Source organism: Mycobacterium sp. NPDC003449 (assembly GCF_053588415.1).
The window spans coordinates 1-48848 of sequence record NZ_JBSFPX010000029.1 but is presented as its reverse complement, the minus strand read 5'-3'; the positions used below and the strand labels follow the sequence as shown (position 1 = coordinate 48848).

Genomic DNA, 48848 nt, shown 5'->3' with positions numbered 1-48848 from the left:
GCCGCCAACTGCCGCGGCGATGTCGCTTGCGGTGCAGCAGAGTTGCGTATCGTCGTGTTCATAGCCGTCACTCGTCCATCGTCATTTCGGTGTTGATGTCCATCTCGGGTAAGGCAGCTTCTTCGAGGTTCCAATGCTCGAGGATGCGGTTGTAGATCCCATCTTCGACCAGCTTGAGCAGTGCGGCCCGTAAGGCATCTCGGAACTGCGGATTGTTCTTGCTAATACCGATTCCGAGGATGCTCGTGTTGGATCGGTACACCATCTTGTAGCGATCGGGATACTTCTCCACGTTGTAGATCACCTGGGGGGCGTCTCCCCAGAACCCGTCGGCCTCACCGCTCTGGACGGACAGCAGTCCGGCGTTCGGTTCGCCGTATCCGTTGATGGTCAGCGTTGGTCGCCCTTGTGCCGCGCACTTGGCTGCTGCGGCTTCCAGGCTTCCCTGTTGCGAGGATCCACGGGTGTAGCCGATGCTGTATCCGCAGAGGTCGTCCGCTTTCAGTTCATCTCGTTCGAAGTCCGGGCCCGTGATGATGGCGGTGCCGTTCCTCAGATAGTCGATGAAGTCGACGTAGGTTTGACGTTCGACGAAGTCTGCGATCGAGGCGATGGCATCAAATCGGCCCGCCTGCAGGCCCGGTATGAAGCCGTCGAAGGGCCCTTCTTGAAAAATGGCTTCCGTACCCAGTATTCGACCGGCGGCGCGCAGGAGGTCGGGATTGAGACCGGAGATGACGCCATCACTGTTGACGTACTTGATCGGTTCGAGATTGGCGTTGATCGAGACCACGAAACTGCCCTTGTTCTTGATCGCGTCCGGCAGCATGGCCGCGGTGGTGTCGTCCTTGGAAACGCTCTCGACGATCTCCTGGCTTATTGCGTCTCGATCGTCGTCGCTGGTGAGAGATGGGTTGGCGCATGCGCCCAACAGAACGAGGCTGGTTGCGCCGGCCATACAGGCATGTAGTGCTCGGGTGATTTTCATGTCAGTGGCCTTTCGGGTGGGCCTGATGGGGACGGTTCAAATCGGGGAGCTGGGGCTGTCGGTTTCCGTCTCCGAGTACTCGATGTAGAAGTCGACGGTCCCGGGCCGTAGGTAATACGCAGCGGATTCCGCGATCTGACCGTTGGGTCGCCACATGTACCTGCGGCGACGCAAGATGGCCACACCCGGCTCGATATCCAACAGTTCGGCGTACCGTTTCTGGAGCAGAACGGGATCGAAATACATACGCGACCGCGAGATTGCGATCGCGTGGTCGGTGAAGTATCCACGAATCTTCAGATCGTCGAGATCACCATCGAGCAGATGCGGAGCCAACGAAAAGGGCACGGCCGAAACCTCGATGACAAACGGAGCGTCGTTGTCGTCGACTCGTTTGCGGACAAGTTGGATTACAGGAGCTTCATCGTTGATGCCCGGTACATCGACTTCGGCCTTGCCCGCCGTGATCACCGCAGCGGATACCACTACCAGGCGGCCGGGTACGCCCGCCGCGTCCTGTCGTGGATCAACCGAACGTAGCAGGTTCATCTGGGGCGCACCCTGGGCTACGTGCGTTCCCCGACCCCGGTGGCGGACGACATGTCCAGAACTCGCGAGTTCGTTCACGGCTTTCTGAACGGTCGCCCGGCTCACGCCGTACTCCTTCTGGAGCTCCACTTCAGCAGGGAGTCGTGTACCCGGCTTGAGCTCACCGGAACGAATTCGCGCTTCGATTTCTGAGCGGATCGTCTGATACTGGGGCACGGACACATGATAGACCTTACATTTCATCAAATGACCGGTCAATATCTCACACCAGTGTTTTTGGGCTGATCTCCATGGCGGTGGCGGGGCCTGGCCGGACAGTTGGGCGTCGGGCGGTCGAGTGAGAGTGAACGCCGACATTGATCTGGGCCGAATTCGGCTACGCCTCAACAGAAATTCAGGTGGTGTCAACGGTGACGATGCCTAAAACACCATCTGCGGGTAGAGGCTAATGGGTTGACGAATCCTACGAAGGGACACTGAAATACTATGCACCCCAGCACAACACGGCATTCCGATCACGCCCGAGCCGCAATCGCCCTGGCGGTCGCGGTCTCGGTGTCCGCCATCTTGATGTCGTGCGGGGACGCGCCAACAGACGCGGCCGAGGGCGGTGGGGTCGGGACGGACACGAGTAAGGGCCCGCTGGTCTTCGCGCACCGCGGTTCGTCGAAATATGCGCCAGAGGAGACGATCGCGGCTTTCCAGCGCGCCATCGACGATGGCGCCGACACCCTCGAAGGCGACGTTGCACAAACCAAAGACGGCGAGTTGGTCATCATCCACGATGACACCCTGAGCCGGACCACCAACGTCGAGGAGCGCTTTCCCGACCGAGCCCCGTGGAACGTCCGCGACTTCACCCTCGCAGAGATCAAGCAGCTCGACGCGGGTTCCTGGTTCGACCCTGCCTACGCCGCGGAGAAGATCCCGACGCTGCGCGAGTGGATCGGCTTTACCGACCGGCGCGTCGGGCTCTATCCCGAGATCAAGAATCCGGAGCTGTATCCGGGTATCGTCGCCAACGTTGCCGACGAACTGCGCGCGCTGGGCTATACCGATGAGGGCAGGGCCGGCAACGGTGCGCCGGCGATCTGGATGCAGTCGGCCAAACCGGCACCCATGCAGGAGTTCCACAAGCTGCTGCCCGACGTCCCGGTAGCGGCGTTCGGTGCCAACGGCGTCACCTACACCTGGGTTACTGCCAACGACCGCGAACTCGACGAGGTGGCGCACTGGGCCGGCGGAACATTGTGTCACCCCGGTCTTTCCACACCCGCCCAGGTCAGCCGAATCCAGAACGCCGGGATCAAATGCGTTTCAGAGGTGTCCGACGGCCCCAACCTGATCGACATGGCGGTCAAGCAGGGGATGGCTGTGGTCCTCACCAACACCCCCGACGTGGCCAAGGCCGTCATCGCGGGCAATGACCCGCTGCCCAACCGAAACGGCGTCGTCGTCGACAGTGTCGTGTACAACCCCGAGGGCGCCGACATCGCGCTCGACGCCGGCGAATATGTCGTGTTGCGCAACACCAGCACCCGCCCGATCGACATCAGCGCGTACACCCTGCGCGAGTACGGTAACGCCGTACTGCATACGGGTGACGGTGCCGTCATCGAGCCAGGGAGTTACTACAAGATCTATGTGGGACCCGGCACGGACACCGCCACCAGCCACTTCAACGGCCGCACCGCTGAGGTGCTCAACAACACCCTCGCCGACCACATCTACCTCTATAACGACGACAAGCGCGTCGAGGACATCTACTCATACTTCGCCTCCTGACCATCACCAACCCGCATCAGTCTTCCGATCCTCGGCTACGGAGACATCAGCCCTCTCGCACAGATCCAGGCGAGGTGTCGGTCACCAAGGCGAAAATACGCCCGCCACAACCGGTCACAATGCGCGCCGACGGATTGAAGAATCACATCTTCAGCGGGAGTGCCATTGCTGTACGGCTCCTGCCGGTCGATGCTGCAACCGAGCGTGCGCTCGCCAACTTCCGGCGACAGATGCAGGACTGCCTGCATATGTCGCTCGAAGAGTTCGACGGGTACGTCTTTCATTCGACTCTGGGGTATCGGCTTGTCGAGGCCACTGCCGACGAACACGACGACCTCCATCAGCTGCGGGCAGACATCCTCGCACCGTTCACCGGCGCGGCCGCAACAGTGAGGCTTGATCCCGTAGCCATGGCCATTTTCGATGACATGCTGGCGTTCCCACAGCTCAAGGTCTTATGACGTCGGGGCTCCGTGTAGTTGCCACCGACCTTGCCGAGGTCTCGTCAAACGATCGTCAGGAGCTCAAGGGCCAACGCCGGATGGGTGACCAGCGCGTCAATGTAGCCGGCCTCGATGGCGATTCGTACTGCCTGCGTTTTCGCCGTGCCGTACGCGATGCCGACCACCTCCGGCACGTCGTGCAGTTGTTTCGGACGGATGGTGATCATGCGTTCGGTGAGGTCGGTCGTAACGGGCTGGCCGTCTCGATCCAGAAGAACGCCGGCGATGTCGACAAGGACCCCGTCGGCACGCAGCTGCTCGCGTTCGTCCCGTCCGAAGGCGTCGTGCACGGTGGACAGTCCTGGTTGCCAGGATCCGATCCCGGCAACGGCGACCGTGACCTGGGGGATCAGTGCCAACGCGCGCGCCACGTCTGGTTGTTGGCGCAGCGTTCGCGCGGTGGTCGCGTTCGGGAGGATCATCGGGGCGTAGAAGTATGCTGCGGGCCCGCATGCGATCGATGCGACGTTGCGGACGAGCTCGATGGAGCTGTCCTGGACGGGTCCCCGGATCGAGCCTGACAGTGCGCCGGAGAGTTGCACGACTGAGCAGGGCGGAAGGCCGGTGAGCGCGCCACTCATCGCGCTGACGGATCGTGCCCATGCCAGGCCAAGTGTGTCATCCTGCGTGAGAACGTCTCTGAGTAGGTCGGCGCATCCTCCCCCGAGTGATTCCCGGAGCGCGGTTACGTTCGTCTCGTCGGCGACGTCCAAGACCACAGCGTGCCGTAGACCGTAGGCCTCTTGTAGACGGTCGGAGAGGTTGATGTTGAGCTGTCCGGTTTGCCGGATCTCGATGCGGACGAGCCCGGTCGCGCGCGCCTCATCGAGTAGCCGGGCGACTTTGAACCGGCTGAGATGCATCTCCTTGCCGATCTCGCTCTTCGACTTTCCGTCCAGGAAGTACCGCCGCGCCACGGCCGCCATCTGGACCAGTCTCACGGGTCCGGCAGCCTGAGCTTCGCCCATTGTTCACCTTCTCTGCACATCTGAGCATCAGCAGCTCGATTTGGAAGCAATTGTTGACGACTGTGCTGGCCGATGCAACGCTCCATGCGTAATACGAGTGCGACACTGCTCATTTGAGCAGAAGGGATGGCGGATGCATGATCGCTCCTCACCGTTCGATTCCTGCCGCCGCAACGCACACAGTCGTTCCGCCACGGCCACGGGGATCGACGCGGGGACGGCGTGAATGGGGCGTATTCCTCGCCTTCGCGCTGCCGAACATCGCAGTTATCGTCGTGTTTGGGCTCTACCCGGCCGCGTACAACGCAGTCCTGTCCTTTATGGACTGGGACTTGATCGGACCCACGCCGAAGTTCGCCGGTCTCGACAATTACGTGTGGATCTTCACCTCGTCTGAATTCGCCAACATCCTGCGCGTCACGGCGATCTTCACCGTTTGTGTTGTGGGAACCACGATGACGCTGGGGTTATTGCTCGCGCAACTGCTCAATCAGCGGCTGGTCGGCCGAAATATGGTCCGGACAGCAGCATTTGCGCCACACGTCCTCTCCGGCGCGGCGGTCGCGATGATCTGGGCGTTCATCTTTGACCCCGGATTCGGGCTTGCCCGAGCGGCATTCGAAGTCCTTGGTGCGAAAGCTCCGCCGTGGCTGACGAGTTCGAGCCACGCCCTGATCGCGCTGATCATCGTCTATGTCTGGAAAGGCATTGGGTTCTGTGCGATCGTCTACCTTGCGGCGCTGCAAAACTTGCCGCGAGACCTCTACGAGGCGGCCACTATTGACGGCGCCGGCCCGCTCCGCCAGTTCTGGGACTTGACGCTTCCGATGTTGTCGCCGACGACGTTTTTTCTCCTTGTCGTTTCGATCATCGATACCACCCAGGCATTCGACGTCATCGCCGTGTTGACCGGCGGTGGCCCCGGGACAGCGACGACAACCCTGAGCTGGTTCATCTACGAGGAGGGGTTGCAGAACTTCAACGTCGGGCGCGCGGCTGCTGGAGCGATGGTTCTCTTCGTCGCATTGCTCGTCCTCACCGGCCTCCAACGGCGCTTCATCGAGGCGAAGGTGCACTACCAGTGACCAAAGTCAAGTCGCGTGGAAGCCGGACAGATCCGTTGCGGCGCCGACTCCCGCTCTACGCGATGCTCGCCGTTGCAGCCGCGCTGTTCCTCATCCCGATGTATTGGCTGTTCTCCTCAGCCCTCAAGGATGAATCGGAGATCTACCAGTACCCACTGCAACTCGTTCCGAGTTCGCTGCGCTGGCAGAACTTCGGCGACGCTTGGAACGCCGCGCCGTTCGACCACTTTCTCATCAACTCCGCGATCACGACAGTGATCGGCGCCGCCGCGAAGCTCGCCATGGCCTGCACGACCGCATACGCGTTCGCCTTTGTGCGGTTTCCGCTCAAGAACGTGTTGTTTCTGCTTCTGCTGGCGGCGATGATGATCCCGGGCAACGTCACCCTCATCGTCAACTACCTCACCGTCAGCGAACTGGGTTGGCTCAACACCTATGCAGGGCTTATCGTGCCCGGCATCGGCTCGGTCTTCGGAACGTTCCTGCTGAGGCAGCACATGCTCACTATTCCGCGTGAGATCCTGGAAGCAGCCGAGGTCGACGGCGCCGGTCACTGGCGACGGCTCGTCGAAATCGTGTTGCCGATGTCACGTTCCGGCGTCATCACGGTCGGCCTGCTCTCGATCATCGACGAGTGGAACTCATTCATCTGGCCGCTCATCGTCACCAACACCGCCTCGATGCGAACGCTGCCGATCGGCTTGTTCTTTCTGCGCAACGAAGAAGGCGTCAACAACTGGGGGCCGATCATGGCCGGAACGGTTTTCGTGTTGCTTCCGATGCTCATCCTGTTCCTGTTCGCACAGCGGTTCATCGTCAGCGGGCTCACCCACGGGGCGATCAAGGGTTGATCGCCCATCCCTCCATAACGTCGAATCCTCCAAGGAGACCGGCCATGTCCATCGCTTCATTCCCGAAGTTGTCGCGCCGATCGTTTCTCGCCGCCACGGGCCTGGCCGGGGCAGGCCTCGCACTCGGCGCATGCGGCGGCGGCTCGGCCGGAGACTTCACCCAACCCCCCGGCGACATCCCGAAGGAGTTTGCGAACCGCCAACGGATCGTGGTGTGGTCACCATTCAACGAGCCGCAAATCAGTCGCACACTCGACACGCTCACCGCAAGCTTCAACTCCTCACAGGACCAGATCTATGCCGACGTTCAGTTCCAGGGCAGGTACCCGGACACGATGACCAAGGTGGTCGCCGGGATCCGAGCTCGCCAGACCCCGGATATCGCGATTCTCGCCAAAGAGGCATGGGGATCGCTCTACCTCAGTGACGCGATCACACCGCTGGACGACTTCTACGATGACGACTTCCCACTCAGCGGCTACAGCGAGGCCTTCCTGGCCGAGGGGCAAGTCCGGGGGAGGACCTACTGGGTGCCGTTTGCCCGAAGCGCGCCCCTGTTTTACTACAACCGAAACTTGTTCGCCAAGGCAGGCTTGCCCGACCGTGGACCGCAAACGTGGTCCGAGCTACGGGAGTGGGGCCGCAGGTTCCGGTCGAAGTTCCCCGCCTCCGGGCACGTACGGATGTATGGCTACTCGGCGCAGGACCTGGACTGGCAATTTCAGGGGATACTCTGGAATTTCGGCGCGGCAGAAGCGAACGGACTCGATGTCGTGATCGACTCGGACAGGGCGATCGCAGCTGGAGAATTCACCCGTGCGACGGTATTCGACGATGGCTCCGCGCGCCTGGCCAAGGACATCGTCGCCGAATTCCAGAATGGCACCATCGCCTCGGCCGCCATGTCGACGGCGTCGCTGCGCGGGCTGCTCGACCTCGTCGACTTCGATCTGTCGGCCGCCTTCATGCCATCTGAGGTGACGCCTGCGATTGCAACGGGCGGAGGCGGTTTCGTAATGCTCAGTGGCGTACCGCAGGAGCGTAAACAATCCGCGATGGAGTACGTCAAGTTCCTCGCGCGGCCCGCCCAGGCGGCGGCATGGAGCACCGGAACCGGCTACATCCCCGCGACCATCGCCGCGGAGAACGATCCCGCGTACCGCGCTGCCGTCGACAAGAACCCGCTTTTCGCGCTGGCCGCCAAGCAGCTGGTCTACGCGCGAGAGACCGACACGTTACGGGCCTGGGTACCCGATGTGGGACGCGATGTCTGGAACACCCTCGAGATCGTATGGGGTGACAACCAAAAGCCGGCGGATCTCTTCCCGCCACTCGCGGATCAACTTCGACGGCACGCCGACAACTTCCGTGACGACTATGAGGAAAAGGTCGCTGTCTGATGTCGTTGCGGCCCGCTGTTATTCACGATCCTGGTATGCCTTTCGCCGTCATCGGCCACCGCGGCACGCCTGCTGTCGTCCCCGAAAACACACTGACCAGCTTTCGGAGAGCCGAAGCCGACGGCGCCGACGCCATCGAGCTGGACGTGCGCAGCACCAGAGACGGAACCACCATCGTCATGCACGATCCGGACATCTCGCGAACGACAACCGGGCACGGCGCGGTGGCCGACCTGGAGGCAGCGTCTTTGCGTGGCATTGCCGGGGCTGACGGGCTACCGCCACCCACGCTCGCCGCCGCCCTCGATTCCGTGACGGTCCCGGTGCAGGTCGAGATCAAAGATCCGCGTTCTGCCCCGACTGTTGTCGACGAGATCCGCCGCCGACCTGACCGAGAAAGGTTCACGCTGAGCAGTTTTGATTCGGCCGTACTGCGAAAGATCAAGGAATCCTTCCCGCAGGGCCGACTCGGACTGATCTCAGATCGGTTGGACGACGCGGTGATCGCGACTGCCGTTGGTCTCGGTGCCGGCGCCGTCTACGCCGGTATTCAAGCGACTTCGCGGACAGCGGTTACCGCGGCCCAGGACGCGGGTATACAGGTCTACGTGTGGCTCGTCAACGACGCCGTCAGCCTCGAACGAGCGATCGCACTCGGCGTTGCGGGTGTCACTTCTGACAATCCCGGCGCGATTGTGAGGATGTTGGGCAGGGGATGATCGCAGGACCCTCGCTGTACGACGGACTAGAACGGGCCAACTTTGATGAGTTCGGCGATCGTCGCGAGGATGAATACGGTGATCAACAACATGATCACGAGCGGGTAAGAGAATTTGAACCACTTCCCGAACGGCACGCGAGCCAGGCCCAATGCCGCCATCAGGATGGGGTAGCTGGGCAAGATCAAGTTGGTTATGCCGTCGCCGAACTGGTATGCGAATACCGCTGTCTGACGCTGGATGTCGAGCAGGTCGGCCAGCGGAGCCATGATGGGCATCGTCACCACAGCCATGGCGGAAGCTGCGGGAATGACGAGGTTGATCAGGCTTTGGACAAAGACCATGGTTCCGGGAACCAGGAAGACCGGGAGAGCCGACAGTGGCTGGACAAGGCCGTTGATGATGCTGTCGAGGACGTTTCCCGACTCGAGGATGACCTGGATGCTGCGCGCGAAGCCAACCAGCAGAGCTGGGTACACCAATGCTCGTGCGCCTTCTACGAAGCTGTCGGCGACATCTCCTGGCCGCATCCAGGCGACGATGCCGATCGCCACTGTGACGAAGAGAAAGTAGCCCGTCAGCTCTTTGAGAGCGAAGTCGAACTTCAGCATGGCGAAGATCATGAAGCTGATCGAAACGAGGAAAGTAATCAGGACGCGCTTGTGCATCGCTGTCATCACCACGTCATGTGGATCGTCATGCATTTCGACGTCGGTGAAGTCGATGTGCGCGACGAGGCTCTGCGTCGGATCCTTCTTGATCTTCGAGGCGTACCGCAGTAGGTAGGCGGCGGCGATCGCGAAGATGATCGCGGCCGAGATGAGGCGGAACCAGTACCCGGAGTAGATCGGTAGGCCGGAGATCTCCTGGGCGATTGCGACATTGAAGGGCCCTGTGATGGATCCGGCATAGCCGAGGGCGGTGGCCAGAACGACCACGGCGACAGCGACCACGGCGTCGTAGCCGAGTGCGATCGCCATCATGACGATGAACGGCACAAAGATAATCGCCTGCTCGCCAAACCCGAACGTTGCTGAGCAGATGAAGAAGATGCCGAAAACAATAATGAACGACCATTTTTCGAACCTTGTACCTTGGAAGAACGTGACCACACGGGCGATGAGTGCGGTGATCGCACCGGTGTGGCTGATCAGGCCGAAACAGCCGCCGACTATCAGGATGAAAAAGATGATCGTTCCGGCGTCGGCCAATCCTTCTTGGATCAGGCCCCATACCTGCCAAGGGCCGACGGGCGTCCCGTCGACACTGTGGAATGTCCCGGGAACTACCGTCTCGACGTCCGTATCCGGATTCATGACTCGGTCGTAGGCGCCGGCGGGGATCAAGTAGGTAGCCAGCGCAGCGAAGAAGATAAGTCCCGCGACGACCACGTAGGCATTGATGTCGCCTTTGACTTTGGTTGGTAGGGCGCTGCGGACCGTAGGTTGCAGTTCCTCTGTGCTCATTGGGCTGTGCTCCGATTCGGATGGCAGGTTCAGGGTTTGCGGTGTTGGTCCTGATGACGTCGGTTCGTGCTAGGTGGCACGAGTGACAAGTTCTTCGCGTCTCGCGAGGCGCCAGACGTGCGCCTCATCGACGACAACGCCCAACCCGCAGCGATCGGGGAGATGTACGACTCCATCGCGGACGAAGGAGGAGAAGTCGGTTGGGTCGTCGGCCAGCCGCAAGGTGGACATGAAGGCGTGTCCCACCTCGACGAGTCCGTCGATAGTTGCCGCGTGCTGCAATGACGCTGCTTGTGTGATGCCGAATTCGAGCATCGAGTTCATGTAGCAACGGATGCCGAACGCCTTGGCCACCGAGGCGATTCGTTGGGCTCTGAGGGGGCCGCCGTTCTTGCTGCTCTTGATGCTGAACACCGACGCCGCACCGGACTTCGCAGTGCTCCCGGCCTGTTCGATGTCGATGACCGATTCGTCTGCCGAGAGTGGGAGGTCGGTGCTTCTCGCGAGCAGTGCCATGCCCTGCAGATCGGACTTCTCGAGCGGTTGCTCGAGGAATGCGAGGGGTAAATGCTCGACACCACGAATGAACTCCAATGCCTGATCCCGTGACCAGCCTTGGTTCGCGTCCGGGATGAAAGTGAGTTCCTCGCCGTATCGTTCGTAGAGCCGCTGGACCCGGTGGATCTCGTTGTCGGGCGGGGCGGATCCCATTTTGAGCATGTAGGTGCTGTATCCCTGCGCGACGCGGTCATCGATCGTCTCGATGTCGTCGTCTGCGGTTCCGTTACCCAGCGGCCACAGAACTGGGAGCGCAGTGCGGATTGCCCCGCCGAGCAGAGAGGCTGCCGGCACCCCCAGTCGCTTTCCGAGGATGTCGACGAGCGCCATGCTCACGGCCCCCTTGGCGCTCAGCTGTCTAGGAACAAGGCGATCGAGCTCGGCGTCGATCAATCCGGGATGTGGATGGGGAGCGGCCAACACGTGCGGCAGCAAAGATTCTTTCAGGATCTGGACGGCCTCGGCGGTGGATTCACCCGACCAAGCTCGGCTCGGGTCTGCCTCGCCCCATCCTTCGACTCCATCCGCGTCGGTGAGTTTGATCAGCACTGCGCGCGTGGAGGTGAAGGTCCCGTGCGCCATCTTGTACGGCGTCAAGAACCGGGCCTCGATCTCAAAGATCTCGGCCGTACCGATCGTCGCCATCGGATGCTCCTATCCTGCGCTCCGCACAGACGTGCGAACTCGTTGTCGAAGTACGTCGGGTAGGGATCGCCAGGATTCGCAAGACCAGCGTGGATCCATGGCGTCACACCTCGCTGTTGGTGGCGTAATACTGTCAGACAGCTTGACTGTATGTCAACGGTCACAATGGGCCGCGAATGAGAGCCCGGCATTCTCGGCGACCGACGGCCTTGTATGCCGTCAGTCTGTCTGACAGACTGACGGGGTGGTGCTGTCAGACAGTGTGACGAGCGCAGCGGCTATCAACTTCCGCAGCCAGATGTCGCATGACGTGCCTGCTCGTGACTGCTCGTGCTTCGCCCAAGGAGAAGAAGATGACTGATCAACAGACGTTCGCGATACTCGGGATGGGCAACGGCGGCCATGCCTTCGCGGCCTATCTGGGCCTGCGGGGGCAGAGAGTCCAGGTATGGGACGTCGACTCGGCACGAATCGATGAACTCCGTCAGATCGGGTCGGTAACGGCGCGAGGATCCGCGTTGACGGGGTCGGCGACTCTCGACGTCGTCTCTTCCGATCTCGAGGAGGCGGTCGCGGGCGCTGGCGTCATCTTGGTCGTGATTCCGACGATGTTCCACGCCTCGGTCGCTGAGCAGATGGCCGCACATGTGAAGGATGACCAGCTGGTCATCCTGAATCCGGGAGCGACCGGCGGCGCGCTGGAAGTTCGTGGCATCCTTCGTCGCGCCGGCGCGGGGTCGATCACGGTCGGTGAAACCAACAACATGCTGTTCACTTGCCGCAGCGCGCGACCCGGCACTGTACTGGTCCACGCGATCAAGGACCGCGTGGACTTCGCATGCCTGCCTGCGTCTGCCACCACAGCTGCCATCGCCACGCTCTCGCCGGTCCTGCCGCAGTTTCACGCCGTGCGGAACGTACTGCTCACCAGCCTGGCCAACATCAACGCGATGGTCCACCCGCTCCCCACCTTGCTGAACGCGGCGAGGTGCGACACGGCCGCGCCGTTCGACTACTACCACGAGGGGATCACCCCAGCTGTCGCGTCGTTGATCGAACGCCTCGACAAAGAGCGTCTGGAGATCGCCGACGCATACGGGGTCGAGGTCCAGACATTGCCCGAGTGGTACACCGACAGCTACGGCCGCCAGGTCGAAACTCTCTACGACGCAGTCCATAACAATGTCGCGTACACAGATATCGCCGGTCCTACCACGTTGCAGACGCGCTATCTCCTTGAAGACGTGGCCACCGGCCTGGTGCCACTATCGGAACTGGGCCGGGCGGCAGGCGTCACCACCCCGCTCATCGACGCCGCGATCGATCTCGCGTCATCGCTGATCGACGTGAATTTCCGCGAGCGGGGTCGTACGTTGGCTCGACTCGACCTCGAGCGGCTCAGCGTGCCTGAGATCGCCGCGGCAGTGGCCTGATGCGCCCAGGATGCAGGCCGAATCGACGAACTCGCAATGCCCAGCCCACCAGTCCTGGAGTCATCGATCGACCGCGCAGTCCGGGGCCGGTCCAGAACGGCAGGTCAGCCCGTGAGCGCGGAAATCACCATCCGCTCCGATTCGAACAGCCGCTCCTCGAGTTGGTATCGCGCATCGTTGACGCGACGCGCCGTGATCAGCGCACACAAGTCGCGGTTGGCTCGAATCATCTTCTGCCACTCGCTATCGCTGGCGATTCCGATCGAGGCCAGCCGCAGTCGAGTCAGCAGTTGGGTTTCGAGCGTCGACAGGTCGGGAGAATCCAGCAGGTCAACTATCGACTCGTGCATCCTGAAGTCTGTTCTCACCTGGTCGGTCAGGTCGTCGGAGTCCACAGCCTTTTCGATGCTGTCGATCACTTCCCAGAATGCGTCGAGCCGCTCCTGCGGGGCATGCGCGACAGCCTCGATCCCGGCGAGCTCCAGCACGCGCCTGGCCCGGTACGCACTCGCCACATCCTCCGCGGACAAGCTCGTCACGCGAAGTACACGGTTGGTGTTGCTTCGGCTCAGCAGGCCTTCCGCCTCCAGTCCGGCCAGCGCCTGGCGAATCGTCGGTCGCGAGACACCCATGGCGTTGGCCATCGCGTCCTCGGTCACCGGCTGCCCAGGCACCAACTCGTGGCGAATGATCTGTGATCGCAGCTCGGCGATGACTTGCTCCGAAACGGTCACGCGCCTGACGCTCATGAGTTGCACACCTGCCTCGCTCGATATCTGGAACCTTGACTGTATGTTACTCAGTCTGTCTGACAGTCAACTCGGATATGGTGCTGCTCACATCACCTCCGGACGCCGTCATCGGACGAGGCGATCAGAGCGAACCCGGTTTCTGTGGGTCCTGAGGAGATAACTCAATTGAGTACCAGTGTGTTCGACTTGTTCTCGGTCGGCATCGGTCCGTCCAGCTCTCATACGGTTGGACCGATGCGCGCCGCCGCGATGTTCGTGAAAGAGGTGGCAGAACTCATCGATCTGCAGTTGGTGACCCGAGTCGAGGTTGATCTCTACGGTTCCCTTGCTGCGACGGGACGTGGTCACGGCACCCTGGGGGCTGTTCTGCTCGGGCTCGAAGGCAATCGCCCGGAGACGATCGACCCCGGTTATGCGCGCGACCGGGTCGAAGCGATCGACTGTCACCGGATTCTGCGGCTAGGGGGGATCAAGTCGCTCCCTTTCAGCACGTCCGAGATCGGAATGCATCCGCTTACGATTAAGGGTCGCCACACCAACACAATGCGTTTCGTTGTTCACGCCCAGCCGGCGGTCCAGCCAGCGCGATTCGAGGCGACCTACTACTCCGTCGGTGGTGGATTCGTCGAACGTGATGGTGGACCCGCCCAGGTCGGCCCTGACCGACAAGCACCACTGCACTACGAAACTGCGGACGAACTGCTGTCGATCTGCGTTGAACACGACATCGCGATCAGTGAGGTGATGTGGCGCAACGAACTGGTCAGCAGTAGCCGGACCGACGTGCGCGACCGACTCTTAGGGATCTGGCGCGTCATGGAAGGGTCAATACACAACGGGTTTGCCGCAACTGGATACTTGCCGGGACCGTTGAAGGTGAGTCGTCGAGCACCGGGCCTTCGCACCCGACTGAACACGGGCGACCGCGACTCCCACGCCCATTCCATGGACTGGCTCAACGCCGCGGCCATGGCCGTCAACGAAGAAAACGCAGCAGGCGGCAGAATTGTTACCGCCCCCACCAACGGAGCGGCAGGAATCGTTCCGGCAGTCCTGTACTGGGCGCTGCGTTACCTACCGGAACTCGGTGATCGCTCGTCGAGGGGGGACGCGATCGTCCGGTACTTGCTGACCGCCGGCGCCATCGCCGTCCTGTACAAGCAACGTGCATCCATCTCCGGCGCGGAGGTCGGTTGTCAAGGGGAAGTCGGATCTGCGTGTTCCATGGCGGCCGCCGGCCTGGCTGAACTCATGGGAGCGACGCCGACGCAAGTCGAAAACGCGGCCGAGATCGGGATTGAACACAACCTCGGTCTCACTTGCGACCCGATAGGCGGACTAGTGCAGATCCCGTGCATCGAACGCAACGCCATCGCAGCCGTCAAGGCCGTCAACGCAGCCAAAATCGCACTCCACGGAGATGGTACTCATCGCGTGACTCTCGACCAAGCCATCGAGACGATGCGTCAGACGGGTCAGGACATGCTGTCGAAGTACAAGGAAACCTCAACCGGCGGACTAGCTGTCAACGTCCCCGAATGCTAATTGACAGAACTGGCTTCCGTTCCTGAGGCAGGAGCGCTGAGTCGCCACGCTTCCCAAACGGTCTGTGCAACAGCGGTTCCGGCGACGAGCAACCCGTTCTGAGGTAGGCCGAGCGTCGGACCGCAAGCGTCGAATAGCTGACAGCCGCCCTCGGTCGCAATGACAACGCCCGCAGCCACGTCCCAACTGTTGTACCGCCCGGGCAGGATCGTGGCCGCGGCCCTGCCCAGCCCCGCATGCGCCAACGATAATGCGCACGAGCCGATGATCCGTACCGTTGCCTGTTCGCCGCTCACCCATTGCAAGAACGGTTCCATTCCGGCCCAGGCGCGGTACCCCTCGGACCACTCGGTGAGAATTACCTGGCCCGTGACGGATTCGATGGCGTCGGGCACCGGTATGGGGACCCGGTTGAGCCTCACGCCGCTGCCCCGTGCCGCGCCGATCGTCTGTTCGCGATATACGTCGTGGACGACCCCGACGGCTGGCCCGTCGGTATCGAACGCCGCAATGCTCACCGATACATTGCCCAGGCCGTAGAGGAAATTAGTCGTTCCATCGATAGGGTCGATGTGCCACACCACGTCAGTCCCCTCGACGGCACCTCGCTCTTCACCGACGATGCCATGAGTCGGATAGCGGTCCGAAATAGCTGACCGGACTAGGTCTTCGACGTTCTCATCGACCGGGGTCAGCCAGTCCGCAGCACCGGATTTGGTCACAGCCTCGGATCGGTCGAGCGCGGCATCCAGCACCTGCCGGCCCGCGCGACGAGCGAGTTCCTCAGCGAACGAGAGTAACTCCGCCAGATTACCGGTCACACCGTCCTTTTCGTCGCAACTCGCGCGACCTTGTGGTTCATTGGGCATCGGTACTCTCTTCCAGCGACGACGGGCCCGTGCCGAACAAGTCAGCTACATGCAGTCTTTCGCAGCGCACCGGCGGTCGGTCAAGGGCTCTCGCGAAACCTTCCCGACCGGCGCTCGTATGAGCTCTCTCATCGCAGATTCGACGCGATTCACGCCTCCCGGGCTGTCAACCGTCACCAGCGCCACCCGTTCGTTATCCACCTTCGGCGCACGCAGGACATGTGCATTCGTGCCGTCAAAGACGACGTCGACGGCATCGTCGCCGGGAAGCTCGACGTCGTCTTTCGCCATGACGCATTCGGGCCGACGCCGTCGGTAGCTTCGGATCCTGCGATGACGTAAGCGTCAACTACGTAGATGAGCGTACGAGGTTGAGAACGCCGTCCACGGTTCCACCCGAATCGGACATCGACCGTTGCCGATCAAACGCCGGTAGGCCCCACTCAGGCCACCGGTCTCCGTATAGTCGGTGAGGTCGGCTAATAAACGGCCGATGACGAGTTTGGAGGCGGTATGGCAGGACGACCCGTGCACACGTTCCAAGTGGTGCGCCGCGCACAGGTGACGCCACACACAGTGCGAGTGGTGCTCGGTGGCACCGGTTTCGACACGTTCTCACCCAGCGAGTTCAGCGATTCCTACGTCAAGTTCGTGATCGTTCCGGCCGGAGTCGACGTCGCCGCGCTGCCACAGCCGCTGACCCTGGACAGTTTTCAGGAACTCCCCGCCGAGCGCCGCCCGACCGTGCGCACCTACACCGTGCGCCACGTCGACGAGGACCGCCGCGAGATCGCCATCGACTTCGTCGTCCACGGCGATCACGGGGTTGCCGCCCCGTGGGCGGCCGCGGTGACCCCCGGCCAGCCCGCCTACCTGATGGGTCCGAGCGGTGCGTACTCGCCGGACCCGGCCGCCGACTGGCATCTGCTCGCCGGTGACGAGGCCGCAGTGCCCGCGATCAGCACGGCCCTGGAAGCCATGCCCGACGATGCGATCGGGAAGGTCTTCATCGAGGTCGCCGGGCCCGACGACGAGATCGCGCTCAAGGCGCCGTCGGGGGTCGAGATCACCTGGATCCACCGCGGCGGCCGGGCCGACCTGGTCGGCGAGGATCGGGCCGGGGACCACGCGCCACTGGTCGCCGCGGTCAAGGAGGCGCTGTGGCTGCCGGGTCAGGTGCAGGTCTTCATCCATGGCGAAGCCCAGGCGGTGATGCACAGCCTGCGGCCCTACATCCGCAAGGAGCGCGGCGTCGAGGCCAAATGGGCCGCGTCGATCTCCGGGTACTGGCGCCGCGGCCGCACCGAGGAAACGTTCCGGCAGTGGAAGTCCGAGCTGGCGAAAGCCGAAGCCGGCGCCGCGACCTGATCCCGGCCGGCCGACGCGGATGGCAAGGTAGCCGTCATGGCATACGGCGACTTCCAACTCGAGATCTATCTTCAGGGCCTGTCCGGCGTGCTGCCGACCATGCCGATGGACTATGCCGGCCTTGAGGCCAGGGCCGAGGCCGCGATGCCCGCGTCGATCTGGTCCTACGTCGCCGGCGGTGCGGGCGACGAGCGCACCCAACGGGCCAACCGCACCGCGTTCGACCGGTGGGGTCTGATTCCGCGGATGTTCAACGCTCATCGGGAACGCGATCTGAGCGTCGACCTGTTCGGGCTCAAGCTGCCCTCGCCACTGTTCATGGCGCCGATCGGGGTGCTGGGCATCTGCGGGCAGGACGGTCACGGCGATCTGTCCGGTGCGCGGGCGGCCGCGGCCACCGGCGTCCCGATGGTGGTCTCGACCCTGACCGAGGACCCGTTGGAGGACGTCGCCGCCCAATTCGGCGACACCCCAGGGTTTTTCCAGCTGTACACGCCCACCGACAAGGACCTGGCCGCCAGCCTGGTGCAGCGCGCCGAAGCCGCCGGATTCAAGGGCATCATCGTGACCCTGGACACCTGGGTACCGGGCTGGCGCCCGCGCGACCTGGCCACCTCGAACTTTCCGCAGCTGCGCGGGAAAAGCCTGGCCAATTACACCAGCGACCCGGTGTTCCGCGCCGGGCTGCCACAGCCGCCAGAGGAAAACCCGCAGGCCACCGTGCTGCGCTGGGTCAGCCTGTTCGGCAATCCGCTGACCTGGGACGACCTGCCCTGGCTGCGGTCGCTGACCACACTGCCCCTGATCGTCAAGGGCATCTGCCATCCCGACGACGCCCGGCGCGCCAAAGATGGTGGCGTGGACGGCATTTACTGCTCCAATCACGGTGGCCGCCAGGCCAACGGTGGGCTGCCCGCCATCGACTGCCTGCCCGGTGTCGTCGAGGCCGCCGACGGCCTGCCGGTGCTGTTCGACTCGGGGATCCGCAGCGGCGCCGACATCGTCAAGGCGCTGGCCCTTGGTGCGAGCGCGGTCGGCGTGGGCCGGCCGTACGCGTTCGGGCTGGCGCTGGGCGGCGTCGACGGCATCGTGCACGTGCTGCGCTCACTGCTCGCCGAAGCCGACCTGATCATGGCCGTCGACGGCTATCCGACATTGGCCGACCTCGCCCCGGACACGCTGCGCCGCGTCGAATAGAACCTTGTGACCGGCACAGCCGGCCGCTACTGGCGGAGAAATTATTCATTGGTGTAGTATTTTCCTTCATGACTGTAGGAACAGTCCGTGAACGGGCCGCCCACCTGGGGCCCGAGCGGCGCCGCCCCCAGGTGCTCGACGCCGCGCTGACGGTCGCCATGGAACGGGGGGTGGCCGCCGTCACCATCGGCGCGGTCGCCAAGCAGCTCGGGGTGACCCGCCCGGTGGTGTACTCGTGCTATCCGGACCGGGTCGAGCTCATCAGGGCGCTGCTCGAACGTGAGTTGGGGCTGCTGCTTCGGGATGCGATCGACGCGTTGCCGCACGGCAAACCGGACGCCGACGAGACCGTGTTCGTGGACGGTTTCCGGGCCTTGCTGCACACCGTGGCGCGCCGCCCGTATTCCTGGCGAATGGTGATGAGTGCCGACCCCGATCCCGCTGTGGCCGAACACTTCCGCAACGGTCGTGCGGTGCTGGTCGGCAAGGTCTCCCGGCGGTTGGCGCCGACATTGGAGCGTTGGGGCACCACCGACGCCGACAAGAAGCTGCCGGTTCTGGTCGAGCAGTTCGTATCCGGCTGTGAAGCCGCGGTGCGGACCTTGCTGCGCGACGACGGAAAAGACTGGACCCCGGACACCTTGGGCACTTTCCTCGGATCGGCCACCTACCGGGCGTTTCGCACCGCCTGATCCCAGCACAGAGGAGTACACACATGTCCGATCTCCAGCCGATGGCCGACTACGGGTTCTTCGGGCCGGACTCGGTGACCTGGAAGGTGTGGGGCCATGCCACCACCCCGATCATCGGGCTGCAGCGCGCCGTGGTGGTCGAGGAACTCGACCCGTCCCTGATCGCCGCGGTGGACACCACCGGCGCGAACTACGACCGGCCCCGCACCCGCTACGACCGGACCGTGCGCTACTTCGCCATGGTCGCGTTCGCCGACACCGAATCGGTGCTCAAGGCCGCCGACGTCCTGGTCAAGGTGCACTCCAAGGCGATCGGCACCGAACCGCTCAGCGGCAACTCCTACGACGCGAACGATCCCAAATCCCAGCTGTGGATCCTGCTCACCGGCTGGCACTCGGTGCTCAAGGCCTACGAGCTCTACGGGGGCGGCAAGCTCTCGGCCGAGGACGAAGCCCGCTATTGGCAGGACTGCGCGACTGCCGCCGAATTCCAGACCTGCGCTCCGGCCGACGTCCCGCGCACCCGGGAGGGGATCAACGAGTACTTCGAACAGATGCGCCCGCACCTCGCGGTCAGCGAAGCCGCGCGTGCCATGATGGATCATCTGCTCAACGCGAAAGTGGTGCTACCGCAAGCCCCGTGGTTCGCCCGGCCGGCGGTGGAGATCCTCAACTGGTTCCTGCGGGCGGGAACCATCGCCACCATGCCGCGGTGGATGCGCCGGCTCAGCGGATTCGACCAGCCACGCCTGGTCGACCTGGCCGTGCGCCCGGTGCTCAAGCTCGGCTTCGGCGTGGTCGACCGGGTTCGCCGGCTGAAGCTGTTGGTGGCCAAGATCATCGCGCCCTCGGTGGTGCCGATCGCCGGCCCCTACATCATGGGCGTGCCGCCGCGCTCGGCCGACGTTCTCAGCCCCGAGGAGGGGCGTCGGCGCTATGGCTACGCCAAACCCGCCGACGCACACCAGGAGCTGCGGGCCCGCCAGCGCGAGCGGGTGTTCGGGCACGGGCAACCGCCCAGCGACGAAGGCCTCATCGAATCCCAGTCCTACCTCGGGAGTTTGGCATGACCGTACGGTCCGACGTGCTGTTCGACCCGAACCGGGCCGACTTCGACCAGTTCGACACCAGAACGCGCGAGATCTTTCGCGCCACCGTCGACTTCTTCGAATCCCACGGTAAGCGGTGGCTCAAGCAGCAGGACCGCGACCGGGTCTGGTACGGCGAGTTCCTCGATCTGGTCAAGCGCGAGAGGATCTTCGCGACCTTCCTGACCCCCGAGTCGGAGGCCGACGGCGATCCCGACAAACGCTGGGACACCGCACGCAACGCCATGTACAGTCAGATCCTGGGCTTCTACGGCATGCAGTACTGGTACGTCTGGCAGGTCACGATCCTCGGCCTCGGCCCGATCTGGCAGTCACAGAACTCGGCGGCTCGGAGAAAGGCTGCCGCACAGCTTGATTCGGGGGAGATCTTCGCGTTCGGCCTGTCGGAACAGGAGCACGGTGCCGACGTCTACTCGACCGACATGGTGCTCACGCCCGACGGCGAAAACGGATACCTCGCCAACGGCGGCAAGTACTACATCGGCAACGGCAACCTGGCCGGGATGGTGTCGGTCTTCGGCCGTCGCGCCGACAAGCCGATCATCGACAGCGCCGATCTTGACCGTCGCCGGCCGGAGGAAGATTTCGAAGGGTACCTGTTCTTCGCCGCCGACAGCCAACATCCGGACTATCACCTCCGTAAGAACGTGGTCGACGGTCAGATGTACGTCGCCGCATTCGATCTGGAGAACTATCCGGTCGCGGCCGAGGACATCCTGCACGAGGGTAAGGCCGCGTTCAACGCCGCAATCAACACGGTCAACATCGGTAAGTTCAACCTCGGCTTCGGCGCGATCGGTGCGTGCGAGCACGCCATGTACGAGGCCGTCACGCACGCCGAGAACCGGGTGCTGTTCGGGCAGCGGGTCACCGAGTTCCCGCAGATCCGCCGGATGCTCGCCGACGGCTACGCCCGGCTGGTCGGGATGAAGCTCTACAGCGAGCGGGCCGTCGACTACATGCGCGGCGCGAGTTCGCAAGACCGGCGCTATCTGCTGTTCAACGCGATCGAGAAGATGAACGTCACCCGTGAGGGCGAGAAGATCGTCACGCTGCTGGCCGACACCATCGCCGCGCGTGCCTTCGAATCCGATATGTACTTCACCATGGCGCTGCTCGGTGTCACCGGGCTGCCGCGCCTGGAGGGCACGGTGCACGTCAACATGGCGCTGTCGCTGAAGTTCATGCAGAACTACATGTTCGGCGCCTCCGACGCCGGGTTGGCGGCACTCGGTGTTCTTCCGGTCGGCCGGGCCCCGGCCCCGGTGGTGAACGCACTCGCGGGCGGGCTGCGGGCCACCGGAGGCGCACTCGCGGGAGCGCCCTTGGCGCGGCGTATTCCGCAGCTCAAACCGCTGCTGGCCGACCTGCCCACGATCGGCACCCGCCGCGACGCCGCCAACGACGACTTCCTGTTCGATCAGGGCCCGAGCAGCGGCCTGGCGAAGATCCGGTTCGGTGACTGGCAGGCGGTGCTGCGGCGGGCGGCCTCGACGCCGAACGTCGGAGTCTTCCTCGAGCAGGCCAAGGCGCTGCAGACGCTGCTGGCGGTGGCCACCCCGACCGCCGACCAGCAACGCAACGTCGACTTCCTGTTCGCGATCGGGGAGATGTTCACCCTCGTCCCGTATGCGCAGCTGATCCTGGAGCAGGCCGAGATCGAGGCGATCGACTCCGATCTGATCGACCAGCTGTTCGCGGTTCTCGTCACCGACATGTCCACGCACGCGACCAGACTGCACTGCCATCCGGATGCCACCGCGGCGCAGAAACAACGTGCACTCGACATCATCGGGCAGCCGGTCGCCGACGGGGCGCGTCACGATCGCGTCGTCGCCAAGGCCAGAACGCTGGCCGGGCGGTATGAGATGAAGCCGTGACGGTCACCGCGCGGCGCGTCGGGTGGACACCGCACCGGCATCTGCCACGGTAGGGGAGTGGACACCCTGCTCGGCGAGTTCGACCAGTATCTCGAGCTGGAACGCGGATACTCGGCGCACACCCGGCGGGCCTATCTGGGCGATCTGCGGTCGCTGTTCGGGTACACCGCCGGTGGACTCGAATCCCTGACCCTGCCGCGGTTGCGGGCCTGGTTGGCCGCACAGGCATCGGCGGGTGCGGCCCGTACCACGCTGGCGCGACGGACCTCGTCGGTCAAGACCTTCACCGCGTGGGCCTGCCGGCGCGGGCTGCTGCAGGCCGACCCGGCGGGCCGGCTGCAGGTGCCCAAAGCCCGGCGGACGCTGCCGGCGGTGCTGCGCCAGGACCAGGCGCTCGAGGCGATGGCGGCGATCAATTCCGGTGCCCAGGAAGGTGATCCGCTGTCCTTGCGGGACCGGCTGATCGTCGAACTGCTCTACGCCACCGGAATCCGGGTGAGCGAGCTGTGCGGGCTGGACGTCGACGATGTGGACGCCGGACGCCGGGTGCTGCGGGTGCTGGGCAAGGGCGACAAACAGCGCACCGTGCCGTTCGGCGAACCCGCCCACCAAGCCCTCACCTCCTGGTTGCGCGACGGGCGTCCGGCGCTGGCCACCTCCGGCTCCGGACCTGCCCTGCTGCTCGGGGCGCGAGGTGGCCGGCTGGACCCGCGGCAGGCCCGCACCGTCGTGCACCAGACCATGTCCGCGGTCGCCGGCGCACCCGATATCGGCCCGCATGGATTGCGGCACAGCGCGGCCACCCACCTGCTGGAGGGTGGCGCAGACCTGCGCATCGTGCAGGAACTGCTCGGCCACACCACATTGGCCACCACCCAGCTCTACACCCATGTCACCGTCGCGCGCCTGCGGGCCGTGCACGATCAGGCGCACCCGAGGGCCTGACACCCACCACCGCCGAACGTCGACATCACGGCGTTCAACGCAGCAGCTTGATCACCTCGGCGAGGTGCGGCCTTGCGGGCTCGCGGCCCGGCCATTCGTCGAACACCGTCCAGTAGCTGACCCCGAACCGGCGCCGGCGTTCCGAAAGCTCCTCGGCCATCTGCTCATAGGTCCCCAACAACACGAACGGGGAGGCCAGCAGCAACTCGGGGTCGGCGCCCAGCGGCGCGGCCAGCTCCACGGCGGCCGCGGCCCGGTCATCGGTATGCACGACGAACTGGAGGAGCGCGTTGAGTTCGATGGCGTCGAACCGGTCACCGGCCGCCTCGCGCACCACCGCGATCCGATCCAACAGCCCGGCGGTATCGAAGTGGGTCAGCCGTACCTCGGTGGCGTCGCGATTGTGGCTGAAACCCGCCAGCCCGGCGATATCGGCGACCCGGCCCGCCAGCTGCAGAACCCGGGTGCCGTTGCCGCCGATCAGCAGCGGCACCGCGACATCGGGTGCGGCGACCAGTTCGCCTGCGGGCGCGCGCACGCAGTAGTGCGCACCGTCGACGTCGACGGCCTCACCGGCCAGCAGCGGCCGGATCACCGATACCGATTCGACGAGCCGGTCCACCCGGACCCCGCCCGTGTCGAATTTGAGTCCGGCGGCGTCGTATTCGGACTTCATGTGCCCGGCTCCGAGCCCGAGCTCGAACCGCCCGCCCGACAGGGCGGCGAGGGTGGCGGTCTCGCGGGCGGTATCGACCGGATGCCGCAGATCGTTGTTGAGCACCAGCGTGCCGGTGTGCAGCCGGGTGGTCGCCGCGGCGGCGGTCGCGGCGCCGGAGAACGGTGACAGCGACGCCATCAGGTGGTCGGGGATGGTCAGCACGTCGAAACCGGAGTTTTCGACGCCCGCGGCGAACTCGGCGAAATCGGTGCCCCGCGGCAGGGCCGTGTGCAGGCCGAAGCGGCCGGTCGCGGTGGGATCCGGCGGCGGCATGACGGGCCATGCGCCCGAGGGTAGGCAGGTGTGTTCAGCCGGTCAGCGGTTTGAGCCGGATCGGCGTCTCGGCCAGCAGGCCCAGCGGGTCGACATAGTCGGCCCGCGATGCGGGGCCCCACATCGCCCCCCAGTGCAGGCAGGCCGGCACGGGGCAGCCGGCATGTCCTTCGACGAGCAGGCCGAGCGGCTGGCCCGCCCCGACCACCTGGCCCACCCGCACGGCCGGCGCTACCGGTTCGTAGCTGGTGCGCAAGCCACCCGGATGCGCGACGGACACCACCGGGCGCCCGGCGAGTGTGCCGGCGAACACCACCGTGCCAGGACCGGCGGCGTGGACGGCCTGCCCCGATGTGCCGGCAAGGTCGACGCCGCGATGCCCGCGCTTCCAGTTCGGTGCGGGCGCGTCGAACGTCCTGGTCACCGCCGGCCGCGGTGACACCGGCCAGCGCAGCCGCTCGCCGGTCGCGTGCGCCGGGGCCGCCGCCCAGACCAGTGCGACACTGACCAGGACCACCACCGATCTCATCCGCCCAGTTCACCGCGTCGGGGCTGGCGGATGCGAGCCCCAACCGGGCCGGTTGTGGATAACCGCACCGACCGGCCGTCGCGTGGCAAAAGCACCCCCGAGCAGCGTGTAAACTGCTATCCGCAGCTCGTGTATTCGGGCTGACTTCGCGTGTCTGCGCCACGGCCGCCTCATCGGGGTCGTACACGGATGCCGGCGGTCCCGACCTGGGGTTTCCCGGGGCGGGTCCGGTGACCGGCAGGCACCAGGGCCCGGCATCACCCGACGCCGGGCGACAACCGACAACAAGAGGACACAGGCTTCACCATGGCTGTTGTAACCATGAAGCAGCTGCTCGACAGCGGCACCCACTTCGGGCATCAGACCCGTCGCTGGAACCCCAAGATGAAGCGGTTCATCTTCACCGACCGCAATGGCATCTACATCATCGACCTGCAGCAGACGCTGACCTACATCGACAAGGCGTACGAGTTCGTCAAGGAGACCGTCGCCCACGGTGGCAGCGTTCTGTTCGTCGGCACCAAGAAGCAGGCGCAGGAATCGATCGCCGATGAGGCCACCCGCGTCGGCATGCCCTATGTGAACCAGCGCTGGCTGGGCGGCATGCTCACCAACTTCTCCACCGTGCACAAGCGGCTGCAGCGCCTCAAGGAGCTCGAGGCCATGGAGCAGACCGGTGGCTTCGAGGGCCGCACCAAGAAGGAAATCCTCATGCTGACGCGTGAGAAGAACAAGCTCGAGCGGTCGCTGGGTGGAATCAGAGACATGCAGAAGGTGCCCTCGGCCATCTGGGTCGTCGACACCAACAAGGAGCACATCGCCGTCGGCGAGGCCCGCAAGCTGGGCATCCCGGTCATCGCGATCCTCGACACCAACTGCGATCCCGACGTCGTGGACTACCCGATCCCGGGCAACGACGACGCGATCCGTTCGGCGGCCCTGCTGACCAAGGTCGTCGCCTCCGCGGTGGCCGAGGGCCTGCAGGCCCGGGCCGGCCAGGGCGGCGGCGAGAAGCCGGACGCCGCAGGCGCCGAGCCGCTCGCCGAGTGGGAGCAGGAGCTGCTCGCCGGCGCGACCGCGGGCACCGCCGAAGGCGCTGCCAACGGTGCCGCCACCACCGAATCATCCACTGACGCTTCGTAATCACTCAGGGGAAGGCTTACATGGCTAACTACACCGCTGCCGACGTCAAGCGGCTTCGGGAGCTGACCGGCGCCGGCATGCTCGACTCGAAGAACGCGTTGGTCGAGGCCGGCGGCGACTTCGACAAGGCCGTCGAGTTGCTGCGTATCAAGGGCGCCAAGGACGTCGGCAAGCGTGCTGAACGCGCCACCGCCGAAGGTCTGGTCGCCGCCAAGGATGGCGCGCTGATCGAGCTCAACTCCGAGACCGACTTCGTCGCCAAGAACGCCGAGTTCCAGGCACTGGCCGAGCAGATCGTCGCCGCAGCGGCGGCGGCGAAGGCCGGCGATATCGACGCGCTCAAGGCTGCCAAAACCGGCGACACCACCGTCGAGCAGGCCATCGCCGACCTGTCGGCCAAGATCGGCGAGAAGCTCGAGCTGCGCCGCGTCGCCTACTTCGACGGCACGGTCGAGACCTACCTGCACAAGCGCGCCGCGGACCTGCCGCCGGCCGTGGGTGTGCTGGTGGAGTACACCGGTGACAACGGTGCCGAGGCCGCGCATGCGGTCGCACTGCAGATCGCCGCGCTGAAGGCCCGTTACCTCACCCGTGAGGACGTGCCCGAGGACATCGTCGCCAACGAACGTCGCATCGCCGAGCAGACGGCCAAGGAGGAGGGCAAGCCCGAGCAGGCGCTGCCCAAGATCGTCGAAGGCCGCGTGACCGGCTTCTACAAGGACGTCGTGCTGCTCGATCAGCCGTCGGTGTCCGACAACAAGAAGACCGTCAAGGCCCTGCTCGACGAGGCAGGCGTGACCGTCACCCGGTTCGTCCGGTTCGAGGTCGGTCAGGCCTAGCCGCAGACCTGAGCGGCGCACCAACCGCTCACCCGTGAAACCCCGCGTCATATTCGGCGATCCCGATGACGCGGGGTTTCGCCTTTCGGGGAACCGGCCGGACCGCGTCGGTGCGGTGGTACTACTTGGTACCGTCGGCGTATGAGCCGTATCAGTGCCTTCAGCGACGACGCTCTGGGCGATCACGACGCCGTCGGGTTGGTCGAGGAGTTGCGGGCCGGGCGGGTCTCGGCCGCCGACCTCATCGAAGCCGCCGTGGCGCGCACCGAGGCCGTCAACCCCACGCTGAACGGCCTGGCGTTCGAAGCCTTCGACCGGGCCCACGCCCGTGGCGCCGCGCCGAGCCCCTACGGCGGCTTCTTCGACGGCGTACCGACGTTCGTCAAGGACAATGTGGCGTTCGAGGCGATGCCGACCATGCAGGGCACCGACGCCTGGGACCCCCGGCCCGAGCGGGCCAACGGCGACTTCGCCAGGGCCTACCTCTCGACCGGCCTGGTCCCGCTCGGCAAGACCCGCCTTTCCGAGTTCGGTTTCAGCGCGGCGTGTGAACACCCGCGGCTGGGGCCGGTGCGCAATCCGTGGAACACCGACTACACCGCAGGCGCATCGTCCTCGGGTTCGGGGGCCTTCGTCGCCGCCGGGGTGGTGCCGATCGCCCACGCCAACGACGGCGGCGGGTCGATCCGGATTCCGGCCGCATGCAACGGGCTGGTCGGGCTCAAGCCGTCACGCGGGCGGCTGCCACAGGACGAGAACCTGCGCAGGATGCCGCTGCGGATCGTGACCGACGGGGTGGTGACCCGGTCGGTACGCGACACCGCCGCCTTCTACCGCGAGATGGAACGGGTGTACCGCAACCCCAAGCTGCCACCGATCGGCGACGTCAACCGGCCCGGCCGGCAGCGGCTGCGCATCGCGGTGTGCACGCAATCGCTCAGCCGCGAGGCCGGGCCCGAGATGCGTGAGCTCACCCTCAAGACCGCGGCGCTGTTGGAGGAACTCGGTCACCGGGTCACCCCGATCGGCAACCCGGTGCAGCCGAGCTTCAAGGACGACTTCCTGTTGTACTGGGGGTTTCTCGCGTTCGCGCTGGTTCGCGGTGGACGGCGGTCGTTCGGCCCGAGTTTCGACCGGGGCCGGCTCGACGACCTCACCTTGGGACTCGACCGGCATGCCAGCCGCCATCTGTACCGGCTGCCGACGGCCATCGCCCGGCTGGCCCGGTCGCACCGGATCACCGAGCGGTTGGCCAACAGCTATGACGCGGTGCTCATGCCCACCCTCGCCGACCCCACCCTGCCGGTCGGCCGGCTCGACCCGACCGTCGGTTACGAACAGATCATCGATCGGCTGATCGACTGGGTCGCCTTCACCCCGTTGCAGAACGCCACCGGCGATCCGGCGATCTCGCTGCCGCTGGCGCAGACCTCGGCCGGGTTGCCGGTCGGCATGATGCTGTCGTCGACGGTCGGCCGCGAAGCGCGCCTGCTGGAGCTGGCCTACGAGCTCGAAGAGGCGCAGCCGTGGCGCCGGATCCAGGACCAGAAGTAGCCGGATTCCGCGCCTTTCGCGGCCCACCTCATCCGGCGAGCAGACACGCGGGTACCCGAAAACCGGCGTGTCGGGGTACGCCCGCGTCTGCTCGCCGGGTGAAGGTCAGGGTGCGGAAACTCCGGGTGCTCGTCTCCTATGATGGCGGGCGAGTACGCCGACAACGGGGGATATGCATGGCAGGTGAGGACTCCCACACCAGCGAGCCGATCGAGCCGGGCCCCCGGCCCGGCTCGATCCGCTGGCAGGAGCCGGGTAAGACCACCCCGCGCCCCCCGACCGTGGCCGAGGCGCGTCAGCGGGACAAGGCGCAGAAGGCACGGGAGGCCGCCGAGGAATGGGCCAGGCTGCAGGAGGAGAAGCGCGAACAACGCTCCGCCACCGGTAAGAAGATCCTGATGGGCTCGGTGGCCGTGGTCGGCGTGGTCGGCGCCGTCGCACTCGGCTACCAGCTGCTGCACAAGGAGGAAGTCGAGGCCACCTGCGTCAAGGACGGGACCAACGAGGTGGTGCCCGATCAGTACTGCAGCAGTGGCCACAGCGGTGCCGGCGGAATGTTCATCTACGCGGGTTCGCCGTATCGCTACTACTACGGCGGGCAGAACAACGGCGTGGGCACCGTGGCGCGCGGCGGGACGCTCGAGGTGCCCAAGGGCACCACCGCGAAGACCAAATCCGGGACGTCGATCTCGCGGGGCGGCTTCGGGTCGTCATCGAGCTACGGCGGAAGCTCGGGCAGCTGATGCGGCGTCAGCGCAGTTCCCCGCGAACCGGCTGGGAACGGATCGTCGCCGACCAGGGGATGTGTTACGGCACCCCGGCGCGGGACGCCACCGGTGCCGAACGCCCCTACTGGGACGAGTCCGTGCACTACGTCTTCGACATGGACGAGGTGCTCTCGATCGAGGCCTCGGTCGAGGTGCTGCATTCGATGTGCCTTGAGGCCGTCGAACACGTCGTATTGACCGGGCGCTACCGCGACTTCGGGCTCCCGGAGTGGAGCTGGGAGCACATCGAGAAGTCGTGGCGGCGCGGCGACCCCTACCTGTACGGGCGGTTCGATCTGCGCTACGACGGGCGGCGGCCGCCGGTCCTGCTGGAGTACAACGCCGACACCCCGACCACCCTGCTGGAGGCGGCGATCCTGCAGTGGCACTGGAAGACCGACGTGTTTCCCGACGACGACCAGTGGAACTCGCTGCACGAGAAGCTGGTCGCCCGGTGGGGCGAGATCGCCGACCGGTTGCCTGGGGCCGAGACCTACTTCACCTGGTCGGGGGCCGAACACACCGGCGAGGACAACGTGACGGTGGCCTACCTGCAGGAGTGCGCGGCCGAGGCCGGCCTGCACACCGTGGGGTTGGCGATCGAGGACGTCGGGTTCGACGAGGATCTCGACCGGTTCGTCGACCTCGAGGAGGCACCGATGTCCTCGGTGTTCAAGCTCTATCCGTGGGAGTGGATGCTCGACGACGACTTCGGCCGCCGCGCGGTCGAAGGGCTGCCCGCGACCATGTGGGTGGAGCCCCTGTGGAAGACCCTGCTCAGCAACAAGGCGATCCTGGCGGTGCTGTGGGAGATGTACCCGGGCCACCCGAACCTGCTGCCCGCCTATGTCGACGACCCGCATGAGCTGACCGAGTATGTGCGCAAACCCAAACTCGGACGCGAGGGCGCCAACATCACCATCGTGGGTGCCGGCTTCGAAACCGAGACCGGCGGCGTGTACGGCGAGGAGGGCTACGTCTACCAGTTGCTCGATCCGTTGCCGCAGTTCGACGATATGCGCCCCGCGCTCGGGGCCTGGATCGTCGGCGACGAGTCCGCAGGGCTGGGCATCCGCGAGACCTCGGGTCTGGTCACCGACAACGGCGCCGCCTTTGTGCCACACCGCATTCCACTGTGATCCGGAAGGAACGACAACCCATGACCGATACAACGAGCATCGCGCTCAGCTCCGACTACTGGTCGGTGCTCGGCCACGGGGTCGCGGCAATCGCGCTGTACACCATCCTGGGGGTCGCCCTGATGGTCGTCGGTTTCTATGTGATCGACTGGACCACGCCGGGGCCGCTGCGCACGCTGGTGCAGGCCGGGCGCCCCAATGCGTGCGCGGTCGCCGCATCGGGTGTGGTGTCGATGGCGGCGATCATCGTGTTCGCGGTGTTCTCATCCTCCGGTGACCTGCTCCAGGGGCTGCTCATGACGCTGGTGTTCGGGCTGCTGGGCATTGCCGCACAGGCGTTCTCGGTCCGGCTGATCGGGGCGATCAAGGGTATCGACATGGGTCGGGTACTGGCCGAGGAGAAGTTCACCCCCGAGGTACTGGTGGTGACGGCGTCCTATTTCGCGTTCGGTTTGATCGTCGCGGCCGTCATCCTCTGACCCTGCCTCGCGAGCAGACGCGAAACTGCCCGAAATCCGGTGAAACCAGGCAGGTTTGTGTCTGCTCGTCAGGAAATCTCGCGGCACACGGCGGCGGCGGCCCGGGTCAGTCCGGCCGGGCCCTCGCGCAGCGCCTGCTCGATCGGGGTCCCCGGCTCCGTGATCGCCACGATCCGGTCCACCCCGTTGGCCAGCAGCACGTCGGCGTCCGGTGCCACCCGGCCGGCGAAGATGACCACACCGGCGCCCGCGCGTCCGGCCGCCCGGGTCACCCCGAACGGTGTCTTGCCCAGCATGGTCTGGGCATCCACGCTGCCCTCACCGGTGAAGACCCAGTCGGCGCCGGTCAGGGATTGCTCAAGGCCCACGGTCTCGGCGATCAGCTCGACACCGGGATCACATTCGGCGCCAAGGAATTCCAGCAGTGCGAAACCGAGGCCACCGGCCGCCCCGGCGCCGGGAAGTTCGGGCCGGGCGCGGCCGAGGGTCGACCCCGTGACCGCGACGAAGCGGGTCAACGCCGCTTCCAGGGTCTCGACATCGGCGGGGGTGGCACCCTTCTGCGGGCCGAAGACCGCGCTCGCACCGCCCGGCCCGAGCAGCGGGGCGGTGACGTCGGAGGCGATCCTGACCCTGATGTCGGCCAGTCGCGGATCCAGACCGCGCAGGTCGATGCGGTCGAGCCGGGCCAGTGCGGCACCACCGGGCGGCAGGGGAGTGCCGTCGGAATCGGCCAGGACGGCACCGAGCGCGACGAGCATGCCCGCGCCGCCGTCGTTGGTGGCCGAGCCGCCCAGCCCGATCAGCAGCTCGGCCGCGCCGCGATCCAGTGCCGAGCGGATCAGCTGGCCGACACCGAAAGTGCTGGCGGCGAGCACATCACGGTCGGCGGGTGCCACCTGTTCCAGACCGGATGCGGTGGCCATCTCGACCACGGCGAGTTTGCGGCTCGCGATGTAGCCGTAGTCGGCGGCCACCGGCCGGCCCAGCGCATCGCGGGCCTCGACGGTGACGTGCTCGCCACCGAGGGCGTCGACCACGGCGTCGACCGTGCCTTCACCGCCGTCGGCCATCGGCACGCCGATGCACTCGGCGTCGGGCAGGACCGCGTGAACGCCGTCGCGCAGGGCGGCGACGGCTTGCGACGCGGTCATCGACTCCTTGAAGGAGTCGGGGGCGAGAACAATTCTCATCAGGTGCTATCCAACAGGGGTCAGCGCCGGTTTCCCGGCGAGAACCGCGGCGGCGTTGTCGATGGCGAGAATACCCATCGCGTCCCGGGTGGCTTCGCCCGCACTGGCGGTGTGGGGCGTCAGCACCAGGTTGGGGGTCTCCAGCAGTGCGGGGTTGACGTCGGGTTCGTTCTCGAAGACATCGAGCGCCGCACCGCGGAGCCGCTCGCCGTGCAGCGCGGCCATCAGCGCGGATTCGTCGACCACCCCGCCGCGCGCGGTGTTGATCAGGTAGGCGGTCGGCTTCATCTTCGCCAGGGCGGCCGCGTCGATCAGGTGATGGGTCTGCGGTGTCAGCGGGGTGAGGACGCTCAGTACGTCGCTCTCGGCGAGCAGCGTGTCGGCGTCGACGAACCGGACCCCGTCCTCCTCGGTGCCGGGCTGGCGGCTGCGTGCCGTCGCCAGCACGGTCATGTCGAAGGCCAGTGCCCGCTTCGCGACGGCCCTGCCGATCCGGCCGTAGCCCAGGACGCCCAGGGTCGCACCGGCGCTGATGTCCAGCCCGACCAGCATCCGGGGGCCCCACACCCACGGCAGGCCCGACCGCAGGAATCGGTCCCCGTCGAGCACCCGGCGGGTAGCCGCCAGGATCAGGGCGAAGGTGTGGTCGGCGGTGGCCCGGTCGAGGACCCCCGGGGTGTTGGTGACGGTGACGCCCGCCGCGGTCGCGGCGGGGAGATCGATGTTGTCGTAGCCGACGGCGACGTTGGCGACCACCCGCAGCTGATCGCCCGCCGCGGCCAGCAGCGCGGCGTCGACGCGTTCGGTCAGCGTGACGACGGCGGCGCTGGCGCCGGCGATACCGGCCTGCAGCTCGGCCGGGCTGGGCGGATCCTCGGCGCCGACCCGGACCGGAACCCCCAGCGAATTCAGATGGTCCATCGCACGGTCGGTGAGCAGTCTCGACACGTAGATCGTCAACAGTCGTCCTTGTCATCGCGTGATCGGTGGTGCCGAACGATGCGGCACCCGTGACCGTTGACGATACTTCGCGGCGGTGACGCGGGCGCCTGGCGACCGGGCTTTCGTCCCGCCGGAGTGAGATCGCGCTTCTGTAAACGGAATTCGGAGGTCAGGTGTCCGGTCGGACGGCTCAGCCGTCCGATCCGTGTACGGCCACAGTCGGTTCGACGCCGGTGGCACCGACAACGTCGGCCCATACCTCGAAACCGTGCTGGAATGCCACCACACCGGCTTCGGGTAGCGCGATTTCGATCGCCTCGAGAATCTCCTGCGCCGAGACCCCCAGGTCCAGGGCCACTCGGATATGGCCGGCGATGTGGCCGTGCGAGGCCTTCAGCACCGTCAGGCTGGTGATGAAGATCAGCTCTTTGGTCGCCTTGTCGAGTTTGCGCTGATTCGTGTACGCGGCCGATACCAGGCCGTTGGCGGCTTTGAGGACATCGAGGTCGGCCTTGGCCATCAACTTGTGATACGGCAGCACATAGCCGCGGGCGCGGGCCATGTCATTGACGTACTCGAGGGCTTCGCTGGAATCAGACACAGAGTTCCTTTCGACGGATGGCTCGTGGGATGTTCGGGTAACCGCGACGGCTCACCTGTTGCCGCGGTGCAGGTCGGCGAAGATCCGGGGCAGTGCGGCGCGGCTGGCCTGCGCGACGTGGTATTCCCCGGCGCGGCGGGCACCTTCGATATCGCCGGCGATGACCGCGTCGCATATCGCGGTGATCTCGGCGAGGGTTGCGGGGTGGCGGTTCTCGGCGGACAGCGAGTAGCGGCGGAGCAGCCGGATGCGCGCGTGCAGCAGGCGAAGGGCCGAGGTGAGTTCCGAGTTTCCGGCACCCGTCAGCAGGGCGTCGTAGAACGCGTCCTTGGCCGCGAGGATGACGGTCAGGTCGCCGCCCTGGATGGCCCGCTCGATGTCGGCGGCACATGCGGCGAGGGTTTGCTTGTGTTCGACCGTCCCCCGACGGGCGAACAGCGAACATGCCAACGACTCCAGTGCCCCGCGAACCTCGAACAGATGCTCGGCATCGCTGTAGGACATCTTGGCGACCAACGCGCCGCGGTTGGCTTCGATGGTGACGAAACCTTCGCCCTCGAGCTGGCGCAACCCCTCGCGCACGACGGTGCGCGACACATCGTAGGACTCGCAGAGTTCCCGCTCGTTCAGCCGGGTTCCCTGTTTGAGCAGCCCATGGCTGATGGCGTCACGTAATCCACCGACCAGTCGGGTCCGTGCCGGTGCCGCGGCGGTAACCGACGGTGCGACGGTGATCTCCTGCATGAGATAAACCCCAGTTCGGTTGTCATACGAAAGTGCTGGTGAGCCGAAAGTCGCGGTCACACACGCGTTGTCCCGCCCCGACACGAGTTGCTTTCGAGGTGCATCGTCGCGAACCATCGGCGATCTGATCAAGACGGTACGACAATTATTTCTACCGCGCAAACGAGGCACCTGCAAAGTGGATCGATATTTCTGCAGGTAAGTCGCCTATTGCGGATGGGCCGTGATCGCGATCCCGGGAATCTCGACCGCTCATGCTTGACGGAGCGCGAACGATTGTCATACATTGCCCGAGGCAACGATGTGGTGAGGCACACAAGCTGTGCGGCGTCTCAGCACCGCAAGACCTGTTCGCCGCCTCCAGGCGCAGGCATCGGCTGACGCGTTCATCCCGTCAATGCCCACGGAAAGCGGCGATCTCCGAACGTCTGGCGCGACATCGACAACCCCAGGAGAATCAGATGACACATGGCAATGCAGCGGCTCTGGGCTGGCAGCGGGCTGGGACCAGGCCACTGTCGATCACCTTGATCGACGGCCCCAACATGCCCAACCTGGGCAACCGCAACAAACGTGTCTACGGGCCGATCGCCTCCATCACGGCTCTCCAGGACTACATGCGTGAACTGGGCGCGGGGATGGGTGTCACCGTCGAAGCGCTGGCATCCAATCACGAGGGCGAAATCCTCGACGCGATCCATGCTTCCGCGGCCCACACCGACGCCTACATCCTCAACCCCGCGGGCCTGACCAAGACCGGCGAGCCGACCCGCCATGCCCTTGAGGAAACCGGGCGGCCGTGGGTGGAAACCCACTTCTCCAACATTTCGGCGCCCCCGTGGTCGGGTCGCGGATTGCCGGGTGGGCCATGGGAATCCAACTTCACACGCTCCGCGACGGGCATGTCGATGGGCCTGCGTCACCACAGTTACCTCGGCGCTCTGGTGGCCCTGGTCGCCGCGCTCGACGATCCGGAGTTCCTCGGGGCCGCCGAATGACCGGTCTGGACCCCGGATGGGAGACCGACTGGCTCGCCACCGTCGGTGCCGACGCCGAATTCCGGCTCATCAGCCGATGGACCGATGTCGCGCTGCGGTTGATCGGTGACGACTTCGACCGCAGCTACCGCATCGACCACTCGGCCATCGGCGTCCACGACCACGCCACCTCGGTCCCGATGGTCACGCTCACCGGGTCGGCCGCGGCGTGGAGTGCCTATCTGGCACCGACGCCGGCGCCGCACGATCATCACATCCTCGCGATGCAGCGACGTCGGGCGGACTTCTCCATCGACGGCAGGCATGCCCTGTTGCAGAACCTGAACGTTCTCAACCGGGTTCTGGATCTGCTGCGCACGGTGGCCACCGGCCGGCATCGGGGCATCGCATGAGCGGCTATGAACCGATCACCGGGCGTTACCTCACGGTCGACATCCAAGGGACCCCGAACCGGATCTACCTCGAAGAGTCCGGAGCCGGCATCCCGGTGGTGTGCCTGCACACCGCCGGTGCCGATTCCCGGCAGTACCGCCATCTGCAGACCGACGACGAGGTCCTCGACCGGTTTCGCGTCATCGCGTTCGACTTGCCCTGGCACGGAAAGTCATTGCCGCCGGACAACTGGTGGCACGGCGAGTACCTGCTCACCGCGGAGCTTTACCTCGCCACCGTGATGGCGGTCATCGAGGCGCTGGATCTGAAGCAGCCCATCGTGATCGGCTGCTCGATGGCCGGATCGTTCGTGCTGGAGCTGGCTCTGGCCCAGCCCGACCGTATCGGCGGTGTCATCGGCTTCTCCGGCGCCGCGAAAGTCGACGGTCGGTTTGACGACTGGTCGCTGGCGCCCGATATCAACAGCAACCAGTCGGTGCCGTCCTGGACCTATGGACTGATGGCGCCGCAGAGCCCCGAACCGGCACGCCGCGAGGTCTGGTGGATGTACGCCCAGGGCGGGCCGGGAATCTACCGGGGGGACACCTACTACTACAGCAACGAGGTGGACCTCCGTGGCCGCGAGCGCGACATCGACACCGCCAAGTGTCCGGTGTACCTGCTCACCGGCGAATACGACTACGCATGCAGCCCCGAGGAGACCGAAGCCGCGATCGCGGCGATCCCCGGCGCCCGCGGCGGCGTGATGCGCGGGATCGGACACTTTCCGATCTCCGAGAACTACCCGCTCTGCAAGACATATCTGTGGCCGGCGCTGCTCGAACTCGCCGGTATCGGGTGATCTGCCGACAGGCTGCCCATGACAACAGGAAACGAGGACGCGATCGATGGCACCCGAAACCTACCCGGGTCAGAGGGCCGGCGTGAGTAGCGATTTCGCCGGCCGCCGCATTCTGGTGACCGGCGGCGCCTCCGGCGTCGGTGAGGCCTGTGTCAGCCACTTTCTGGGCCTCGGCGCTCTGGTGGCGGGCCTCGACGTCAAGCAATCCGCCCGCTCGGATGCCAACTATCTGCACCTGGTCGCCGACCTGCGCGACCAGCGCGCGGTGTCGGCCGCGGTGGCCGAGGTGGCGGGGCGGTTCTCCGGGTTGGACACCCTGGTCAACAATGCCGGAGTCAGTTTCGTCGGCACCATCGAAGACGGGACCGAGGAGGACTGGAACCGGCTGTGGGACATCAACGTCATGGGATACGTCCGATCGACCCGGGCGGCGCTGCCGCTGCTCCGGCAATCGGATTCCGCCGCCATCGTCAACGTGTCGTCGCTGACGGCCACCTCCGGCCTTCGCCAGCGCGCCGCCTATACCGCGACCAAGGGCGCCGTTGACTCCATGACCAGGGCCGTCGCGGCAGACCTGGTTGGCGAAGGCATCACCGTCAACGCGGTGAATCCCGGAACCGTCGACACCCCGTTCATGGCGGAGTTGGCGGCCAGGGCCGACGATCCGATCCAGCGTCGCGCGGATTTCGATTCGCGTCAGCCCATCGGCCGCATGGTGACCCCCGCCGAAGTCGCCCATGCCGTCGCGTACTTCGCACACCCCCTCAGCAGATCCACCACCGGCAGCACGCTCATGGTGGACGGAGGCATCTTCAACCTGCATATGACACGGGCCTGATCGATGGTGCTCGTGAAACATCCCCAGCAGCAATCGAATAACGGAGCATTTGAATGAGACTTGACAACAGGGTTGCCATCATCACCGGAGCCGGGCAGGGCATCGGCCGGATCTACGCCGAGAGATTCGCCGAGGAAGGCGCCGCCGTGGTCGTCGCCGACCTCAACGGCACCAAGGCGGCAGAGGTCGCCGCGGCCATCACCTCGGCAGGTGGCCGTGCGCTGGCGTCCACCACCGACGTCTCGGACTCCGATTCGGTCAAAACCATGGTCGACACCGCCGTCGAGGCATTCGGAACGGTCGACATTCTGGTGAACAACGCGGCGATCTTCTCGACCCTGAAAATGAAGCCCTTCGAGGAGATTTCGGGCGAGGAATGGGACAGCCTGTTCGCCGTCAACGCCAAGGGCACGTTCCTGTGCTGCCAGGCGGTCTCACCCGTCATGCGCAAGAACCAGTACGGCCGCATCATCAACATCTCCTCGAGTGTGGTCGTGACCGGCAGGCCCAACTACGCCCACTACATCGCGTCCAAAGGTGCCGTCTGGGCGTTGACCCACGCCCTGGCAACGGAATTGGGCGGCGACGACATCACCGTGAACACCGTGAGCCCACACGGCATCGTCACCGAAATCCCCAGGGAGACGATCTCGGAGGAGGGCTGGCGGCGCAACCTGGAGGAGCAGGCGCTCAAGCGTAAAGGCGATGCGTCCGACCTTGTCGGCGTGGTGCTCTACCTCGCGAGCGACGAGAGCAAATTCATGACCGGTCAGACCCTGAGCCTGGACGCCGGCCTGCGCTTTACCTGAGGGCTCGCCCTGCCACCCACCCGTAACCCATTCATGAAGGCACGGAGCAACAATCATGGCGAATACATCGAGCACCAACGCCGGTCCGACGACAGTGCCTGGCGATTCAGCGCGCCGGTCCGCGCTGCGCAAGGTGAACGCCCGGTTGATGCCGTTCATATTCCTGCTCTACCTCGTCAACTACATCGACAGAACCGCGCTCGGTATCGCCGAGCCGAACGGTATGAGCGACGAGCTCCACATGACGGCGACCCTGTTCGGTCTGGCGTCCGGCATCTTCTTCGTGGGCTACATCCTCCTCGAGGTGCCCAGCGCGATCGCCGCCCAGAAAACGGGCGCACGGGTCTGGATCGCCCGGATCGCGGTCTCCTGGGGTGTGGTGGCGTCGCTGACCGCCTTCGTCCCCAGCTACGAGTGGCTGATCGGCGCGCGCTTCCTTCTCGGCGTGGCCGAGGCCGGGTTCGCGCCGACGGTGCTGCTGTATCTCACCATCTGGTTCTCCAATCGTGAACGCCCCAAGGCATTCTCGGTCTATCTGCTGGGAATTCCGATCTCGTCGGTCATCGCCGCCCCGTTGGCCAGTTGGTTGATCGACGCCGGTGACGGCGTGTTCGGGCTGAGTGGATGGCGATTCATGACCCTGATGACCGGCCTTCCCGCGATCGCCCTGGGTATTGCCGCGTACTTCTGGCTGACGGACCGCCCGTCGGAAGCCGGGTGGCTGACCGACGCCGAGAAGAACGCCCTGATCCGCGACCAGGACGAGCACACCCCGGCCGAAGCCCGCGGACACTCCGGAGGCATGCTGGCCTCGCTGCGATCCGGCCGCGTCTGGATCATGGGCATCGCCTACCTCGGCGTGGTCTACAGCCTCTACACCATCGGGTTCTTCCTGCCCAGCGTCGTCGCGGGCTTCGCCGAACGGTTCGGCACCGACTTCTCGGTGATCGAGAACGGGTTCATCATCGCGATTCCGTACGTGTTCGCCGCGATCGCTCTCCTGCTCTGGCCCCGCCACGCCAGCAGGTCCGGCGATATCGGATGGCACGTTTTCATCAGTACCGCCGTGGGGGCGCTGGGCATCGTCATCGCGGCCTTCGCCGCGGACCCGTGGATCGTCATGGTCGGCGTCACGTTCTGCGCGGTCGGGGTCATCTCCGCCATGCCACTCGTCTACAGCCTGCCCGCACGAATACTCTCCAGCGTCGCGGTGGGGGCCGGCCTCGCCCTCGTCAACACCATCGGCAACGTCGGAGGTTTCGCCGGACCGTTCGTCACCGGCTGGCTGCGGGATCTGTTCGGTAACGACCAGGGCGCCTTCTCCGTGGTGGCGCTGCTGCTGCTGACGTCGGGTGTCATCTCCGTGGTGGTCCAGTCGCGGACGCGGTCGATCAACCGGACCATCCAGGGCGACGCCGCATCCGAGCCGCACGGGACGATGGCGCGGTGACGTGAAGGTCAGGACCCGGAGCCCGAAACGGCGTGGCCGGCATCGGCCCCGACCGGTGGTCAGTCCACCGCATCGGCCAGCAGACGCTTGAGTTCGCGCCGCTGCTCGGCGGTAAGGCGGGCCAGGGCCAGATCGTCGGCGGTGTGCACGGCGGCCTCGGCACGTGACAGCAGGGCGGCGCCCTCGGCGGTCAGCTCGGCGGGCAGGGCGCGACCGGAGCTGACCGTGGCCGGCCGGCGCACGGCGCCGCGCTCCTGCAGCCCGCGCACCACATTGTTCATCGCCTGCGGCGACACGTTGATGTGGCGCGCGAGCTCGGCGTTGGACTGGCCGGGGGCCATGGACAGGATCCTCAGGCAGACGAACTCGGGCAGTGACAAGCCGAGCGGCTGCAGGTGTTCGGCCACCTTCGGTTGCAGCACCGCAACCACCCGGTACATCAGAAACCCCAGCGGTTGGTCCTCGAGGCTATCGTTCATATCAAGCATATTGACACATATCAACCACGTTGATATACCGGATGGCATGACACAACCACAGGAAGTATTCGAATCGGCATATCGCGGCGACGCCCCGGAGTTCGCGGGGGTGCGCCCGCCGTGGAGCATCGGCGAGCCACAGCCCGAGATCGCCGCACTGATCGAGGCGGGCAAGGTGCACGGCGACGTCCTCGACGCGGGCTGCGGAGAGGCGGCCACCGCGCTGTACCTCGCCGAGCACGGCTTCACCACGGTCGGGCTGGATCAATCGCCCACCGCGATCGACCTCGCCCGCGCCGAGGCCGCCAAGCGGGGACTGTCCAACGCCAGCTTCGCGGTCGCCGACATCAGTGATTTCACCGGATACGACGGCCGGTTCGGCACCATCATCGACAGCACGCTGTTCCACTCCATGCCCGTCGAACTCCGCGACGGCTACCAGCGGTCCATCGTGCGGGCCGCCGCCCCCGGCGCGTCCTACATCGTCCTGGTCTTCGACAAGGCGACCATGGGCGACACCGGTCCGGCGCACCCGGTCGACGAGGACGAGTTGCGGGAGGTCGTCGGCAAATACTGGGTGATCGACGAGGTGCGGCCGGCCCGCATCCACGCCAACGTGCCCGCCCAGTTCACCGACTTCGCCGCCTTCGCCGGCACCGACATCCGCGACGAGGGCGGTGACCGCAAATCGGTCGCCGCCTGGTTGCTGCAGGCACACCTGGGCTAGACCCGGTAGGCCGGCGACACTCCGATTCGCGAGGCCCGGGCATTGCCGGACGGCCGCGATAAGGCAGGATGGAGATGCCGTCCTGGGCGATCGCCCGGATGGCTCTCTAATGCGAGGAGTGCCGAGGAGACCGATGGCGGATCCGAATGTCGCCGGCCAGGCCGCAGCACCCATTCGCCCCCTCTATACGCGAGTGCTGCTGAAACTCGGCGGTGAGATGTTCGGCGGTGGCGAGGTGGGCCTTGACCCGGATGTGGTCGCACAGGTGGCCCGCCAGATCGCCGAGGTGGTGCGCAGCGGCGCACAGGTTGCCGTGGTGATCGGCGGCGGAAATTTCTTCCGCGGTGCCCAACTGCAACAGCGCGGTATGGAGCGCACCCGCTCCGACTACATGGGCATGCTCGGCACCGTCATGAACAGCCTTGCCCTGCAGGACTTCCTGCAGAAAGAGGGCATCGACACCCGGGTGCAGACCGCCATCACCATGGGCCAGGTCGCCGAGCCCTACATTCCGCTGCGCGCCGTGCGCCACCTGGAGAAGGGGCGCGTCGTCATCTTCGGCGCCGGTATGGGCCTGCCCTATTTCTCCACCGACACCACGGCCGCGCAACGTGCCCTGGAGATCGGCGCCGAGGTGGTGCTGATGGCCAAGGCGGTCGACGGGGTGTTCACCGACGATCCGCGGACCAATCCGGATGCCGAGCTGATCGCCGCGATCAGCCATCGCGAGGTCATCGACCGCGGGCTCAAGGTCGCCGATGCCACCGCGTTCAGCCTCTGCATGGACAACGGAATGCCGATTCTCGTGTTCAATCTCCTCACCGACGGCAATATCGCTCGAGCGGTGGCGGGTGAGAAGATCGGAACACTGGTCACCACCTGACGGGTGATGTCAGATGAGTGCGAGCGACGGGAGACCGCGCCCGTGAGGAGCGAGATGGAGATGAGCGCGTGATCGACGAGACCCTCTTCGACGCCGAAGAGAAGATGGAAAAGGCCGTGACCGTGGCCCGCGACGATCTGGCGTCGATCCGCACCGGCCGGGCCAACCCTGGCATGTTCTCCCGCATCAATATCGACTACTACGGTGCGATGACCCCGATCACCCAGCTGTCGAGCATCAATGTGCCCGAGGCGCGGCTCGTCGTCATCAAGCCCTACGAGACGTCCCAGCTCAAGCCGATCGAGGACGCGATCCGCAACTCCGACCTCGGCGTCAACCCGAGCAACGACGGCAACGTCATCCGCATCTCCGTCCCGCAGCTCACCGAGGAACGTCGTCGCGACCTGGTCAAACAGGCCAAGTCCAAGGGCGAGGACGCCAAAGTGTCGATCCGCAACATCCGTCGCAAGGCGATGGAAGAGCTCAGCCGGATCAAGAAGGACGGCGAGGCCGGCGAGGACGAGGTGGGCCGCGCCGAGAAGGACCTCGACAAGTCGACCCACACCTACACCAGCCAGATCGACGACCTGGTCAAGCACAAAGAAGGCGAACTGCTGGAGGTCTAGTGGCCGATCAGCGAGCAGGGTACGTGGCAAACACACCGGTCGGGGAACCGCCCAAGAAGCAGTCCCGCGCCGGACGTAACCTTCCCGCTGCCATCGCCGTCGGGGCCGCGTTGGGCGGCTCGGTCATCGCTATCCTGCTCTTCGCCCCGCACGTCTGGGTCGCCGTGGTCGCGGTCGCCATGGCGGTGGCCACCCATGAGGTGGTGCGCCGCCTGCGGGACGGCGGATATTCGGTGCCGGTCCTGCCACTGCTCATCGGCGGGCAGGCCATGGTGTGGCTGACCTGGCCGTTCGGCGCCGCGGGTGCGCTCGGCGGGTTCGGCGGCACGGTGGTGCTGTGCCTGATCTGGCGGCTGTTGAGCGGCGGGTTGAAGGCCGCGCCCGCCAATTACACCCGCGACGTCTCGGTGACGATATTCCTGGCGGCCTGGATCCCGCTGTTCGGCGCGTTCGGTGTCCTGCTGATCTACCCCGAGGACGGGGCCGGGCGGGTGTTCTGCCTGATGCTCGGCGTGGTGGCCTCCGATGTCGGCGGCTACACCGCGGGCGTGTTGTTCGGAAAGCACCCGATGGTGCCCGCCATCAGCCCCAAGAAGTCCTGGGAGGGGCTGACCGGATCCCTGCTGCTCGGCATCGTCGTGTCGATGCTCTCGGTGCAGTTCCTGCTGGACAAGCCGGCCTGGGTCGGTATCCCGCTCGGCATCATGCTGGTCATCACCGGAACCCTCGGCGACCTGGTCGAATCCCAGGTCAAACGCGATCTCGGGATCAAGGACATGGGCAGCCTGCTGCCCGGCCACGGCGGTCTGATGGACCGCATCGACTCGGTGCTGCCGTCAGCCGTAGCCACCTGGATCGTGCTGTCGTTGTTGGCCTGACACGTTTAGCCAGCACGCCACGGCGCCCACGGCCAATCCCACCACGATCCCGGCATCGGGGCGCTGCCCGAGCATGAGCCACGACATCAGCCCGGCCACCGCGGGAATGACGCTGAACAGCATCGCCACCGCCGCCGCGCCGTGGTCGTTGACGGCCCGGACGAAGATCGTCATCCCGACCAGCGCATTGGACACCACCACGGCCGCCACGGCGCCGGCCGCCTTCCACGGATCCGACACCGAGAACGGCAGCACCGATGCGAGCGCGACGGCGGGCAGCACGCAGACCACGTTCTGCAGTGCCGCGGTCGCCCGGAAGTCGACACCCGAGCAGAACCGCTGCTGATACACCCCGCCCGCGGCCACCGACAGCAGCGACACCACGAGCAGCAGGACCACCGGGTCCATGCCGCCGACCGTCGCCAGGCGCCCGGCACACGCCGCCAGCACCGCGACGACACCGAGAGCCAGGGCCACGATCCGCCTCGGGGTCAGCCCCTCGCCGAGGAACACCGCAGCCAGCAGGGCGGTGACGACCGGGTTCATCGCGATGACCACGGCGCCGAGCACCGCGGGTGCCCCGTTCAGCAGGGCCAGGTACAGGCAGCCGAACAATATGCCCTGCGCGAGCAGTCCGCTGACGAGGACATGGACGAGCGTGCGGCCGGTGGGCCAGCTCACCCTGGCCAGCATTGCCCAACCGCTCAGGATCAGGCCGGCCGCACCGAACCGGCAGACCAGCACCGCCATCGGCGACATCGCCGAAACTGCCAGAGCACCAATGGGATAGCCGAGGGCGTAGAAGAAGGTCAGGGTCGAGGCGGTGCGCAGGGGCATCGGGGTGGTCGCGCTCGGCAGGGCCATGGGTCCATGGTGCTGACGGGCCCACCCGCTCGTCCATTCAATTCCGGCCGATGTGAGATGAGATACTGACAGAACATCATGCCCGGATCCCTGCCCCTCGTATTCGACGCCCCGCGACGCGCCATGCCGCCGCGGCACCTCGCCGACCTCGACGAAGACGGCCGCGCCGCCGCGGTCGCCGAGCTGGGCCTGCCGGCGTTCCGGGCCAAACAGCTGGCCAATCAGTACTACGGGCGGCTCATCGCCGACCCGCAACAGATGACCGACCTGCCTGCAGCGGTGCGCGATCGGGTGGCCGAGGCGTTGTTCCCGACGCTGATTGACCCGGTGCGCGAGATCGCGTGCGACGCCGGGGAGACCCGCAAGACGCTGTGGCGCGCGGGGGACGGCACCACGTTCGAGTCCGTGCTGATGCGCTACCCGCAGCGCAACACCGTGTGCATCTCCTCACAGGCCGGCTGCGGCATGGCCTGCCCGTTCTGCGCCACCGGCCAGGGTGGGCTGAAACGCAACCTGTCCACCGCCGAGATCCTGGAGCAGGTCCGGAGCGCCTCGTCGATCATGCGGTCCGAGCATGATGGCCGGCTGTCCAACATCGTGTTCATGGGCATGGGGGAGCCGCTGGCCAACTACAACCGGGTGCTGGCCGCGGTCCGCAGGATCACCGCGCCCCCGCCGCACGGTTTCGGGATCGGCGCGCGTTCGGTGACGGTGTCGACGGTCGGGCTGGCCCCGGCGATCCGGAAACTGGCCGACGAGCGGCTCGGCGTCACCCTGGCCCTCTCGTTGCACACCGCCGACGACGAGCTCCGCGACACCCTGGTGCCGGTGAACAACCGGTGGCCGGTCGACGAAGTTCTCGACGCGGCCCGCTACTACGCCGATGTCACCGGACGCCGGGTCTCCATCGAATACGCCTTGATCCGGGATGTGAACGACCAGCCTTGGCGCGCAGACCTTCTGGGTAAGAAGCTGCACGGCAAGCTGGGGCCGCTGGTGCATGTGAACCTGATCCCGCTGAATCCGACACCGGGCAGCGAATGGGACGCCAGCCCCAAGCCGGTCGAGCGGGAGTTCGTCAAGCGGGTCCGCGAGCGCGGAGTGTCGTGCACGGTGCGCGACACCCGTGGCCGTGAGATCGCCGCCGCGTGCGGTCAGCTCGCCGCCGAGGGCTGAATCAGCCCGCCGAGACTACGGTTTGTGGCGGCTTTTCGGCGTTTTCCCGCCAACAACCGTATTCTCGGCGCGCGTCATGCGTCGGCGATCGACCGTTCCCGCACCGCTTCGATGTGGGCCCGCATCGCATCCGCCGCGGCTTGCGGGTCGCCGGCCTCGATCGCCGCGAGTACCCGCCCGTGCTCGGCGACCGCCAATTCGGTGTCGACCGGCCCCTTTTGAACGTTCTGGCGCATGCGTTGCACCGAGGCGCCCAACCCGCCCACCATGCGACGCAGGAAGCGGTTGCCGCAGTGGTCGAGGATCGTCTGGTGAAATCCCCAGTCCGCATCGAAGTACGGCTTGAGGGTGACGGGCAGGCGGTTGCGGTCCAGCGTCACCCCGTCCCACTCGCGCACCGCCCAGGCGGCCTCCTCGTGGGCGCGGTGCGCGGCGCGCAGTTCGGGGAGCAGGTCGGGTTCGTGCAGCCGGGCCGCCCAATGCGCTGCTGTCGTCTCGACGACGAGTCGAGCATCCGCGAGCTCGGCGGCCTGTTGCGCACTCATCGGCGGCGCCACTTGATAGCCGCGGTGGGCGACCCGGTGGACCAGTCCGGTCGCCTCGATTTCGACGAGGGCCTCGCGCACCGGAGTCGGCGAGACGCCGAGATCGCGCGCGAGCTGGTCGATGCTCACCGATGTGCCCGCGGCAAGCCGGCCGTCCATGAGCATGGCGAGCAGCGCGTCGCGCACGTCGTCGCGCATGGCGCGGCGCAGGCGATGGATCGTCGGGCTCACAGGGACATCCACGGGTCGGATCCTTTCACGGGGCCGGGTTGCCGGTCCGCGGTCTCGTCGAGCAGGGCCCCGGCCGTGATCTCGTCCACGATCAGATCGGTGGCGGCCCCGGCGCGCAGCGCCGCGAGGACGGCGGGGCCTTTGGCCGGGCCGCTCGCCACGAGTATCCGGGTGCGCACACCGTGCAGCTCGTCCAGGGACATGCCGGTACTGCGCTGATTGACCGCGATGCGGTCCGAGCTTCCGTCCTCGCGCAGGAAGACGGTCCCGATGTGGCCGACGATGCCGTCGCGGCGCAGTTCCTGAAGGTCGACGGCATCGAGATAACCCGATCGGAACAGGTGATCGGGGACCTCTCCGGTCAGCGTGCCGACCGAGAACAGGGCGATGTCCGCGGTTCGGCGGATCGCGAGGACCCGCTCGACGGATCGCTCCCGCCACATCGCGGCGCGGGTGGCCGCCGAGTCGAAGAACGCGGGTCCGGGGAAGTGGTGCGCCGAGGCGGAGAATGCCCTGGCGAACCTGTCCAGTAGTTGACCGGCATTGAGGATGTTCGACGCGGAGGAGTTCCCCGAGCCGTCGTACTGGACCACGCGGGCGCCCCGGGTCGGGCTGAACATCAGGTGCCGCGACACCGCCTCGACCGTGGCGCCCCAGGCGACCGCGGTGGTCGTGTTGGCGCCGACGACACTGGCCAGCCGGCGCGCCGCAGATTCGGCGACGCCGTCGAGCCGTGCCCCCTCCGGACCGGTTTCGGCGATCACCGCCCGAACGCCGAATCGCTGATTGAGCCGGGTCGCGAGATGCGACGAGCCCTCCGGCGTGCGATGCAGGACGAACTCGACGACACCGTGGCTGCGCGCCCTGGCGAGCATCCGGGACACGGTCGACCGGGACAGATGCAGGCGCTTGCCGACGTCCTCGACCTTCAGGCCCCGGACGTAGTAGAGCTCGGCGGCGTCGGCCAGCCGCAGCCGCTCATCGTCGGACAGTTCGGCTTCGTCGGCAGCGGTCGTATCGGCCAAAGTTTGCACCATATTCCCAATTTAGCCGCTCTTCAGGTACATGAACGCAACTAGTCAGGAAAATGTAGGCCTGAATCGGTCTTGACTGGCGATAGAGCTATACCAATATCCTATAGGAATTAGTGTTACCTAGCTCACCTTGGAGAGAAGATGCTCACCGCAGAGACCTGGCCGATCGCCGCGAACATGCTGTCCTTCGGGTCGGTGGCACCGGACGGCACGCCCATGCTCGAGGCTCCCGCGGCGGTGTGGCGGTCTCAGTTGCAGCAGGTGGTCGACCTCGGCTTCGAGTTCGTCGACCCGACCGACGCGTGGCTGTCGATCGGCGAGCTCGACGACGTGCGGTTCAAAGAACTTCGTGCGGTACTCGACGAGGTGGGCCTGCGGGTGCCGTCGGTGTCCACCACCAGACGCAGCGTGGTCGACGCGACCGACGGTGAGCGGTTCCTCGCGATCGGGCACCGGATCATCGATCGGGCACCCGAACTCGGCGCCACGGTCGTCAACTTCGGCTTCATGCAGGCGCTGCGTCCCGCCCAGCGCACCGCGCTCTGGTTCTGGCTGGAGGAGGGCTATCACGACCCTGACGATGATTCGGAGTTGCGGGTCACCGCGATCGAGCGGATCCGTGAACTGGGAAAGCACGCGGCCGAGGTAGGTGTGGAGATCTCGCTGGAGATGTACGAGGACACCTTCATCGGCACGGCCGACCGCGCGGTGCGCTTCGTGCGGGACGTCGACCGTGCCAACGTGGGGCTCAACCCCGATCTCGGCAATCTGGTCCGGCTGCACCGGCCCATCGAAGACATCCCGACGATGTTCGAGAAGGTGTTGCCCTACACCAACTTCTGGCACATCAAGAACTACCTGCGCGACGAGGAGCCGAGGACCGGTCAGGTGTTCACCGCTCCGGTCCCGCTGGTGATGGGCGTCATCAACTATCGGGCGCACATTCTGCGAGCCCTCGAGCTCGGCTTCAAGGGTCCGTTCGTCTGTGAGCACTACGGCTCCGACAGCCTCGGCGTGGCGGCGATGAACCGGGAGTACATCCGCCAGGTACTGCAGTCCGCCCGGCTGTGAATGCCTGCGCCGCAAGTGATCCCACCCGCTGCGTAAGGACGGACCCGTGACCTACCTGCACAACCATCCCGAGACGTTCGCGGCCGAGGCGCTGGCCGGCCTCGCCGCCGCCGCACCCTCATACGTCCGGCTACATCCGGGCGGCGTCCTGCGGGCCCATCCGGCCCGCGACGGCAAGGTCGCCGTCGTGGTCGGCGGCGGCAGCGGACATTACCCCGCCTTCGCCGGGCTGGTCGGTGCCGGTCTCGCCGACGGCGCCGTCTGCGGTGACGTCTTCGCCTCGCCGTCGGCCCGCCAGGTCATCGACATCTGTCGGGGTGCCGACCGCGGCGGCGGGGTATGGCTGTCGTTCGGCAACTACGCGGGCGACGTCTTGAACTTCGGCGCCGCCGCACACCGGCTGCGGGCCAAGGGCATGGCCGTCGAGGTGCTGGCCGTGACCGACGACATCGCCTCGGCCCGGCCCGGACAGGAAGCCGAACGACGCGGCGTCGCGGGCGATCTCGTGGTGTTCAAGGTCGCCGGTGCCGCCGCGGAGGCGGGCAGGCCGCTGCAGGAGGTCGCGGCGGTGGCGGCACGCGCCAATGACCGCACGCGCTCCTTCGGGGTGGCGTTCGCCGGGTGCACCCTGCCCGGCCAGGACCATCCGTTGTTCACGCTGCCGGACGGCGTCGTGGCCTGGGGCCTGGGCATCCACGGTGAACCGGGCATCGGTGAGGAGCCCGCACCGTCCGCGGACGAGCTCGCCGATCAGCTGGTGCGGCGCGTGCTCGCCGA

The 48848-nt window shown here is 65.9% G+C and carries 50 protein-coding genes and 1 pseudogene; 33 read left to right on the top strand and 18 right to left on the bottom strand.

The genetic code is table 11. The features are described 5' to 3' along the window. Window positions 1-67 precede the first annotated feature (67 nt). Window positions 68-988 carry a transporter substrate-binding domain-containing protein gene (locus ACWDTP_RS10965; RefSeq protein WP_450019437.1) on the bottom strand — a complete coding sequence of 307 codons (921 nt, stop codon included), beginning with the start codon at window positions 986-988 and terminating at the stop codon, window positions 68-70. Between the two features lie 36 nt (window positions 989-1024). Continuing rightward, window positions 1025-1753, bottom strand: a complete 729-nt coding sequence (locus ACWDTP_RS10960; RefSeq protein ID WP_450019435.1) for a GntR family transcriptional regulator — start codon at window positions 1751-1753, stop codon at window positions 1025-1027. Window positions 1754-2023: 270 nt separating this feature from the next. On the opposite strand from ACWDTP_RS10960, the gene ACWDTP_RS10955 reads away from it, so the two are divergent. Together ACWDTP_RS10955 and ACWDTP_RS10950 are read left to right on the top strand one after the other, a co-directional pair. Further along, window positions 2024-3322, top strand: a complete 1299-nt coding sequence (locus tag ACWDTP_RS10955; RefSeq protein ID WP_450019433.1) for a glycerophosphodiester phosphodiesterase family protein — start codon at window positions 2024-2026, stop codon at window positions 3320-3322. A gap of 74 nt (window positions 3323-3396) precedes the next feature. Beyond that, complete coding sequence (locus ACWDTP_RS10950) at window positions 3397-3783, top strand: hypothetical protein (RefSeq protein ID WP_450019431.1); 387 nt, start codon at window positions 3397-3399, stop codon at window positions 3781-3783. Window positions 3784-3827: 44 nt separating this feature from the next. Here ACWDTP_RS10950 and ACWDTP_RS10945 read toward each other — a convergent pair whose 3' ends face one another. Continuing rightward, entirely contained in the window at window positions 3828-4751 is a 924-nt protein-coding gene (locus ACWDTP_RS10945) for a sugar-binding transcriptional regulator (protein WP_450019429.1), read from the bottom strand. 179 nt (window positions 4752-4930) lie between these two features. Between ACWDTP_RS10945 and ACWDTP_RS10940 the strand changes: the two genes are divergently transcribed. The 4 genes from ACWDTP_RS10940 to ACWDTP_RS10925 are packed head-to-tail and all read left to right on the top strand — an operon-like array spanning window position 4931 to window position 8848. After that, entirely contained in the window at window positions 4931-5878 is a 948-nt protein-coding gene (locus ACWDTP_RS10940) for a carbohydrate ABC transporter permease (RefSeq protein WP_450019427.1), read from the top strand. Next, entirely contained in the window at window positions 5875-6729 is an 855-nt protein-coding gene (locus ACWDTP_RS10935; protein WP_450019425.1) for a carbohydrate ABC transporter permease, read from the top strand. The genes ACWDTP_RS10940 and ACWDTP_RS10935 overlap by 4 nt, the downstream gene beginning before the upstream one ends. Window positions 6730-6773: 44 nt before the next feature. After that, window positions 6774-8129, top strand: a complete 1356-nt coding sequence (locus ACWDTP_RS10930) for an ABC transporter substrate-binding protein (RefSeq protein ID WP_450019423.1) — start codon at window positions 6774-6776, stop codon at window positions 8127-8129. Window positions 8130-8164: 35 nt separating this feature from the next. Then, complete coding sequence (locus ACWDTP_RS10925) at window positions 8165-8848, top strand: glycerophosphodiester phosphodiesterase (protein ID WP_450019421.1); 684 nt, start codon at window positions 8165-8167, stop codon at window positions 8846-8848. A 26-nt stretch (window positions 8849-8874) separates the two neighbouring features. On the opposite strand, the gene ACWDTP_RS10920 is transcribed toward ACWDTP_RS10925, so the two are convergent. Continuing rightward, window positions 8875-10314: a YfcC family protein gene (locus ACWDTP_RS10920; RefSeq protein ID WP_450019419.1), complete on the bottom strand. Its 1440-nt coding sequence runs from the start codon at window positions 10312-10314 to the stop codon at window positions 8875-8877. Between the two features lie 69 nt (window positions 10315-10383). Beyond that, a complete protein-coding gene (locus ACWDTP_RS10915; protein ID WP_450019417.1) occupies window positions 10384-11517 on the bottom strand; it encodes an enolase C-terminal domain-like protein in 1134 nt (377 codons plus the stop codon). Window positions 11518-11870: 353 nt separating this feature from the next. Between ACWDTP_RS10915 and ACWDTP_RS10910 the strand changes: the two genes are divergently transcribed. Further along, on the top strand, window positions 11871-12950 hold the full coding sequence (locus tag ACWDTP_RS10910; RefSeq protein ID WP_450019415.1) for an NAD/NADP octopine/nopaline dehydrogenase family protein: 1080 nt from the start codon (window positions 11871-11873) through the stop codon (window positions 12948-12950). Between the two features lie 104 nt (window positions 12951-13054). Here ACWDTP_RS10910 and ACWDTP_RS10905 read toward each other — a convergent pair whose 3' ends face one another. Continuing rightward, window positions 13055-13684 (bottom strand): GntR family transcriptional regulator, encoded by a 630-nt coding sequence (locus tag ACWDTP_RS10905; RefSeq protein ID WP_450019413.1) that lies wholly within the window; start codon window positions 13682-13684, stop codon window positions 13055-13057. Window positions 13685-13867: 183 nt separating this feature from the next. Between ACWDTP_RS10905 and ACWDTP_RS10900 the strand changes: the two genes are divergently transcribed. Beyond that, window positions 13868-15247, top strand: coding sequence for an L-serine ammonia-lyase (locus tag ACWDTP_RS10900; RefSeq protein WP_450019411.1), 1380 nt, complete (start codon window positions 13868-13870; stop codon window positions 15245-15247). Here the strand turns inward: ACWDTP_RS10900 and ACWDTP_RS10895 are convergent. Beyond that, on the bottom strand, window positions 15244-16116 hold the full coding sequence (locus tag ACWDTP_RS10895) for an inositol monophosphatase family protein (RefSeq protein WP_450019409.1): 873 nt from the start codon (window positions 16114-16116) through the stop codon (window positions 15244-15246). The two genes, ACWDTP_RS10900 and ACWDTP_RS10895, sit on opposite strands and share 4 nt — an antisense overlap. A gap of 180 nt (window positions 16117-16296) precedes the next feature. Next, window positions 16297-16419: pseudogene (locus tag ACWDTP_RS10890) on the bottom strand (bifunctional hydroxymethylpyrimidine kinase/phosphomethylpyrimidine kinase); the annotation flags it as partial. A 210-nt stretch (window positions 16420-16629) separates the two neighbouring features. Between ACWDTP_RS10890 and ACWDTP_RS10885 the strand changes: the two are divergent. The 6 genes from ACWDTP_RS10885 to ACWDTP_RS10860 all read left to right on the top strand — a co-directional run bounded on the left by ACWDTP_RS10885 (window position 16630) and on the right by ACWDTP_RS10860 (window position 23307). Next, window positions 16630-17484, top strand: a complete 855-nt coding sequence (locus ACWDTP_RS10885; RefSeq protein WP_450019407.1) for a siderophore-interacting protein — start codon at window positions 16630-16632, stop codon at window positions 17482-17484. Window positions 17485-17520: 36 nt separating this feature from the next. Beyond that, window positions 17521-18681: a lactate 2-monooxygenase gene (locus ACWDTP_RS10880; RefSeq protein ID WP_450019405.1), complete on the top strand. Its 1161-nt coding sequence runs from the start codon at window positions 17521-17523 to the stop codon at window positions 18679-18681. A gap of 68 nt (window positions 18682-18749) precedes the next feature. Beyond that, a complete protein-coding gene (locus ACWDTP_RS10875) occupies window positions 18750-19373 on the top strand; it encodes a TetR/AcrR family transcriptional regulator (protein ID WP_450019404.1) in 624 nt (207 codons plus the stop codon). Between the two features lie 23 nt (window positions 19374-19396). Further along, the gene (locus ACWDTP_RS10870; protein ID WP_450019402.1) at window positions 19397-20443 is read left to right on the top strand and encodes an oxygenase MpaB family protein; all 1047 of its coding nucleotides are present in this window, start codon (window positions 19397-19399) and stop codon (window positions 20441-20443) included. Beyond that, a complete protein-coding gene (locus tag ACWDTP_RS10865; RefSeq protein ID WP_450019400.1) occupies window positions 20440-22362 on the top strand; it encodes an acyl-CoA dehydrogenase in 1923 nt (640 codons plus the stop codon). Before ACWDTP_RS10870 ends, ACWDTP_RS10865 begins: the two co-directional genes overlap by 4 nt. Before the next feature lie 57 nt (window positions 22363-22419). Beyond that, complete coding sequence (locus ACWDTP_RS10860; RefSeq protein ID WP_450019398.1) at window positions 22420-23307, top strand: tyrosine recombinase XerC; 888 nt, start codon at window positions 22420-22422, stop codon at window positions 23305-23307. 34 nt (window positions 23308-23341) lie between these two features. Here the strand turns inward: ACWDTP_RS10860 and ACWDTP_RS10855 are convergent, their stop codons facing one another. Then, entirely contained in the window at window positions 23342-24298 is a 957-nt protein-coding gene (locus ACWDTP_RS10855; protein ID WP_450019397.1) for a TIGR03621 family F420-dependent LLM class oxidoreductase, read from the bottom strand. A 34-nt stretch (window positions 24299-24332) separates the two neighbouring features. Next, entirely contained in the window at window positions 24333-24827 is a 495-nt protein-coding gene (locus ACWDTP_RS10850; RefSeq protein ID WP_450019395.1) for a M23 family metallopeptidase, read from the bottom strand. Between the two features lie 306 nt (window positions 24828-25133). Here ACWDTP_RS10850 and rpsB point away from each other — a divergent pair, with 306 nt between their 5' ends. The 6 genes from rpsB (at window position 25134) to ACWDTP_RS10820 (ending at window position 30748) form a co-directional block, all read left to right on the top strand. Continuing rightward, a complete protein-coding gene (gene rpsB, locus ACWDTP_RS10845; protein ID WP_450019393.1) occupies window positions 25134-25970 on the top strand; it encodes a 30S ribosomal protein S2 in 837 nt (278 codons plus the stop codon). 20 nt (window positions 25971-25990) lie between these two features. Beyond that, complete coding sequence (gene tsf, locus ACWDTP_RS10840) at window positions 25991-26809, top strand: translation elongation factor Ts (protein WP_450019391.1); 819 nt, start codon at window positions 25991-25993, stop codon at window positions 26807-26809. Between the two features lie 141 nt (window positions 26810-26950). Further along, window positions 26951-28363 (top strand): amidase, encoded by a 1413-nt coding sequence (locus tag ACWDTP_RS10835; RefSeq protein ID WP_450019390.1) that lies wholly within the window; start codon window positions 26951-26953, stop codon window positions 28361-28363. Between the two features lie 176 nt (window positions 28364-28539). Continuing rightward, window positions 28540-29106, top strand: a complete 567-nt coding sequence (locus ACWDTP_RS10830; RefSeq protein WP_450019388.1) for a hypothetical protein — start codon at window positions 28540-28542, stop codon at window positions 29104-29106. After that, window positions 29106-30269 (top strand): glutathionylspermidine synthase family protein, encoded by a 1164-nt coding sequence (locus ACWDTP_RS10825; RefSeq protein WP_450019386.1) that lies wholly within the window; start codon window positions 29106-29108, stop codon window positions 30267-30269. The genes ACWDTP_RS10830 and ACWDTP_RS10825 overlap by 1 nt, the downstream gene beginning before the upstream one ends. 20 nt (window positions 30270-30289) lie before the next feature. Continuing rightward, on the top strand, window positions 30290-30748 hold the full coding sequence (locus ACWDTP_RS10820) for a DUF350 domain-containing protein (protein ID WP_450019384.1): 459 nt from the start codon (window positions 30290-30292) through the stop codon (window positions 30746-30748). A 68-nt stretch (window positions 30749-30816) separates the two neighbouring features. Here ACWDTP_RS10820 and ACWDTP_RS10815 read toward each other — a convergent pair whose 3' ends face one another. From ACWDTP_RS10815 to ACWDTP_RS10800, 4 genes are all read right to left on the bottom strand, one after another. Beyond that, window positions 30817-31941, bottom strand: coding sequence for a glycerate kinase (locus ACWDTP_RS10815; RefSeq protein WP_450019382.1), 1125 nt, complete (start codon window positions 31939-31941; stop codon window positions 30817-30819). A 6-nt stretch (window positions 31942-31947) separates the two neighbouring features. Then, window positions 31948-32901, bottom strand: a complete 954-nt coding sequence (locus ACWDTP_RS10810) for a 2-hydroxyacid dehydrogenase (RefSeq protein WP_450019380.1) — start codon at window positions 32899-32901, stop codon at window positions 31948-31950. A gap of 172 nt (window positions 32902-33073) precedes the next feature. Continuing rightward, a complete protein-coding gene (locus tag ACWDTP_RS10805; protein ID WP_450019378.1) occupies window positions 33074-33484 on the bottom strand; it encodes a carboxymuconolactone decarboxylase family protein in 411 nt (136 codons plus the stop codon). A 51-nt stretch (window positions 33485-33535) separates the two neighbouring features. Further along, complete coding sequence (locus tag ACWDTP_RS10800; protein ID WP_450019376.1) at window positions 33536-34228, bottom strand: GntR family transcriptional regulator; 693 nt, start codon at window positions 34226-34228, stop codon at window positions 33536-33538. 461 nt (window positions 34229-34689) lie between these two features. Here ACWDTP_RS10800 and ACWDTP_RS10795 point away from each other — a divergent pair, with 461 nt between their 5' ends. The 6 genes from ACWDTP_RS10795 to ACWDTP_RS10770 all read left to right on the top strand — a co-directional run bounded on the left by ACWDTP_RS10795 (window position 34690) and on the right by ACWDTP_RS10770 (window position 39557). After that, the gene (locus ACWDTP_RS10795) at window positions 34690-35226 is read left to right on the top strand and encodes a type II 3-dehydroquinate dehydratase (RefSeq protein ID WP_450019374.1); all 537 of its coding nucleotides are present in this window, start codon (window positions 34690-34692) and stop codon (window positions 35224-35226) included. After that, window positions 35223-35618, top strand: a complete 396-nt coding sequence (locus ACWDTP_RS10790; RefSeq protein ID WP_450019372.1) for a hypothetical protein — start codon at window positions 35223-35225, stop codon at window positions 35616-35618. The genes ACWDTP_RS10795 and ACWDTP_RS10790 overlap by 4 nt, the downstream gene beginning before the upstream one ends. Then, window positions 35615-36460, top strand: coding sequence for an alpha/beta fold hydrolase (locus tag ACWDTP_RS10785; RefSeq protein WP_450019370.1), 846 nt, complete (start codon window positions 35615-35617; stop codon window positions 36458-36460). Before ACWDTP_RS10790 ends, ACWDTP_RS10785 begins: the two co-directional genes overlap by 4 nt. 82 nt (window positions 36461-36542) lie before the next feature. Beyond that, a complete protein-coding gene (locus ACWDTP_RS10780) occupies window positions 36543-37298 on the top strand; it encodes an SDR family NAD(P)-dependent oxidoreductase (RefSeq protein WP_450019368.1) in 756 nt (251 codons plus the stop codon). Window positions 37299-37351: 53 nt separating this feature from the next. Beyond that, complete coding sequence (locus ACWDTP_RS10775) at window positions 37352-38107, top strand: SDR family NAD(P)-dependent oxidoreductase (protein ID WP_450019366.1); 756 nt, start codon at window positions 37352-37354, stop codon at window positions 38105-38107. A gap of 55 nt (window positions 38108-38162) precedes the next feature. Continuing rightward, complete coding sequence (locus ACWDTP_RS10770; RefSeq protein WP_450019364.1) at window positions 38163-39557, top strand: MFS transporter; 1395 nt, start codon at window positions 38163-38165, stop codon at window positions 39555-39557. Between the two features lie 59 nt (window positions 39558-39616). On the opposite strand, the gene ACWDTP_RS10765 is transcribed toward ACWDTP_RS10770, so the two are convergent. Further along, a complete protein-coding gene (locus tag ACWDTP_RS10765) occupies window positions 39617-40045 on the bottom strand; it encodes a MarR family winged helix-turn-helix transcriptional regulator (RefSeq protein ID WP_450019362.1) in 429 nt (142 codons plus the stop codon). Window positions 40046-40082: 37 nt separating this feature from the next. On the opposite strand from ACWDTP_RS10765, the gene ACWDTP_RS10760 reads away from it, so the two are divergent. The 4 genes from ACWDTP_RS10760 (at window position 40083) to ACWDTP_RS10745 (ending at window position 43150) form a co-directional block, all read left to right on the top strand. Next, window positions 40083-40763 (top strand): class I SAM-dependent methyltransferase, encoded by a 681-nt coding sequence (locus ACWDTP_RS10760; protein WP_450019360.1) that lies wholly within the window; start codon window positions 40083-40085, stop codon window positions 40761-40763. Between the two features lie 133 nt (window positions 40764-40896). Further along, window positions 40897-41646, top strand: a complete 750-nt coding sequence (gene pyrH, locus ACWDTP_RS10755; protein ID WP_450019358.1) for a UMP kinase — start codon at window positions 40897-40899, stop codon at window positions 41644-41646. Window positions 41647-41714: 68 nt separating this feature from the next. After that, the gene (frr, locus tag ACWDTP_RS10750) at window positions 41715-42272 is read left to right on the top strand and encodes a ribosome recycling factor (RefSeq protein ID WP_450019356.1); all 558 of its coding nucleotides are present in this window, start codon (window positions 41715-41717) and stop codon (window positions 42270-42272) included. After that, complete coding sequence (locus ACWDTP_RS10745; protein WP_450019354.1) at window positions 42272-43150, top strand: phosphatidate cytidylyltransferase; 879 nt, start codon at window positions 42272-42274, stop codon at window positions 43148-43150. The genes frr and ACWDTP_RS10745 overlap by 1 nt, the downstream gene beginning before the upstream one ends. Here ACWDTP_RS10745 and ACWDTP_RS10740 read toward each other — a convergent pair. Beyond that, on the bottom strand, window positions 43109-44014 hold the full coding sequence (locus ACWDTP_RS10740; protein ID WP_450019352.1) for a DMT family transporter: 906 nt from the start codon (window positions 44012-44014) through the stop codon (window positions 43109-43111). The genes ACWDTP_RS10745 and ACWDTP_RS10740 overlap by 42 nt on opposite strands. Before the next feature lie 78 nt (window positions 44015-44092). Between ACWDTP_RS10740 and rlmN the strand changes: the two genes are divergently transcribed. Beyond that, on the top strand, window positions 44093-45190 hold the full coding sequence (rlmN, locus tag ACWDTP_RS10735) for a 23S rRNA (adenine(2503)-C(2))-methyltransferase RlmN (protein WP_450019350.1): 1098 nt from the start codon (window positions 44093-44095) through the stop codon (window positions 45188-45190). Between the two features lie 74 nt (window positions 45191-45264). Here the strand turns inward: rlmN and ACWDTP_RS10730 are convergent, their stop codons facing one another. Further along, window positions 45265-45966: a GntR family transcriptional regulator gene (locus tag ACWDTP_RS10730; protein ID WP_450019348.1), complete on the bottom strand. Its 702-nt coding sequence runs from the start codon at window positions 45964-45966 to the stop codon at window positions 45265-45267. Next, window positions 45963-47003, bottom strand: coding sequence for a sugar-binding transcriptional regulator (locus tag ACWDTP_RS10725; protein ID WP_450019346.1), 1041 nt, complete (start codon window positions 47001-47003; stop codon window positions 45963-45965). The genes ACWDTP_RS10730 and ACWDTP_RS10725 overlap by 4 nt, the downstream gene beginning before the upstream one ends. A 138-nt stretch (window positions 47004-47141) precedes the next feature. Here ACWDTP_RS10725 and ACWDTP_RS10720 point away from each other — a divergent pair, with 138 nt between their 5' ends. Next, window positions 47142-48071 (top strand): sugar phosphate isomerase/epimerase family protein, encoded by a 930-nt coding sequence (locus ACWDTP_RS10720; RefSeq protein ID WP_450019344.1) that lies wholly within the window; start codon window positions 47142-47144, stop codon window positions 48069-48071. A gap of 46 nt (window positions 48072-48117) precedes the next feature. Beyond that, a partial coding sequence (locus tag ACWDTP_RS10715) for a dihydroxyacetone kinase subunit DhaK (RefSeq protein WP_450019342.1) occupies window positions 48118-48848 on the top strand: 731 nt, incomplete at its 3' end.

Excerpts from the sequence above, each read along its gene's own strand:
- ACWDTP_RS10945 (WP_450019429.1), bottom strand. The coding sequence starts at position 4,751 with ATGGCGGCCGTGGCGCGGCGGTACTTCCTGGACGGAAAGTCGAAGAGC.
- ACWDTP_RS10880 (WP_450019405.1), top strand. The coding sequence starts at position 17,521 with ATGGCATACGGCGACTTCCAACTCGAGATCTATCTTCAGGGCCTGTCC.
- ACWDTP_RS10835 (WP_450019390.1), top strand. The coding sequence starts at position 26,951 with ATGAGCCGTATCAGTGCCTTCAGCGACGACGCTCTGGGCGATCACGAC.
- ACWDTP_RS10870 (WP_450019402.1), top strand. The coding sequence starts at position 19,397 with ATGTCCGATCTCCAGCCGATGGCCGACTACGGGTTCTTCGGGCCGGAC.
- ACWDTP_RS10875 (WP_450019404.1), top strand. The coding sequence starts at position 18,750 with ATGACTGTAGGAACAGTCCGTGAACGGGCCGCCCACCTGGGGCCCGAG.
- ACWDTP_RS10825 (WP_450019386.1), top strand. The coding sequence starts at position 29,106 with ATGCGGCGTCAGCGCAGTTCCCCGCGAACCGGCTGGGAACGGATCGTC.
- ACWDTP_RS10775 (WP_450019366.1), top strand. The coding sequence starts at position 37,352 with ATGAGACTTGACAACAGGGTTGCCATCATCACCGGAGCCGGGCAGGGC.
- ACWDTP_RS10955 (WP_450019433.1), top strand. The coding sequence starts at position 2,024 with ATGCACCCCAGCACAACACGGCATTCCGATCACGCCCGAGCCGCAATC.
- ACWDTP_RS10930 (WP_450019423.1), top strand. The coding sequence starts at position 6,774 with ATGTCCATCGCTTCATTCCCGAAGTTGTCGCGCCGATCGTTTCTCGCC.
- ACWDTP_RS10760 (WP_450019360.1), top strand. The coding sequence starts at position 40,083 with ATGACACAACCACAGGAAGTATTCGAATCGGCATATCGCGGCGACGCC.
- ACWDTP_RS10720 (WP_450019344.1), top strand. The coding sequence starts at position 47,142 with ATGCTCACCGCAGAGACCTGGCCGATCGCCGCGAACATGCTGTCCTTC.
- ACWDTP_RS10725 (WP_450019346.1), bottom strand. The coding sequence starts at position 47,003 with ATGGTGCAAACTTTGGCCGATACGACCGCTGCCGACGAAGCCGAACTG.
- rpsB (WP_450019393.1), top strand. The coding sequence starts at position 25,134 with ATGGCTGTTGTAACCATGAAGCAGCTGCTCGACAGCGGCACCCACTTC.
- ACWDTP_RS10940 (WP_450019427.1), top strand. The coding sequence starts at position 4,931 with ATGATCGCTCCTCACCGTTCGATTCCTGCCGCCGCAACGCACACAGTC.
- ACWDTP_RS10800 (WP_450019376.1), bottom strand. The coding sequence starts at position 34,228 with ATGCAGGAGATCACCGTCGCACCGTCGGTTACCGCCGCGGCACCGGCA.
- ACWDTP_RS10850 (WP_450019395.1), bottom strand. The coding sequence starts at position 24,827 with ATGAGATCGGTGGTGGTCCTGGTCAGTGTCGCACTGGTCTGGGCGGCG.
- ACWDTP_RS10925 (WP_450019421.1), top strand. The coding sequence starts at position 8,165 with ATGCCTTTCGCCGTCATCGGCCACCGCGGCACGCCTGCTGTCGTCCCC.
- ACWDTP_RS10785 (WP_450019370.1), top strand. The coding sequence starts at position 35,615 with ATGAGCGGCTATGAACCGATCACCGGGCGTTACCTCACGGTCGACATC.
- tsf (WP_450019391.1), top strand. The coding sequence starts at position 25,991 with ATGGCTAACTACACCGCTGCCGACGTCAAGCGGCTTCGGGAGCTGACC.
- ACWDTP_RS10815 (WP_450019382.1), bottom strand. The coding sequence starts at position 31,941 with ATGAGAATTGTTCTCGCCCCCGACTCCTTCAAGGAGTCGATGACCGCG.
- ACWDTP_RS10790 (WP_450019372.1), top strand. The coding sequence starts at position 35,223 with ATGACCGGTCTGGACCCCGGATGGGAGACCGACTGGCTCGCCACCGTC.
- ACWDTP_RS10740 (WP_450019352.1), bottom strand. The coding sequence starts at position 44,014 with ATGGCCCTGCCGAGCGCGACCACCCCGATGCCCCTGCGCACCGCCTCG.
- ACWDTP_RS10910 (WP_450019415.1), top strand. The coding sequence starts at position 11,871 with ATGACTGATCAACAGACGTTCGCGATACTCGGGATGGGCAACGGCGGC.
- ACWDTP_RS10965 (WP_450019437.1), bottom strand. The coding sequence starts at position 988 with ATGAAAATCACCCGAGCACTACATGCCTGTATGGCCGGCGCAACCAGC.
- ACWDTP_RS10830 (WP_450019388.1), top strand. The coding sequence starts at position 28,540 with ATGGCAGGTGAGGACTCCCACACCAGCGAGCCGATCGAGCCGGGCCCC.
- ACWDTP_RS10820 (WP_450019384.1), top strand. The coding sequence starts at position 30,290 with ATGACCGATACAACGAGCATCGCGCTCAGCTCCGACTACTGGTCGGTG.
- ACWDTP_RS10885 (WP_450019407.1), top strand. The coding sequence starts at position 16,630 with ATGGCAGGACGACCCGTGCACACGTTCCAAGTGGTGCGCCGCGCACAG.
- ACWDTP_RS10915 (WP_450019417.1), bottom strand. The coding sequence starts at position 11,517 with ATGGCGACGATCGGTACGGCCGAGATCTTTGAGATCGAGGCCCGGTTC.
- ACWDTP_RS10765 (WP_450019362.1), bottom strand. The coding sequence starts at position 40,045 with ATGCTTGATATGAACGATAGCCTCGAGGACCAACCGCTGGGGTTTCTG.
- ACWDTP_RS10865 (WP_450019400.1), top strand. The coding sequence starts at position 20,440 with ATGACCGTACGGTCCGACGTGCTGTTCGACCCGAACCGGGCCGACTTC.
- ACWDTP_RS10920 (WP_450019419.1), bottom strand. The coding sequence starts at position 10,314 with ATGAGCACAGAGGAACTGCAACCTACGGTCCGCAGCGCCCTACCAACC.
- pyrH (WP_450019358.1), top strand. The coding sequence starts at position 40,897 with ATGGCGGATCCGAATGTCGCCGGCCAGGCCGCAGCACCCATTCGCCCC.
- ACWDTP_RS10795 (WP_450019374.1), top strand. The coding sequence starts at position 34,690 with ATGACACATGGCAATGCAGCGGCTCTGGGCTGGCAGCGGGCTGGGACC.
- ACWDTP_RS10895 (WP_450019409.1), bottom strand. The coding sequence starts at position 16,116 with ATGCCCAATGAACCACAAGGTCGCGCGAGTTGCGACGAAAAGGACGGT.
- rlmN (WP_450019350.1), top strand. The coding sequence starts at position 44,093 with ATGCCCGGATCCCTGCCCCTCGTATTCGACGCCCCGCGACGCGCCATG.
- ACWDTP_RS10770 (WP_450019364.1), top strand. The coding sequence starts at position 38,163 with ATGGCGAATACATCGAGCACCAACGCCGGTCCGACGACAGTGCCTGGC.
- ACWDTP_RS10855 (WP_450019397.1), bottom strand. The coding sequence starts at position 24,298 with ATGCCGCCGCCGGATCCCACCGCGACCGGCCGCTTCGGCCTGCACACG.